Source organism: Streptomyces sp. NPDC028314, assembly GCF_055565795.1.
Genome location: NZ_JBVHTP010000008.1, coordinates 115,002 through 170,914, shown reverse-complemented (window position 1 = coordinate 170,914; position 55,913 = coordinate 115,002). Strand labels below are relative to the sequence as shown.

Below are 55,913 nucleotides of genomic sequence, written 5' to 3'. Positions count from 1 at the left end.
GAGCTGAAGGACCCGACCCGGGAAGCCCTGAAGGACTCGGGCAAGGCCGCCCAGGACGCCGGGCTCACCGTCGAGATCGGCGGTGACGCGCTGATGGCGGCGCCCGAGACGGGCTCCGGCGAGATCATCGGCATCCTCATCGCCGCGATCGTCCTGGTCATCACCTTCGGCTCGCTGATCGCGGCCGGCCTGCCGCTGCTGACCGCGCTGATCGGCGTGGGCATCGGCGTCTCCTCCATCACCGCGCTCGCCAACGTGCTGGACCTCGGCTCGACCACCTCCACGCTCGCGATGATGATCGGCCTCGCGGTCGGCATCGACTACGCCCTCTTCATCGTCTCCCGCTACCGCGCGGAGCTCGCCGAGGGCCGGGAACGCGACGAGGCCGCGGGCCGGGCCGCCGGAACCGCCGGCTCCGCCGTCGTCTTCGCCGGTCTGACCGTGGTCATCGCCCTGGTGGGCCTGGCCGTCGTCAACATCCCGATGCTGACCAAGATGGGCGTCGCGGCCGCCGGCACGGTGGTCATCGCGGTCCTCGTGGCCCTCACCCTGGTCCCGGCCATCCTCGGCTTCGCGGGCAAGAAGGTCCTGCCGGCCGGTACGAAGAGCAAGTTGTTCGGCAAGGGCAAGCCAGCCGGTTCCAAGCCCAAGGCCAACGGCGGCACCCGCTGGGCCCGCTTCGTCCTGCGCCGCCCGGTCGTGGTGCTGCTGGCCGGTGTCATCGGCCTCGGCGCGATCGCCATCCCGGCGAGCAAGCTGGAGATGGGCCTGCCGGACGACGGCGCGAAGCCCACCTCCACCAGCCAGCGCAAGGCGTACGACCTGCTGTCCGAGGGCTTCGGCCCCGGCTTCAACGGCCCGCTGATGGTGGTCGTCGACGGGGACAAGGCGCTCGCCGACTCCACGGCCGAGCGGATCAAGGGCCTGGACGGTGTCGTCGCCGTCACCCCGCCCATGCCGAACAAGGACGGCAACGCGGCGATCATCAACGTGATCCCGAAGGACCGCCCGTCCTCCATCGAGACCGAGAACCTGGTCCACACGATCCGCGACGGCAGCGGGGACGACGTGCTCGTCACCGGCGCCACCGCGATGAACATCGACTTCTCGCAGAAGATGAACGACGCGCTGCTGCCCTACCTGGCGCTCGTGGTCGGCCTCGCCTTCCTGCTCCTGATGCTCGTCTTCCGCTCGGTCCTGGTCCCGCTCAAGGCGGCCCTCGGCTTCCTGCTGTCGGTCGTCGCGGCCCTCGGCGCGGTCGTCGCGGTCTTCCAGTGGGGCTGGCTCGGCTCGCTCTTCGGGGTGGAGCAGACCGGTCCGATCATGTCGATGATGCCGATCTTCATGGTCGGCGTGGTCTTCGGCCTGGCCATGGACTACGAGGTCTTCCTGGTCACCCGCATGCGGGAGGCGTACGTCCACGGCGAGCGCCCGGGCCAGGCCGTGGTGACCGGCTTCCAGTACAGCGCGCGGGTGGTCGTGGCCGCCGCCGTCATCATGATCGCCGTCTTCTCCGGCTTCCTCGGGGCCAGCGACGCGATGGTCAAGATGATCGGCTTCGGCCTGGCCGTGGCCGTCCTCTTCGACGCCTTCGTGGTCCGCATGGCCATCGTCCCGGCGGTGCTCGCGCTGCTCGGCCACAAGGCCTGGTGGCTGCCGAAGTGGCTCGACAGGCTCCTGCCCAACGTGGACGTGGAGGGCGAGAGCCTGCGCAAGCACCTGGGCGCGACGGGCGGCTCCGCGGACGGCGGTCCGGACAAGGACCGCGAGCTGGTCAACGCCTGACCCGCACGCCTGACCCGCGCGTCTTCCCGTAAGAAAGCCGGCCCCGCACCTGATCACCAGGTGCGGGGCCGGCTTTTCGTCCGGCCGGGCGCGCCCTAACGGGTGACGGACGCGCCGGTCGCGGCGTACGTACGGCGCAGGAAGCGGCGGAGCGCCGAGAGGTCGAACTGGACCACGGCGACACCCTCGGGGGAGTGGAACTCGACGACCGCCTGCACGCGGCCGCAGGGCCAGATGCGTACGTCGCCGGTTCCGGTCGGCGCCAGCAGGCCGGCCTCGAGGAGGGCGCGGGGGAACACCCACTCGTTGTCCGTGCCCTCGGGGGAGAGGTCGGCCGGGAAGACGATCCGTACGGCCAGCGGCTCGTCGGGGGTGAAGCGCAGCATGACCGGAATGGCCCGGTAGAGGGGGTCGTCGGTGATCACGCGGGCGCGTACGCGCTCCTCGACGGCGGCGGTCACGGCGGTCGCGGTGGGATTCTCGGCGGCGGCTGACATCGACAAGACTCCTATAAATCGGAACATATGCGTCCGTATTGCCCCCAGCCTCGCACATTCCCACGAATCCGCGCGCCGCTATTTGTGACGTGGACGCTCTTGCCAACGGTTTGCAACTGGGCACTATTCTTGAACGGTTAAAGATTTTGACGGCTCAACCCGATCCACCCCAGAGCCTTACCGCAGGAAGCGGAGCAGACACATGCATGTGCCCGACGGCTTCATCGACGCCCCCGTCTCCATAGCCGCAGGCGTCGCAGCGGCGGGCGCGGTGGCGGTCAGCCTCCGCGGCGCCCGTCGTGAACTCGACGAGCGGACCGCGCCGCTCGCCGGTCTCGTCGCCGCCTTCATCTTCGCCGTGCAGATGCTGAACTTCCCCGTCGCCGCCGGTACCAGCGGCCACCTGCTGGGAGGGGCCCTCGCCGCGATCCTGGTGGGCCCCTACACGGGCGTGCTCTGCGTCTCCGTGGTGCTGCTCATGCAGGGCATCCTCTTCGCCGACGGCGGCCTGACCGCCCTCGGCGTGAACGTCACCGTCATGGGCGTCGTCACCGTCGTCACCGCGTACGCGATCTTCCGCGGCCTGCTCAAGCTGCTGCCGGCGGGCCGCGGCCCGGTCACCGGCGCCGCCTTCACCGCGGCCCTGGTCTCGGTGCCCGCCGCGGCCACCGCCTTCACCGCGATCTACGCCATCGGGGGGACGACCGACATCGCGGTGCCCAAGGTGTTCACCGCCATGGTCGGCGTGCACGTCCTCATCGGGATCGGCGAGGCCCTGATCACGGCCGCGACGGTGGGCGCCGTGCTCGCTGTACGGCCCGACCTGGTGCACGGGGCGCGCGGGCTGAGCGCCCCGCTGAAGCTGCGCGTCGACGGTGAACTGGTCGACGCCCCGGCCGCCGCCCCGGCGCCCGCGGCCGCCCGCTCCACCAAGCCCGTGTGGATCACCGGCCTGGTCACCGCCCTGGTACTGGCCGGGTTCGTCTCGTACTACGCCTCCGCCAGCCCCGACGGACTGGAGAAGGTCGCCGCCGACAAGGGCATCGACGCGAAGGTGGAGGAGCACGCCGCCGCCGACTCCCCGCTCGCCGACTACAGCGTCAAGGACGTCGGCGACCCCCGCCTGTCCGGCGGCCTCGCCGGTGTCATCGGCGTCGGGGTGACCGTCGTCGTCGGCACCGGGATCTTCTGGGCGGTGCGCCGCCGGCGCGCCGAGGACCTGACCGCCACCTCCACGTCCGTGCCCACCGCCTGACATGGGCGCCGGGCACACCCACAAGCTCTACCGGCACGGGCACTCGCCGGTCCACGCGCTGCCGCCGCACTGCAAGCTCGCCGCGGCCTTCGCGTTCGTACTGGTCGTCGTGTCCACACCGCGGGAGGCGGTGTGGGCCTTCGGCCTGTACGCCGTCCTGCTCGCGGGGGTCACGGCCGCCGCCCGGATTCCGGCCGGGCTGCTGCTGAGGCGGCTGGTGATCGAGGTGCCGTTCGTGGCCTTCGCCGTCCTCATGCCGTTCGTGGCGGAGGGCCCCCGGACCGAGGTGCTCGGCATGTCGCTGAGCGTCTCCGGCCTGTGGGGTGCCTGGAACGTGCTCGCCAAGGGCACCCTCGGGGTGGCCGCCTCCGTCCTGCTCGCCTCGACGACCGAGCTGCGGGAACTGCTGCTGGGACTCCAGCGGCTGAAGCTGCCGCCGCTGCTGGTGCAGATCGCCTCCTTCATGATCCGGTACGGCGACGTGATCACCGGTGAGCTGCGCCGGATGTCGATCGCCCGGCGCTCGCGCGGCTTCGAAGCGCGCGGGATCCGGCACTGGGGGGTGCTGGCCAAGACGGCCGGCGCGCTCTTCATCCGCTCCTACGAGCGCGGCGAGCGGGTCTACCTCGCGATGGTCAGCCGCGGCTACACCGGCTCCATGCCGGTGATCGACGACATCGCGGCCACGCGCGCCCAGTGGGCGTACGCGGCCGTGCTCCCGGTGACGGCGCTCGCCGTGTGCCTGATGGGATGGACGCTGTGACCGCTACTCCCCCTCCCCCTCCCTCGCTGGACGTGTCCGGCCTCGCGTACGCCTATCCGGACGGGCACCAGGCCCTCTTCGGGGTGAACCTGACCGTCGGGCACGGCGAACGGGTCGCCCTGCTCGGCCCCAACGGAGCCGGCAAGACCACCCTCGTGCTGCACCTCAACGGCATCCTCGGCGGCGGGGTCGGCACCGTGGCGGTGGCCGGGCTGCCCGTGGAGAAGCGGAACTTCGCCGAGATCCGGCGCCGGGTCGGGATCGTCTTCCAGGACCCCGACGACCAGCTGTTCATGCCGACCGTCCGGGAGGACGTGGCCTTCGGCCCGGCGGCCGCCGGAATGCGCGGCGCGGAGCTGGAGGAGCGGGTCCGGGAGGCGCTGGAGCAGGTCGGCATGGCCGCCTTCGCGGACCGGCCGCCGCACCACCTGTCCTTCGGGCAGCGCCGCCGGGTGGCGGTGGCGACCGTACTCGCGATGCGGCCGGAGATCCTCGTCCTGGACGAGCCCTCCTCCAACCTGGACCCGGCCTCGCGGCGCGAGCTGGCGGACATCCTGCGCTCGCTGGACGTGACGGTGCTGATGGTCACCCACGACCTGCCGTACGCGCTGGAGCTGTGTCCGCGCGCCGTGGTCCTCAGCGAGGGGGTCATCGTGGCCGACGGCCGCACCCGCGACCTCTTGTGCGACGAGGAGCTGATGGGCGCGCACCGCCTGGAGCTCCCCTTCGGCTTCGACCCGCGCACCCCCTCCCTGCGGCAGCCCTCCGGCTGACCGGCGCCGGAGCGCCGTGCCGCGCGCCCGCCGGGCCCGGGCCACCCCGGGGAAGGACGCGGGCCCGGTCCGTGTTGGACTCTTTCGGCGGCACCGACGAGCGGCACCCGCCGGACACGAGGAGCAGGGACGTGGACGTCAACGGGACCGTGGCGGAGGGCTTCGAGGCCGTCCGGGACGCGTTCGTACGCAACTTCGAGGCGCTCGGCGACCGTGGCGCGGCCGTGGCCGTCTACCGGGACGGGCGCCGGGTCGTCGACCTGTGGGCCGGCACGAAGGACGCGGACGGCGACTCGCCCTGGCAGGCGGACACCGCGCAGGTCGTGCGCTCGGCCACCAAGGGGGTGGCCGCGGCGGCGCCGCTGCTGCTGCACCAGCGGGGGCTGCTGGACCTCGACGCGCCGGTCGGGGCGTACTGGCCGGAGTTCAAGGCGGGCGGCAAGGAGCGCGTGACCGTACGGGACCTGCTGGCGCACCGCGCGGGCGTCCCGGCACTGGACCGCCCGCTGACCCCGGCGCAGGCGCTGGACGGGGTGAGCGGGCCGGAGGCCGTGGCCGGGCAGCGGGCGTTCTGGGAGCCGGGCGCCGGGCACGGCTACCACGCGCAGACCTACAGCTGGCTGCTGTCCGAGCTGGTGCTGCGGGTGACCGGGCTGTCCGTGGGCCGCTGGCTGGCGCAGGAGGTGACCGGCCCGCTGGGGCTGGACTTCTGGATCGGCCTGCCCGAAGCGGAGGCGGGGCGGGTGGGCCGGGTCGCGCCGGTGGAGCCGCCGGAGTCGGCGGGGACGCTGAGGACCCGGCCGCGCAGAAACGTTTCCGAGGCCTACGCCGACCCGGACTCGCTCACCCGGCGCGCCTTCGGGGCCATCGACCCCCTGCCGGACGAGAACGCCCCCGCGTACCGGGCCGCCGAACTGCCCGCCTCCGCCGGGATCGGCACCGCCCGGGCGCTGGCCGGCTTCTACGCGGCGCTGCTGGGGGACACCGAGGACGGCGCCCGGCTGTTCACCCCGCAAACGGCCGCCCTCGCCTCCGCGGAGCTGTCCTCGGGACCCGACCGGGTGCTCGTGGTGAACACCCGCTTCGGAGCCGGCTACATGCTGCACGGCCCGGCCTCGCCGCTGCTGTCCCCGGCCTCCTTCGGGCACCCCGGGCGGGGCGGCTCGCTGGCGTTCGCGGACCCGGAGGCGGGGATCGGCTTCGGCTACGTCACCAACGCGCTGGCCAAGTCGGTCACGGCCGACCCCCGCGCCCAGGCCCTGGTCCGAGCGGTCCGCGCCTCGCTCTGACGGGCGCCGGCCGGGTCGACGGTCGGGCCGCCGGCCGGGTCCTTGCCCCGCCCCCGGCCCGCCCCGTGAAACGGCCTCGCGCGGGCGTACCGCGGAGCGTTAGCGTGCCCGCATGACGACCACGCACCCCCTCTTCGCGGAAGCCCTGGCCGAGCTGGGGCTGGCAGACCTGACCGTACGGACCTTCCCGGACGGCACCCGTACCGCCGCGGACGCCGCGGCGGCGATCGGCTGCGAGCTCAGCCAGATCGTGAAGTCGCTGATCTTCGCGGCCGACGGGGTGCCCGTGCTGGTGCTGATGGACGGGGCGTCCCGGGTGGACGTGGACGCCGTACGGCGGGAACTCGGCGCGGAGCGGGTCACCCGGGCGGACGCGGCGCTGGTCCGCGAGACCACCGGCTACGCCATCGGCGGTGTCCCGCCCTTCGGCCACCGCACCCGCACCCGGGTGCTGGCGGACCGCTCCCTGCTGGCCCACGAGGTGGTGTGGGCGGCGGCCGGCACCCCGCACTCGGTGTTCCGCATGGAGCCGAAGGAGCTCGTCGCCCACGCGGGAGCGACCCTGGCGGACGTCCGCGAAGCCTGAGCCGGGGGCCGGGGGCCGGGGGCCGGGGGCCGGGGGCCGGGGCAAGAGCCGCGGCCCCCGGCCCCCGGCCCTCGTCCCCTGCGGGGCGTACGTCAGGAGCCGAGCACGGCCGCGACGATCGGGCCCGCCGTTTCCCCGCCGTGCCCGCCGCCCTCGACCATCGCCGCCGCGGCCATGTCACCGCTGAACCCGGTGAACCAGCTGTCCGGGCTCGCCGAGCCGTCGACCTCCGCCGAGCCGGTCTTCGCGCCCTTGTCGCCGCCCACCGAGGCCATCGCCTTGGCAGCCGTACCGTCCGTCGCCGTGAGCCGCATCATGGACACGAGCTGCTGCTGCACCGAGGACTTCATCCCGCGCGCGGCCTGCGCGATCGGCCGGCCGTCGAGCTCGGGCGAGACCAGCAGCGGCTGGTGGAACCGGCCGGTGCGGGCGGTGGCCGTGATGGACGCGATGTTCAGCGGGTTCATGGTGATCTGGCCCTGCCCGATGTACTCGGCGGCCGCCTCCGCGCCGCTCGCCACCGGGACCTTGCCGTCGATGGACTTGATGCCGGTCTTCCAGACCAGGCCGATGCCGAAGACCTCCGTGGCCTCCTTCGACAGGGCCGCGTTGTCCCCGACGTCGTCGATCTGCTTGATGAAGGCCGTGTTGCAGGACTGGGCGAAGCTGGTCGCGAAGGTCGCGCCGGGCAGTGCGAAGTTGTTCAGGTTGTGGAAGGTGCGGCCGCCCCAGGGGACTTCCTTCACGCACTCGGCCGGCTTGTCGGCCGCCACCTTGCCCCGGTCGAGCAGCATCGCCGCCGTGACGACCTTCATCGTCGAGCCGGGGGCGCGCATGCCCGTCATGGCGGCGTCGTAGCCGTCCTTGCGGTTGTTGGCGATCGCCAGGATGTGGCCGTTGCTCGGCTTGACGGCGACCACCGAGGACTCCGGGAACCTGGCGACCGCCTTCTCCGCCGCCGCCTGCGCGTTCGCGTCCAGGTACGTCTTGATCGTGCTCGGCTCGCCCTCCACGAGGGTCAGCAGCGTGCGCCTGCCGGCGCCGCTGCCGCTCTGGGCGGCGGCCGGCTCGATCCACAGCTCCGCGCCGGCCTTGCCGGCCGCCTTGCCGCCGTACGTCTCCCGCAGCTGGGCGAGGACCGGGCGCAGCGACGGGTACTTCTCCGCCGTCAGCTCCTCGCCGTTCCTGTCCACCGCCTTGACCGGCGGGGAGGCGGGCGCGCCCGCGCGCAGCTTCTCGCCGCGCTGGAGCTGCGGGTGGATCACCGAGGCCTGCCAGTCGACCAGGGCCTTGCCGGTGCTGACGCCGCGTACGACGGTGAGCTGGGAGTCGTAGACGAGGGGCTTGGTCGTGCCCTCGTAGGTGATCTCGGCCTCGACCTTGAACGGGACGGTGGTGCCGTTCGGAGTCCCGGGGGTGATCACGGCCTTGGACACGTACGCCTTGGCCTTGAAGTCGGCCACGGCCGCCTGCGCTTCCCCCGCGTTGTTCGTCAGGTCGGCGGCCGTGCGGTCGTCCCCGGCCGCCCACGAGGCCAGGAAGGCCTTCGCGGTCTGGGCGGTCTCCTTCTCGGTGACCGGCCCGCTGCCCTTGGCCGCGGTGGCCGAGCTGCTGGAGACCTTGTCGTCCTCACCGCCGCCGCTCTCGCCCCCGACCAGCGCGTACATCCCATAACCGGCGCCGCCGACCATCGCGAGGAACACCCCGCCGATGATGGCACCCTTCGCCGCCCCGTTCATGCGTCCCCTCCCCAGGAGCCACGGTTCTCTGAACATGTTCAAGAACCTCTGGTGTGGACCTTACGCTGCGCTGGTGGGCGCTGAGCCCGTTGTTACCCGACCGGTACATGTCACTGGTCACAGCACGGACGAAGGGCCCGGCACCACAACAGCGGTGCCGGGCCCTTCGCTTCGGCTGTCAGACCCAGGTGTCCAGCCACATGCGGCCGCGCCAGGAGTCCATGGGGAGGGTCTGGCCCGTGTAGATGGGCCAGAAGTAGATGAAGTCCCGGCGGCCCGAGCCACCACCGCGCTGACCAGCCAGAACCGTGCCGGTCGGGCCGCTCAGGAGGCTACTGGGCCGCCCCTGGGCCGTGATCATGGTTTGGCGGGGCCTTGAAGAGCCCGTCCACGGCCTTGCGCGTCCGGCCCTCGCTGCTCGGCATCAGGTGTGTGTACGTCCGCAGGGTGAAGCCCGGGTCGGCGTGGCCGAGGTACTGGCTCAAGGCTCGGATGTTCTCGCCGGCGTCCAGCAGCACGGACGCGTAGAAGTGCCGCAGCGCGTGCATGCCGTGCTGGGGCGCGGAGGCGTACCGCTCTCCTTCCTCAGCCGGAGGGATGATGCCCGCGGCCGCGAGGGCGGGCTTCCACACGTGGTCGTTGAAGTGGCTGACCCTGACGAACGAGCCGCTCCGGCTGGGGAAGATGAGCGACTTTGTCACGGGCGGCCCGTCCGGGGTCCGCCACGGCAGGGTGACGGCCACCGGAGGGTGAAGCTTCGAGTGCTCGCGTAGTGCCGCCGCGACGGAGCCGGGCAGAGGCACCGAGCGCGCCTTGGCGCCCTTCGGCGGGGCGAAGACGTACTTGCCCCGGATGCGCTTGAGCTGGTGTTCCACGCGGAGCCACCCGCCCTCGTAGTCGACCTCGTCCTCGGACAGCCCGAACACCTCCCCCTGCCGCAGGCCGCATCCGCCGGCGATATCGACGGCAGCACGCAGACGCCGCGGCAGAGCGGCGCGCACCGCCAGGACCTGCGCGGTAGCCCACGGAGCGACACGCGGCGGAGCAGGCTTGGGCACCTGAACTGACCGCGCCCGGCACGGGTTCTTTGGCAGCAGCCCGTCATCGACAGCGGCGGCGAATGCGGCGCTGACGGTGCCGAAGATGATCCGGCGGTGCGAGGAGGCCGGCACGTGCTCCTCCAACTGGCCCAGCCACGTCCGGATATGACCCGGCTGGAAGGATGGCATGGGTCGGGTACCGATGTATGGGTAGGCGTGCAGCCTCAGCCGACGCTCCGCCGCCTCACGGCTGTTGATCTCCGTCGTGTGGGTCTTCACCCACTTCTCTGCGAACTGGCGGAAGGTGATGCGGTTGGCGCGCGGGTCCACGTACTGCCCGCGGGACATGTCCGCTGCCGTCTCGTTCAGCCACGCCTCAGCGAGACGCTTCTGCTTGTCCGGGAAGGACTTGCTCTTCTCGGTGCCGTCCGGTCCGACGTACCGGGCGCGGTAGCGCGCCCCGGAGCCGAACCGGTCAGTCTTGACCCGGACGAGCTTCCCTTCGTCGTTGCGTGCGGTCTTGAACCAGCGGTCTTGGATGTGGCCAGCCATGTGGTGCCCTTCTAAAAAGGCCTACGGGGGCGGCCCTTGTGGGCCGCCCCGTAGTGGGAGGGAGAGGTTCAGGCGGTGCGCTGGGCGTCCGCGTGCATCCGTTCGTTGATCCAGCCGCGTACGGCTGTGGGGTCGTAGCGCAGGTGCTTCCCGACGCGGAAGCCGGGCGGCCCGGTGCGTTTCTTTCGCCACTGGTAGACGGTCTCCAGGGGCACGGCGAGGAGTTCGCCGATGTCCTCGGGGGTCAGGTAGCGGTCGGGGAGTCCGCCGCGCAGGGTGGCGCGGGCGTCGCTCTCGGCGGGCATTGCTCCTCCGGCGATTCGACTGGGCGGGTGAGTCTTGAGCCCTGCCGAGGGAGCGACGGGCTCTGCGTGTGTCCGAGGTCCGGATTCCTGCGTCATCACGTCATCTGCGTCCTTTAGCCGCTTGACCTGCGGTTTTCGGTGACAGGGGGTGTGGTCGTGTGTCACCGGCCTGTGTCACCCCGCGTCGCCGGTGACTCAGGCCGGTGACGCGAGTGACGCGTGATGACACAGCCGTGGGCCGATGCGTCACCCGCGACTACGCAGGTCATGGGGCGTTTGATGCCGGTCGTGACATGGGTGACGCAGCATTCCTTCTCTTAGGAAAAAGAGAGGGGGGTGTCTGTTGTGGTGCGCGGTCTTCAAGAGCGAAGAAGGAGCCGCTGCGCGGCGCGTCCTTCGGGCGGCGGCGCGGCCGCCGAAGAGCAAGAGGAGCACGCCTCGCCCGGGGGCGGGGTGCTCCTCTTGCCTGTGCGCGGACCGTCGCGGTGGCGCGGGTCAGAACATCGGGTCCGGCCGGTCGGGCGCCGGGGCGGCCGGTCGGGTCATCTCGATGTAGCGGGCGGTCCTGGTCCGGCCCCAGTCAACGAGCACGCCGCGGGCGGTGAGGGTCGGCTGAAGGCGCTTGAGGCGGTCGGAGAGGACCTTGCCGGTGGTGGGCCAGCCCTTGGGCAGGGGCCGGCAGTCCTCGCCCGTGTAGAGCTGGGTGAGGGTGTGCAGCCACTCCGTGGACGTCATCCGCACATCCGTACCCGGCTCGATGCTGGCGGCGTGCTTGAGGACGGTCTGCGCGAGCAGGTCCCCCTCGATGACGTCGTCGTTGAGGTCATCGAGGTTGGCCCGGTACGCGGTCAGCGCGGCCAGGCCCGTGGCCGCGTCGAGCTGCGCGCACAGGTGGGCGAAGTCCGCCATACGCAGGTCGGTAGGGATGTCGGCCTGCGTGGCGCGGACCTTGACAGTCAGGTCCAGCAGGGAGCCGAGGATGACAGGCAGCACCTGCGCGTACTCCGCCCACAGCTCCGCCTCGGTCCGCCGCACGCGGGGCCGCTCTAGGCGGAGGGGGAGGAGGCGTTCGGCGAGGTCGGGGCGGATGACGCCCACGTCGATGCCGGTCAGCAGCAGGGGGCGGCGGTAGCGGGAGCGCACGACGTCGCCGTCGGTGAACAGCGCGCGCTTGATGGTCTCGGCTCCGGTGACGATGCAGCACATCAGGTCGGACAGGTCCGGCGGCAGGTGGGAGAGGTTGTCCAACGCGGTCACCCACCCGGCGGCAACCGCGGTGATCAGGTTCTCCTCGTCCCTGGGGGCGCGGCGCAGGTCCCCGCTCATGCCCTCGATGACCCGCACCAGCATTCGCCCGCCGGTCGACTTCCCCGCGCCCTGCGGGCCGGTCAGGAAAGGCGCCGGCACCGGCACGGACGGCTCCAGGCAGCCGATGAGCCACGCGACGGCCAGGCACTCGCTTTCGGCGTTGGCGAAGTTGCACAGCCTCAACAGGAGGTCGATGCCCTTGCCGTCGGTGTCCTTCTCGGGGAGGGGGAGTTCCCCGGTGAGCTGGGTGCGGCGCCAGGACACCTCGCGGGGGTCGGGGGTGCAGATGTCCCAGCCGGTGGGGTGGATGCGGACGGACTTGCCGTCGTCGCGTCCCAGGTCCAGCCAGGTTGCGCCGTCGAATCCGGGGGCTACGCGGATGTGGGTGGGCTGTACGTCCTGGCTGAGCGCGAGTGCTTCGATCAAGTCCAACGCCTCCTTGAGCGCGGTGCCGTTGAACACGCCGTGTCCGTCGTTGAAGAGGCCGACCATGAGTTCCTGCCGGTGGCTGCCGGTCGTGCCCTGGGAGCGAATCGGCCGGGCCACGGGGTGGCCGTTCTTCTGCGCGTACACGGTGCCTTCGACGGTGCGGAAGTACCGGAAGTGGGCTCGGGCGTAGTCGGTGATGACCTCGCGAGCCGGAGTCTTGTCGTCGTCGGACATCTACATCCCCAACGTCGTACGGGCGTTGGACCAGGCAGCCTCGCAGTGCCGCAGGGACTCACCCTTGCCCTGCGCGGCGGCGAACAGGCGCTTCACGTGTGCCTCGGTGAGACACCCGCACCGGCCGTGCACGGACAGCACCGCCAGAAACGCCCGGTACACGGTCTTGTGGATGCCGTCGGATGCCCCGGTGATGCACTGCTCCGCCATGGCGATACCCCGCGCCAGGTAGACGGGCGAGCGGTGCCGGCACTCCCCGCCGCCAGTCGGCACGGGTTCGGAGCCGGGCACGGGCCGGGGCGCGGCAGGCTCTTTCACGGCCAAGGCACGCACTGCGTCCGGCAGGGGCGTGATGGTTCCCGTGCCGGGGCCGCGCCAGCGGGCGTAGGCCATGGTCGACTTGAGGTCGACGCCGGGGCGGACGCCGTTGGCCGATCGCATGGCGCCTCGGTAGATCCAGTGCTCCCCGCGGGTGGTCGCCACCACCTTCGTGGCGGGAAGGTTCTCGCGGGCCCAGGCAACCGCGTCCGCGTTGTCGAGGTCGACGACGGTGAGGTTGGCGCCGCCGGGGTGGTAGGCGACCGCATGGGCCTGTCGCCAGGCCCGGGCCCACGCCGGGGACGTGAGGACGTCTGGGTTGGTGGTGGCTGCGGCCCAGCCGTGGCAGGGGGCGGGGCACTGGCAGGGGCCGGCCGCCTTCATGTGCGGGCGGTCCCCGCACGCCGAACGGGTACAGGCCCGGCAGTTCCCGAAGGGGCCTTTGCCCTCCCGCAGGGGCATGACGGGCAGGCCGATCCCGGCGAGCCACAGCGCTGCGCGCAGGTGGGGCGGTAAGGCCGTGCGGTGGGGGTCTCGCGGGTTGTCGGTGGGTTGGGTCATGCTGGTTGCCTCCAGTTGTGCTGGATGAGAGCGGCCCCGGTCATTGGCGTGAGGGGGGCCGCTCTCGGCTTGTCTGGGGTGAAACGGAATCTCTTCCAGGTGGCACTCAGGGAGGTTGGGTCACCCCCTGCCGGAGTGGCCGTGGAGGGGGTTTCGGGGGTCTGACCTGCGGCGCCTCCCTGCCTCCCTGGCGGATCATTCGCGCAGGTCAGTGCCAGGGAGGCGGCTCAGGGAGCCTGTCAGGGAGTTCTCCCTGCCTCCCTGTCCTGTCGGGGTGCGGCTCCCTCTACTCGGCAGCGGAAGCGGAACCGTCATCCCCGCGGTTGGTGAGCGCGCGGGCGATGCGGTCACGGCCGATGACCATGCGGCCGTCGGACTTGTACGGTTCGGCGCCGGTGCCGTCCAGGACGCGCTTGAGGTCGATGAACGACCACCGCCCGTACGCCTTCTCGTTCAGCGCAGCGAGCCGCTTGAGCACCTCATGCGTCAGAACACGGGACTCCGAGCCCAGGACCGTCGCGATGTCCGCGAGCGGGTCGGACTCGGCCGCGTCCTCCGCCGTGTGGACGGTGACGATGCCAGCGCGGAGGGCCTTGGCCCGGTCAGCGATGGCGCTGGCGGTGTCGGTGTCGATGTAGTGCGTGCGGACCGTGATGGAGGCCTGCCCGGCCGGGATCTTGATGCCGTCGGATGCGACGACCACGGTCCCCTTGTCCAGCCCCTGGCGGAGCAGATGGGGTGCGGCACCGCCGTCGACGGCCTTATCCCCCAGCGCCATGCGGGCCTGCGACTCGGTGCCGAGAGCGAGGGAGATGCGGGTGTGGGCGCCCTCGCGGACGAGCTTGGGCAGGTTCTGGTCGGTGGGGTCCTGCGTGCCCTCCCACAGGAGCACGTCCACAGCACGGCCCTGGTTGTGGATTTTCCGGGCGGCCATGAAGTAGCGGGACGTGGCCTTGGACCCGCCGTAGGGGCGCTTGTCGGCGCCGACGGCCGGGCACATGAACGCCACCTGCGCCTCATCTACGATCAGGACCAGCGGCGGGAACACCGTGCCGGCCGGGGCCTGGATACGGCGTTCCATCTCCGCGACCCCGGCCTCCAGCATTTCGGTGGCGTCGATGACGTGCTCATCGGTCGGGCCCTGGATGAGGGTGGTGGCGAGTCCGTCGAACATGCCCCAGTCCCCGACGCCCTTGAGGTCAGCGATCCGGAACTCCACCGTCTTGTCCAGCGCCAGCCACAGCGCGAGTGCGCGGAGGGCGGCGGTCTTGCCCTGGTTGGACAGGCCGGTGATCAGCAGCATCCGCTGATACAGGCTGATCAGCGCGCCGTCCCCGCGCAGGTCCTGACCCCACGGGGCGCGGCCCGACTTGTAGTCGGCCTTCAGGGTCTCGTCGAGGACGAGCGGGGAGGGGCCGATCGGCTCATCGAGCGCCCCAGAATCGGCGATCCACAGCCGCACCGTGCGGGCGGCGGCCGGCAAGGTGATGAACACTTCGTGCTCGTGCCGGGCCAGGTTCTCGGCAAGCTTCCTGCGCCGTCCCTGCACTTCAGCGGTCGATACCCCCGAGGGGAGGGTGACGTCGACTTCTACGCCGCATCCGGCGATCCGGATCGGCCCGAGCATCGCGGCCCCGGCGTCGCCCATGTCCTTGATGGCCTTCCGCAGCGGTGCGATGCCCAGGTCCCGCAGGGCGGTGACGACGATGGAGGGGGTGATCGGGGCGCCGACGTCGTCGCGCTGCTGGGCGGGGAGGGCCCATTGGGGTGCGGTCTGCTGGTGGCGGCCCAGCCCCCACAGGGCCAGTAAGGCCAGCCACGGACCGACGGTGACGACCGGCCCCCACACGACGGTGCCGACGTAGACGATCGCGGCGGTTGCTTCGATCACCGCTGTGATCGGCGCAAGCACCCAACTCGGGTCCTTCTCGGCTATGGCCAGCACGATGCCGAGTCCCAGCAGGCCGCCGGCGGCGGTGGCGAGGGCGTAGAAGGCGTTGCGGGCAACGTCCTGGGGGGCCTTGATCAGGTCCATGCGGCGGCGGTGGCGGTCGGAGCGGAAGCGGTGCAGGCGGTCTTCCCACTCCTTGGCCTCCTCCCAGTTCCCCGCCGCTTCCGCGGCCCGGATCATCCGCTGGTAGCGGGAACCGGTCCGGCCGTCCCACGCGCGGTGGAACGCGATCCGGGCGCCGCCCAGGACGTAGAGGCCGTGGCGGACGAACATGCGGGCCGCGGTCTGGGTCCGGTCGTTGACGACCGCGTCGCGCATCGCGGCCAGGGTGCGCTTGAACACCCGCACCGAACGCGCCCCGATCGACGGCTCCGGGGTGGGCGGAACGAGGGTGAGGGGCTCGGCGGCCGGTTCGGTGGGGGTTTTGAAGAGGGGGACGACGTTCTCGGGCATGCTGAATGTCCTGTCGTGTCTCGTGATGAGCGGGGCAGGGCCCGGGGCGGCCGGCTTCCTTGGCCGGGTGACGGCCGCCCCGGGGGCACAACTAGCGGGACCTACGGCCCTTCTGGGCCTGGGCGTTCTCGCGCTCCTCGCGCTCGCGGGCGCCGTCGATGATGCGCTCGACCTTGCGCTCCAAGTCGCCCTGATAGACGGTCTGCGAGGCGATACCGCGCTTGGCCATCCGGGCGATGAGCCAGGCGAGCTGGGCCTTCTCCGCGGTGGTGAACTGCGGGTCCTTCTGGGCCTTACCGGTCATGAGGACTCCCTGAGGGGCAGCGTCCGGTCTTCTTCAGTTCATGGGCGTGGCACAGCACCGGGGCGATCAGCCAACTAATCCGGGCGACGGTCCAGCGGCCGCCGGTCAGCGGCCCGGGCGGAACCTCATCGAGGATCCGGCCCGTGCGGCCCACGGCCCGCGGGTCGTCCTCGCAGGCCACGATCAGCACCCGGTCTCCGGCGGCGAACACGCTCACCGCCGCTTCCGGGAGCGGGCCTTGGCCAGGTTCTTGGCCGCGGCCTTGCCCTCGGTACCGCCGACGCTGCGAACGACGGTGACCACGCCCCAGCACAGGACCGCAGCCAGGAACGCGAGCATGGCCAGATTGGCCGCGATCGCAGTGAGTGCGCCGACGAGGAGGGGGCCGAAGTAGACCCCGGCCGCGACCGCGCCGGCACCGACCCCGGAGCCCAGCGCGATGCGCTGAACGGTGCGGTCGGGCGGGGCCTGGTGGATGTGCTGGTGCACCACCTGCGGCCCGCTGTAGGCGGCAGGGAGCTGGTCGGCGTAGGTGTAAGTGCCGTCCGGGAGGCGGACGACCGAAGCGGGTTCAGGCAGGTGGTTCACGACGGGCTCCCTTCGGGGTACGCGCAGGTCACGCACATGCCGAGCGAGGTGGGGATGACGTATCCGGCGTCACGCCGGCAGGCGGGGCAGGTACGGCGGGCGAGCATCGCCAGCGCCAGAGCGCCCCACTTGCGGGCGGTCATCGGCCGCACCGGCAGCGCCCGGTCGACGCGGTAGAGGTAGGCGACCAGCGGCGGCCGCCGGAAGCGGGGCCGCTCCACCTGCCCCACCACCGGCTGACCACCGGGCCGCAGGCCCAGGGCACGCAGTTGGCGGCGGGTGGCCAGGCCGTCCGGCGCCAGGCGCCAGGTGTAGACGGGTATCGCGCTCACGAGACGGCCACCGCCTCAGCAGCCGCGTTCTCCTCGCGCTCCGCCCGGAGGGTGTCGCGCAGCATCCGACCGTTCGCCGGAGACGTCCGCAGCGTCTGCCGCAGCCGATCCGCGGTCAGCTCCTTCACCGACCACGACTCCGTCAACGCCCGAGCCTCAGCCAGCAGTTCATCCGACGTGCGAACCGTGCGGGTCGAGCGGGCCGACTCCGGTACCCGACCCGTCGCCCGACGAGGACGCGGCCGATCCGCAGCAGCCACCCGATCCGATCGCCCCATCACCGCAACCGGCACGTCCCCGTCCATGACGAACACCTCGGCGTCACCCAACGCGGGCAGCGCGGGCTCCGGGGTCGGCGTGGGCTCTGCGGGGGCCGACTCGGGCAGGTCAGACATGGACTGATTTGCGGGATCCTGTGTCGATTCCTCCGCATCCGATCCGGTGGGCGGTCGGTGGTGGAGGACTTTGCCGACGAGGTCGGATCCGAAGTAGATCGACCCGACCGGCAGCGACGCGGCAAGCAGCACCAGCGCCCAGTTCAGCACATCCGACTCCGCCAGCCGCGCCCACTCACCCGACGTGCCGTGCAGACCGTGCACGTAGTTCAGCACCAGCGACGCGGCCGTATAGGCGGCCAGCACCCGCAGCGCGAACCGGCGGCCGTCGCCGGTCAACACGAGCGCGGCCACAAGTGCGAGGGCCATCAGGCCGTCGACCACGAACGGGTACAGCATGGCGGCGGTGTCGTCGGCGCCGATCGTGCGGGCCACGTCCCGCAGCGCGTTCCACGACACCCGGAACGCCATCAGCACCACGACGACGAGCGCCCCCACCAGGAGATTCCGGCCGCCGCGACCCAGGGGCTTACCGGTGGCGCTCATACGCCACCGCCCTCGTGCTCGTCGGCCCGGATCAGCAGGTAGTTGACGCCGATGACGATGGCCTCGGCGATGACACCCAGGCTGACGAGGTCCTGGTTACCGATGAGCGCACCCCAGACCACCGCCACCACGCACGGCGCGACAAGCGCCCAAAAGACGATGCGGTTCACGCGACACCACCCGGGGCCGCCGCGGCCCGGTTCTCCAGCGCCGTGCGGGCCGCCAGCACCCGCCGGCGCGCCCTCCGCAGCCGGGTGAGGTCCACCTCGGACGGCACCCGGTCCAGCACCATGATCTGCGCGTCCAGCTCATCGCGCTCCGCCAGGATCAGCGGCAGCTCCAGCTCAATCGCGTCCAGCTCCGCGGCCGTCGGCTCAAGGTCGGCCGGCAGCGCGGTAACACCCATGTGACGTGCAACGATGGACTCCATCGGGTCTTGCTCCTCTCACCAGGAACGGGACCGAACAGCGCCCCCGGTGTTCCAGCACCGGGGGCGCACTTCGTAGGTGAAGCAGGTCAAACACCGGCTCCCCTCAACCCCGCCCGTATAGCGCCGACGGCACCGGACGGGCAGAGGAGGCAACCAGCCGCAGCCGAGTCGCTGCGGGGTTCGTCGTACGTGTCTCGCCTTCGGGAGCGCGCTCCCGTTGTAGGCCGCGAGACGGTGACCTCTCGGTCTTGCCCTCCGGTTGACCAGGGATCCGGGACCCTCGGCCCGCTCTGTCCCGGGCCCCTATTTGGATCGCTCGGGCAGGCCAAGGAAGGCCCCCGAGGGCGCCTCCTGTCCTAGGACTGGAGGCCGTAGGGAAACCATGACAGCCCTGTCCTAGGACTGTCAATGTCCTAGGACTGTGCGAAACTGGCCGAGTCGAGAGGAGTGCCCGGTGGCACCGAAGTGGCGAGAGCTGGCAGACAAGCTGGCCGACCAGATCAGGAACGGCGACTACACGCCTGGCCAGCTCCTTCCGCAGATTCGCGAGCTGGTCGAGGCCGGTGAGGGTTCGAAGGCAACCGTCCACGCCGCGTACAAGGCCTTGGAGGCCGAAGGGCTGGTCACCTCGTCGCGCGGCGTGGGCACGATGGTCCGTGCGCAGACCCCGTTGAAGCGCATCGGGATCAGTCGCTACGACAAGGCGAAATGGCGCGACGGCGACGAGGTCGCGTTCATCGCGGACCGCGTGGCGTCCGGCCGCGCGTACCAGCGCGGCGAGCAGACCCAGTCCGTCAGCCGGATTGAGGCACCCCCGGCGGTGGCTGAAGCTCACGGCCTGCCCGAAGGGGCGCCGGTGTACGCGCGAGCCCGCCTGGTCAAGGAAGGTGAGCAGCCCACGCATACGCTGACCAGCTACTACCGTCCTGAGCACGTAGAAGGCACGCGCATCGTGGACCCCACGCCGGGTCCGGCCGGCCGGGGCGGCGGCTTCAAGGTTCTGTATGACGCGGGCTACGAGATCGACCACATGAAGGAACGGATCTTCGCCCGCGTTCCCACGGCGGACGAGGTGAAGCTTCTCAAGCTGCCGGCCGGTGAGCCGGTGGTGGAGCTGCATCGGACGACGTACACCGCAGACGGGACGGTCGTCGAGTTCGCCATCGGGGTGCACGCTGCGTCGCGGTTCGCTTGGGAGTATGAGTTCCAGGTCCCGGACTCGGCTAAGGGCGGCGAACAGAAGTGATCTCTGACCAGGCGTGGGCGGACGCGGAACTCATCTGGGACTTTCACCAGATGCACCACGAACCGCGCCCCTGCTCGGTCGCCGTGGGCCTCGGCAGCCACGACTTGGGCGTCGCGGACACCACGGTCGACCTGTACCGGCGCGGCATGGCGCCCCTGATCGTCTTCACCGGCGCGACCAGCCCGACGACCCGCGACCGGATGCCGCGGGGCGAGGCCGTGCACTATCGCGAAAGGGCGCTGGAACTGGGAGTTCCGGCAGAGCGTGTGCTGGTCGAGCCCCAGGCGCGGAACACCGGCGAGAACATCCGCTTCACTCGCGAACTGCTTGAACGCGCTGGCCACCCCATCGACTCGGTGCTGCTGGTCAGCAAGCCGTACGAGGAGCGCAGGGCGTACGCCACCGCCCGCAAACTGTGGCCCGATGTCGACGTGGTGAGTGCCTCGACGGCGATGACGCTTCCCGACTACGTCGAGTCGATCGGCGACCCTCGCCTGGTCATCGACATGCTCGTCGGTGCCCTGCAACGCCTGCTGCTCTACCCCTCGCAGGGCTTCATGGTCGCGCTCCCGGTATCAGCACCAGTCCTTGCGGCATACCAACGCCTCTGCGACCAGGGCTTCACGAGCAGGCTCGCCCCTGCGGCGGCAAGGTAGCCAGTGGCGACGCGGTGGTTTCCCCTGCTCCATCAACGGTGCTTCCGCCGCCAAGGCGGCGTCGTGTGCCCGTCGCCCCGGGCCTGCACCCCTGTCTCCGCCCCGCTCCGGCCCGGCCCGACAGCTGCGCACCAGGGCTTGATGGGGTGAACCTCGCCTCGTCCGTCGGCTACCTGTCACTGACTCATGGTTCCGGCAGGCAGGGGTGCTCAGGCCCAGCGTGCCGCTGGCGAGCGCTGGCCGAGTGGAGATGAGGTGGGGAGCTTCCATGCCGTTTGCCATCTGCCCAAGGCGAGCCGAGGAGGCGCGGCATCGGGCGTCCAGGTCGTTCGTGCGGTGGCGCGTTCCACCTGGACGCCCGGCGCCGTCGCCCGCTCCGCATGCGCGTGGGCCGACGGCGGGCGGGATGGTCACCCGGGGTGAGCAAGCCTGCAACCTGACGTTCCCTGCTCGCGCACCCAAGGGGCTTCAATGGATCATGTGTTCGAACTAGAATGGGGACGCAAGGTGCAGCGCGCTTGACGGCACGTACGTCTTCGGGTTGCATTGCAAATGGCCAGTGACAAGGGGTCCAGGGGACCTCTTCCCAGATCTTGGGATAGCTGGCCTTTTACTTTGCCAGCCCCCACGGCCTGAAGGTCGTCGCGAGCGTCGGCTGGATGCTCGACTCGTACCACGGGCACTTTCGATCTTCGAGTACTCGCTGCACCGCCCATAGTCCGTAGTCAGCGACCTGGACACCCCACGAAGTCGGCGCATTCCATACGCACAGCACGATCTCGCGATCTGTTGCGGACTGGCGGCACACGTCTTCGAGAGCATCCCGGGCGGAACCCTCCTTCCTGTTGGTTCCCAACGAAGCGGCAATCACGTAGACGGTGTCGCCCGGCGAGCTGACGCGTTGAACGATCTCCTTGAAGTGCAGGTACCAGGCCAGCTTATAGAGGCGCATCTGGCCGGCTGCGCGCACGTAACTGTAGGCGTTCTTCTTGGCCAGGAAGGTCGTGTCGAATCTGGGGGCCTGGGTCTTGATGAGACTGAACACCTCATCTCTCGTGGTGTGCGAGTCGTTCTTGGCGTGCAGCCCCTGAGGCAGTGACACACCTCGACGCTCAAGCCTGCACCTCAACTGAAGTCCCTCCCAGAGAGCGTGGCCGTGGTCGCCGACGAAGACTGCCGTGCCGAAGCCGAAGTACCTGCTGGCACCCGGCGAACCCGACATGTCCAAGTCCCCTGTCTCATCGGCGTACATATAGATCTCGGCCACAGGCAATCTCCGCCCCTCTGCTCCCCATTTACGCCAGGATGAACGGATGCTGACGGCCAGTCCGCTCATACGCAGATATGTTGGCATGCCCAGTTGACACATTTCCGAGGTGGCGGCCTCATCTGTCCACGTAGCGTGGACGCATGGACGAGGTACCTGGCGAAAATTCATTGATCGCAAATACGGGAAAGCGCATCTTCGATGCTGGGCGGCCGTGGCCGTGGGTCTCCTACGACGACCCGGCATGGCCTCTGGAGCCTTGGATCGCCATGAACGAGGAAGATCTTGCTGACGCGGCTGTGCGGTTCGGTATCTGGTATCTCAGGGGAGGCCTGGAGGAGATGACCACCCTGAGGGCGGCCTCTCTGTTCGAGGATGCGGTGCGCCGCGTGGTGGGTGACGTGGTAGCTGAGGCTCGCACCCAGCGGTACTCCTGGGGGCGGATTGCCAAGTGCTTCGGTGTCGGCCGGACGGCGGCACAGAAGCGCTTCGGCAGGCATCCGGACCTGAGCCGCGCCAAATCCCTGGAGGACCAGTATCGATGGATGAGCGAGTACCTCTACGCTGCTGATCGCGACCCCCAGAGTGCGTACCCAGACAAAGCCGAGGTGGCCGTTACTCGAGCGCGGTGCATCCGGCGCCGAAGGGGGCACCTCCTAGACCCGCTGGATGCTATTCACAAGGTTCTCCCAAGGAAGCGCAGATCAGCTAACGGGGAAGGGACAACCTCCTCCTGAGCAGACACCCGGAGGGCAGCCCGATATCCGTTCGGCCCCTGCTCCGACCTTTCAGGCGCTTGGGCCGCGCTGGTGCAAGCACGGTGATTCGACCCGGGCGGCTGGGGCCGTCTGTGGGCCGTCGAGGGGTGGCCTGGGACGACCGGCGACCACCAGTAACGACCACGACGGGCCCGGCACCTTGTGGTGCCGGGCCCGTCGTTTTCGCAGCTAGACCCAGGTGTCGAACCACATGCGGTTGCGCCAGTCGTCCATCGGGAGGGTCTGGCCGGTGTAGATCGGCCAGAAGTAGATGAAGTTCCAGATGATCAGCAGGACCAGGACGCCCGCGCCGATCGCGCCGATCGCGCGGCGGCGCTCCGAGGAGCCCGCCGGGCCCAGCAGCGCGCCGATCATCATCGCCACCGCCAGACACAGGTACGGGACGAAGACCACCGCGTAGAAGTAGAAGATGGTCCGCTCCTGGTAGTTGAACCAGGGCAGCAGGCCCGCGGCCAGCGCGCACGCGATCGCGCCCGCCCGCCAGTCGCGCCGGAAGAGCCACCGCCACAGCACGTACAGCAGCGCGAAGCACCCCGCCCACCACAGCAGCGGCGTCCCCAGGGCCAGCACCTCGCGGGCGCACTTGGCCGTCTCCGTCGCCGGGCAGCCGTCGGTGCCGGGCGCGGGGGACTCGTAGAAATAGGAGACGGGCCGGCCCAGCACCAGCCAGCTCCACGGGTTCGACTCGTACGTGTGCCCCGAGGTCAGGCCGACGTGGAACTTGTAGACCTCGGTCTCGTAGTGCCACAGGCTCCGCAGCCACTCCGGCAGCCAGGACAGCGGGCTGCCCTGGTCGTTCTTGGCGGCCCAGTCGCGGAAGTAGCCGCCCTTGCCGTTGTCCGGGCTCAGGATCCAGCCCGTCCAGGACGCCAGGTACACCGCGATCGCCACCGGCACCGTCGACAGGAAGGCCGGCAGCGCGTCCCGGCGCAGCATCGCCGCGTACGGGGCGCCCGCGCCCGCCGTGCGGCGCGCGCCCGCGTCCCACAGCACGGTGAGGAGGCCGAAGAAGGCCAGCACCACCAGGCCGTTCCACTTCGTGCCGAAGGCCAGCCCCAGGCAGACGCCCGCCAGGATCCGGTACGGGCGCCAGCCGAGCCGCAGCGTCTGCGCGACCGTGAGGTCCGGGCGGGCGCGGCCGTCGCCGTCCACCGGGAGCGCCGCCGCCAGCCGGGCCCGCGCCTTGTCCCGGTCGACGACCAGCGCCCCGAAGGCGGCCAGTACGAAGAACATCAGCACCAGGTCGAGCAGCGCCGTCCGGCTCATCACCAGGTGCAGCCCGTCCACCGCCAGCAGCGCGCCCGCCAGGCAGCCCAGGAAGGTGGACCGGAAGAGCCGGCGGCCGATCCGGCACAGCATCAGTACGGACAGCGTGCCGAGCACGGCGGTCATGAACCGCCAGCCGAACGGATCGAACCCGAACATCCACTCGCCGAGACCGATCACCCATTTGCCGACCGGCGGGTGCACGACGTAGCCCGGATCCAGCGGCAGAGCCACCCCGTCCGGGTTCTCCAGGATCGACTTGTCGACGTCCTTGGGCCAGCTCGCCTCGAAGCCCTGCCGGACCGTGGCCCAGGCGTCCTTGGCGTAGTACGTCTCGTCGAATATCACCGCCTTCGGGCTGCCCAGGTGCACGAACCGCAGCACCCCGGCGACCAGCGCCACCAGCAGCGGTCCCGCCCAGGCCAGGACGCGCTGCCAGGTGCGGGCCGCCGCGGCCGGGACGCCGAGCGCCGTCCACAGCTGCGCGGAGGGCTCGGCGTACGGGGGCACGAGGCGGGTACGGACGTCCGCGCCCGGCTGCTTCGGCGCGTAGCCGAAGCCGCCCAGGCGGCGCAGCCAGACGGGCGGCTCGGGTTCGGAGCCGCGTCCGCCCGGCGGGACGGGCGGGGCCCCCGCGGGGCTGGGCGGCGGCGTCGCGGTACTGGTCACCGGGTCATCGTAGGGAACGCGCCTGTGGGAACCCCAGTGCCGGGGCACATGGGGGCGTGCCGGGTGGGGCGGCTGAGAGGATGGGCGGGTGACGACTGACCAGCCCCGCGGCGACGAGACCTCCCCTTCCACCGGCGTGCTCGTGCTCGCCGGAACCCCGATCGGCGATCTCGCCGACGCCCCGCCCCGGCTCGGGGCCGAGCTGGAGCGGGCCGACGTGGTCGCCGCCGAGGACACCCGGCGGCTGCGCCGGCTGACCCAGGGCCTCGGCGTGCACACCACCGGGCGCGTCCTGTCGTACTTCGAGGGCAACGAGTCCGCCCGCACCCCCGAGCTGGTCGAGGCGCTGGAGGCCGGCAAGCGGGTGCTGCTCGTCACCGACGCCGGGATGCCCTCGGTGTCCGACCCCGGCTACCGGCTCGTCGCCGCCGCCGTGGAGAAGGACATCAAGGTCACCGCCGTGCCCGGGCCTTCGGCCGTCCTCACCGCGCTCGCCCTGTCCGGGCTGCCCGTGGACCGCTTCTGCTTCGAGGGGTTCCTGCCGCGCAAGGCCGGCGAGCGCCTCGGCCGGCTCCGCGAGGTCGAGGGCGAGCGCCGCACCCTCGTCTACTTCGAGGCCCCGCACCGGCTCGACGACACCCTGGCCGCCATGGCCGAGGTCTTCGGGACCGACCGGCGGGCCGCCGTGTGCCGCGAGCTGACCAAGACGTACGAGGAGGTCAAGCGCGGCGGGCTCGGCGAGCTGGCGGCCTGGGCCGCCGAGGGCGTGCGCGGGGAGATCACGGTCGTCGTCGAGGGCGCCCCGGCGGCCGGGCCCGGCGATGTCGACGACGAGGAGCTGGTGCGCAGGGTGCGGGTGCGCGAGGAGGCGGGCGAGCGCCGCAAGGAGGCCATCGCGGCGGTGGCGGCAGAGGCGGGCGTACCCAAGCGCGAGGTCTTCGACGCGGTCGTCGCGGCAAAGAACGCGGCACAAAAGATGCCGCAGGTCGGTAAAGAGCTAACCTGAAAAGCAAAGCTCAGACCGCGCACCGGGCGCTTTGGGGCATGAGTCGCCCAAAGACCGTCCAACAGTAGACAGGGCCTGATGCGCTCCCGCCCGAAGAGGCGTCCACTGGCAATGCACCAGTGGAACAAGAGGAGCTGGCATGAGTGAGATCGCAGACACCCCGGTACCTGTAACTGCCGCCGCCACCCCCGTACCCGCCGCCGTCCACACATCCCCCGTGCAGACCGTGCACGAGGCGTACTCCTTCGCCTGCATGAAGTGCGGGTACGGCTGGGAACAGGCGTACGAGATCGAGCACCACGTCGACGGCACGGGCCAGCCCTTCATCATCTACACCGTCAACCGCGAGCGCGTCCCCTCCCCGCTGTCGAACCCGACCTGCCTGAACTGCGGCGGCCACGTGGTCCGGATCATGCGGGAGGGCCAGGTCAAGTCGGTGCTCGGCACGCTCGACCAGCTCTACCACCACCGCGTCGCCCCGGGCATAGCCGGACCCGTCCCGGCGGGGGTGGACGTCCCGCGCACCCCGAAGCCCCGCAAGTCGTCCCCGCTGCACGACGCACCCGGGCCGGTGGCCATCGACGAAAGCGAGCGGCGGGGCCTGCTGGGCCGGCTCCTGCGGATGTTCCGCAGGACCTGACACCCGGCTCCCCGGTCATAAGATCGGCCGTATGAGCCGTACCTCCAACGACGCACCGCCCCCGCTGCCCGAACCGCTGCGGGTGGCGGTCGCCGATTCCCACACCCACCTGGACATGCAGTCCGGCACCGTCGAGGAGGGCCTCGCCAAGGCCGCCTCGGTGGGCGTGACCACCGTCGTGCAGGTGGGCTGCGACGTGAAGGGCTCGCGCTGGGCCGCCGAGACGGCCGCCGCCCACGACAACGTCCACGCGGCCGTCGCCCTTCACCCGAACGAAGCCCCCCGCATCGTCCACGGGGACCCCGACGGCTGGTCCCGCCAGGGCGCCCGGGCGGGCGGCGGCGAGGCCGCGCTCGACGAGGCGCTGGCCGAGATCGAGGCGCTCGCGGCGCTGCCGCACGTCAAGGCCGTCGGCGAGACCGGGCTGGACTACTTCCGCACCGGGCCCGAGGGCACGGCGGCGCAGGAGCGTTCCTTCCGCGCCCACATCGAGATCGCCAAGCGGCAGGGCAAGGCCCTGGTCATCCACGACCGCGAGGCCCACGCCGACGTGCTGCGCGTCCTGCGCGAGGAGGGGGCGCCGGAGCGGACGGTCTTCCACTGCTACTCGGGGGACGCCGAGATGGCCCGCGAGTGCGCCGCCGCCGGCTACTACATGTCCTTCGCCGGAACCGTCACCTTCAAGAACGCGGCGCCGCTGCGCGAGGCCCTCGCCGTGGCCCCGCTGGAGCTGGTCCTGGTCGAGACGGACGCCCCCTACCTCACTCCGGCGCCCTACCGCGGACGGCCCAACGCCCCGTACCTGATTCCGCTGACCGTGCGGGCGATGGCGGCGGTCCGGGGCCTGGACGAGGACGCCATGGCGACCGCCCTGGCCGCCAACACGGCCCGCGCCTTCGACTACTGACGGCCCGCCGGAACACCCGTTCGCCCGACACGCTGGGTAGCCGAACGGCTTTGGTGAGTGACGGCCGTTCCCGCTAGGGTGCCGTGCCCGAACCAGCGGGGGCCGGACCAGTGGAGCGAGCGTCGTGAGCGAAACCCAGGGCAGTCACCGCCGTGGCGGTCCCGTCGGCTCTGCCGGTCCCGTCCCGGAGGGCTACGGGACGGCCTGGCCGGACGAGGGCCGCGACCCGTGGGACCCGCCGGGCGCGGGCCTGCCGGGCGGGGGCCTGCCGGGTCTGCCGGGAGCGGGCCTGCCGGACCTGCCCGGCACGCCGGGCCAGGGGGAGCCGCCGACGGCCTGGCCGGACCCGGCGGGGGACCTCGGCCCGGTGTGGCCGCCGCCCGGGGCCGGGCGGGCCGAGGCCGAGGACCCCGGGTACCTGCGGGCGGGGGACCTTGGCCCGGTGTGGCCGCCGCCCGGGGCCGGGCGGGCCGACGGCGAGGACACCGGGTACCCGCGGTTCGCGGAGTCCCTGGAGCCCCCGCGGTTCCCGGAGTCCGCGCCGTTCCCGGAGTTCGCGGAGTCCGCGCGGTTCCCGGAGTCCACGCGGTTCCCGGAGTTCGCGGACTCCGCGCAGTTCCCGGAGCCCCTGGAGCCCCCGCCGTTCCCGGACTCCACGGAGTTCGCGGAGTTCCCGGAGTCCTTGCAGTTCCCGGAGTCCGGGGCGTTCCCGGAGCCCCCGGCATCCGCGGTGCCGCCGCCGCCGACGACGTCCGAGCCGGTCCTCGCCGGGGCCCCCGGGCCGGTTCCCGAGGCCGGGGTGCCCGCCCCCCGGTCGGCGCGCCGGCGCAAGGCCCCGGAGACCGGCCGCCGCGGCCGCGGGCGCCCCGCCCCGCAGGACGCCCCGTACGGTCCCGGAGCGGAGGAGCCCCCGGGCCCGGGGCGCCGGCGCCGGGTCGAGCCGGCGGCCGAGGCCCTCCCCCCGGCGGGCCAGGACGCCGGCCGGGCGGTCGGCGCCGGGGACTTCGACCCCGCGGCCTTCGCCGGGCCGGGCGGCGGCAGGCGCAGGCGGCCGGCGCCCGCAGCTGCGGGAGCGGGCCTGGCCGTGGCGGAGCCCGGCGCCCCGGAAGCCGCCCCCGCCCGGTCCCGCCGCGCCACCCGCACCGCCGGGACCTCCGCCGACACCTGGCGCCGGATCGTCCCGCAGGCGCTGGTCGTCGCCTTCCTGGCCGGCGGCACCACCGCCTTCGTCGCCGCCGACAAGTCGGTACGGCTCACCGTGGACGGAGTTCCCAGGACCCTCCACACCTTCGCCGGCGGGGTCGACGAGCTCCTCGCCGCCGAAGGGCTCGGCGTCGGCCCCCACGACCTGGTCTCACCGGGCAGGGGAACCCCCCTCGACGACGGCGAGGAGATCGTCGTCCGCTACGGCCGCCCCCTCCAGCTCACCCTCGACGGCGAGCGCCGCCAGGTGTGGACCACCTCCCGCACCGTCGACGGCGCCCTGCGCCAGCTCGGCATCCGCGCCGAGGGCGCCTACCTCTCCGCCCCCCGCAGCGCCCCCGTGCCGCGCGCCGGCCTCACCCTCAGCGTCCGCACCGAACGCGGCATCACCTTCCTGGCCGACGGCCGCGAGACCACCATCCGCACCAACGCGGCCACCGTCCAGGAGGCCCTCGACCAGGCCGGCATCACCCTGCACGGCCAGGACAGCACCTCCGTCCCGCCGACCGCCTTCCCGCGCGACGGGCAGACCGTCACCGTGCTGCGCATCACCGGCACCCGCGAGGTCCGCGAGGAGCGCATCCCGTACGAGACCGAGCGGGTCGAGGACGACAGCCTGTTCACCGGCACCGAGGTCGTCGAGCGGGCCGGCCGGCCCGGGGCGCGCCGGGTCACGTACGGCCTGCGCACCGTCAACGGGGTCCGGGAGAAGCCCCGCCGGATCGCCGAGGAGGTCGTGCGCGAACCCGTCACCCAGCTCGTCAAGGTCGGCACGAGGTCCTTGCCCACCTCCGTCGCCGGAGCCGACGGTCTGGACTGGGGGGCGCTGGCCCGCTGCGAGTCCGGCGGCCGGCCCGGCGCCACCGACCCCTCGGGGACGTACGGCGGGCTGTACCAGTTCGACGTGCAGACCTGGCAGGCCCTCGGCGGGAGCGGGCGCCCGCAGGACGCGCCGGGCGCGGAACAGACGTACCGGGCCAAGAAGCTCTACGTGCAGCGGGGGGCGACTCCGTGGCCGCACTGCGGCCGTAGGCTTTACCGGTGAGCACCGCAGAGCAGCAGCCTGAGAGCACGACCCCTGACGCCCTTCTCGGCCCGGCCGACATCCGGGAGCTGGCCGCCGTACTCGGCGTCCGGCCGACGAAGCAGAAGGGCCAGAACTTCGTCATCGACGCCAACACGGTCCGCCGGATCGTCCGCACCGCCGAGGTGCGGCCGGACGACGTGGTCGTCGAGGTCGGCCCCGGCCTCGGGTCGCTGACGCTCGCGCTGCTGGAGGCCGCCGACCGGGTCGTCGCCGTCGAGATCGACGACATCCTGGCCGCCGCGCTGCCCGCCACCATCGAGGCCCGGATGCCGGCCCGCAAGGACCGCTTCGCGCTGGTGCACTCCGACGCGATGCTGGTCACCGAACTGCCCGGTCCGCCGCCGACCGCGCTCGTCGCCAACCTGCCGTACAACGTGGCCGTGCCGGTCCTGCTGACCATGCTCGACCGCTTCCCGACCATCGAGCGCACGCTGGTCATGGTGCAGGCCGAGGTCGCCGACCGGCTGGCCGCCGAGCCCGGCAACAAGGTGTACGGGGTCCCCTCCGTCAAGGCCAACTGGTACGCGCACGTCAAGCGGGCCGGATCCATCGGCCGCAAGGTGTTCTGGCCCGCCCCGAACGTCGACTCCGGTCTCGTCTCGCTGGTGCGGCGCACCGAGCCCATCAAGACCACCGCCTCGAAGGCCGAGGTCTTCGCCGTCGTGGACGCGGCCTTCGCGCAGCGCCGCAAGACCCTGCGCGCCGCACTCGCCGGCTGGGCCGGTTCCGCGGCGGGCGCAGAGGCGGCGCTGGTCGCCGCGGGCATCTCCCCGCAGGCGCGCGGGGAGTCCCTGACGGTCGAGGAGTTCGCGGCCATCGCCGAGCACAAGCCCGCGGCGGAGAGGCCCGCGCTGTGACCGAGAGCCGTGTGATCGAGAACGCCGACGGGCCGGCCGTCACGGTACGCGTCCCCGCGAAGGTCAACGTCCGGCTGGCGGTGGGCGCGGCCCGCCCGGACGGCTTCCACGACCTGGCCAACGTCTTCCTCGCCGTGTCCCTGTACGACGAGGTGACCGCGACGGCGGCCGCCGAGCTGACGGTGACCTGCGAGGGCCCGGACGCCGGCCAGGTCCCGCTGGACCGCACCAACCTCGCGGCCCGCGCCGCCGAGATCCTGGCCGCCCGGGCCGGGCTGGCCCCCACCGTGCACCTCCACATCGCGAAGAACATCCCGGTGGCCGGCGGCATGGCGGGCGGCAGCGCCGACGGGGCCGCCGCCCTGCTGGCCTGCGACGCCCTGTGGGGCCTGAACACCCCGCTCCGGGAGCTCCTGGACATCTGCGCCGAGCTCGGCAGCGACGTCCCGTTCAGCCTGGTCGGCGGCGCCGCGCTGGGCACCGGGCGCGGAGAGATCCTGACCCCGGTCCCCGCCGGCACCTTCCACTGGGTCTTCGCCGTCGCGGACGGGGGGCTGTCCACCCCGGCGGTCTTCCGCGAGTTCGACCGCCTGACCGCCGGTACGCACGTCCCCGCCCCCGAGGCCTCCCCGGCCCTCCTCGCGGCCCTGGCCTCGGGCGACCCCGACGCGCTGGCACCCGCCCTGGCCAACGACCTCCAGCCCGCCGCCCTGTCGCTGCGCCCGCAACTGGCAGCGGTGCTGGCGGCGGGCACGGAAGCCGGGGCGCTGGCCGCGCTGGTCTCCGGCTCCGGCCCGACGACGGCGTTCCTGGTCCGCGACCCCGAGTCGGCGGCCAAGGTCGCGGCCGTCCTCGACGCCTCCGGCCTGTGCCGCGCCACCCGCGTGGCCGCCTCCCCGGCCCCGGGGGCGACCCTCCTCTAGACCGTGCCGACCCGGTACCTCCCCGCAGGGAGGTACCGGGTACCTAGGCGGAACCTGAGTACCCGCGCCCTGTCGGGGCGGCCGCGCCGCGGGCCACCGTAGGGCCATGGGAGCTAGCGCAAGCGAAATGGCCGCCGCCACCCCCGCCACGCGGGACCGGTACATCGACCTGTTGCGGGTCGCCTCGCTCGGGACCGTCATCCTCGGGCACTGGCTGATGGCCGCCGTCAGCACCGACGGCATAGGGAACCTGCTCGGGCTCGTGCCCGCCCTCCAGGCGCTCACCTGGGGCCTCCAGGTCATGCCGGTGTTCTTCTTCGTCGGCGGTTTCTCGCACGCCCTCTCGTACCGCTCCCTCACCCGCAGGGCGGACGGCCCCGTCTACGCGGCCTTCCTGCGCGCCCGCCTCCAGCGGCTGCTGCGCCCCACCCTCGTCTTCGTCGGCGTCTGGACCGCCGGCGCGCTCGTCGTCCAGCTCGCCGGAGCCGACCACGGCCGGCTGGCCGGGGCCGCGCTGCGGCTCGTGACGCAGCCGCTGTGGTTCATCGGGATCTACCTCGCGATGGTCGCCTTCACCCCGCCGCTGCTGCGGCTGCACGAGCGCCACGGATGGGCCGCCTTCGCCGCCCTGGCCGGCGCCGCCGCCCTCACCGACGTGCTGCGGTTCGCGCTCGGCGTCCCGTACGTGGAGTTCCTGAACTTCGCCTTCGTCTGGCTCGCCGTGCACCAGCTCGGCTTCCTGCACGCCGACCGGCGCATCACCCGCCCCGCCGCCCTGGCCGCCGCCGGCCTCGCGGGGGCCGCGCTGCTCGTCGCGTACGGGCCCTACCCGCTCTCCATGGTCGGGATGCCCGGCGAGAAGGTCTCCAACATGGCCCCGCCCACCCTGGCCCTCCTGTGCCACGGCATGTGGCTCGTCGGCGCCGTGCAGCTGCTCGCCCGCCCCGGCACCGCCTGGCTGGCCCGGCCCCGGGTGTGGCGGGGCGTCGTCGCCGCCAACGGGCTCGCCATGACCGCCTTCCTCTGGCACCTCACCGCCATGCTGGCCGTGTACGCCGCCCAGCTCGGCCTCGGCCTCGCACTGCCCGAGCCCGCCACCGCCGCCTGGTGGGCCCAGGTCCCGGTCCGGCTGGCCGCCGCCGCCCTGCTGACCGGCGTGCTCGTGGCCCTCTTCCGCCGCTTCGAAGCCCCCGGAAGGACCAGCGCCGCCCCCGGCTCCGGCCCCCGCGCCGCCCTCGGGATCACCCTCAGCCTCCTGGGGATCCTCGGACTGTCCATGACCGGCCTCGGCGGCCTGCTCGACGGCCACAGCGCCACCCTGGTCGCGCTCCCGCTCACCGCGCCCGCCGCGATCGGCATGGCACTCGGCGGATGGCTGCTGGTGGAACGGTCCGCCTCCGCCCGGAGGGTTAGGCTGAGGGGCTGATCCACCCCCTTCCCTGGAGCGCGTCTGATGGCCGTCAATCTGGTCAATGTCGAGGCAGTCAGCAAGGTGTACGGAACCCGTACCCTGCTCGACGGCATCTCCCTCGGCGTGTCCGAGGGGGACCGGATCGGTGTCGTCGGCCGTAACGGCGACGGCAAGACCACCCTCATCCGGATGCTCGCCAAACTGGAGGAACCCGACACCGGCCGGGTCACCCAGTCAGGTGGCCTGCGCATGGGCGTCCTCACCCAGCACGACTCCCTGGACCCCTCGGCCACCATCCGGCACGAGATCATCCGGGACATGGCCGACCACGAGTGGGCCGGCAACGCCAAGATCCGCGACGTGCTCACCGGCCTCTTCGGCGGCCTGGACCTGCCCGGCTTCGGCCAGGGCCTGGACACCGTCATCGGCCCGCTCTCCGGTGGCGAGCGCCGCCGGATCGCCCTGGCCAAGCTGCTCATCGCGGACCAGGACCTGCTCGTGCTCGACGAGCCCACCAACCACCTCGACGTCGAGGGCATCTCCTGGCTGGCCAAGCACCTCCAGGAACGCCGCTCCGCGCTCGTCTGCGTCACGCACGACCGCTGGTTCCTCGACCAGGTCTGCACCCGCATGTGGGACGTCCAGCGCGGAGACGTCCACGAGTACGAGGGCGGCTACAGCGACTACGTCTTCGCCCGCGCCGAACGCGACCGCATCGCCGCCACGGAGGAGTCCAAGCGGCAGAACCTGATGCGCAAGGAGCTCGCCTGGCTGCGCCGCGGCGCCCCCGCCCGGACCTCCAAGCCGCGTTACCGCATCGAGGCCGCCAACGAGCTCATCGCCGACGTGCCGCCCCCGCGCGACACCTCCGAGCTGATGAAGTTCGCCAACGCCCGCCTCGGCAAGACCGTGTTCGACCTCGAGGACGTCACCGTCCAGGCCGGGCCCAAGATGCTGCTCAAGCACCTGACCTGGCACCTCGGCCCCGGCGACCGCGTCGGCCTCGTCGGCGTCAACGGCGCCGGCAAGACCTCCCTGCTGCGCGCCCTCGCCGAGGCCGCCCGCACCCAGGGCGAGGTCCAGCCCGCGGCCGGCACCGTGACCGTCGGCAAGACCGTCCGGCTCGCCTACCTCTCCCAGGAGGTCGGCGAACTCGACCCGTCGCTGCGCGTCCTGGAAGCCGTCCAGCGCGTGCGCGACCGCGTGGACCTCGGCAAGGGCCGCGAGATGACGGCCGGGCAGCTGTGCGAGCAGTTCGGCTTCACCAAGGAGAAGCAGTGGACGCCCGTCGGAGACCTCTCCGGCGGTGAGCGACGCCGGCTCCAGATCCTGCGCCTGCTGATGGACGAGCCGAACGTCCTCTTCCTCGACGAGCCCACCAACGACCTCGACATCGAGACCCTCACCCAGCTGGAGGACCTCCTCGACGGCTGGCCCGGGTCGATGATTGTGATCTCCCACGACCGGTTCTTCATCGAGCGCACCACCGACACGGTGATGGCCCTGCTCGGCGACGCGAGCCTGCGGATGCTGCCGCGCGGCCTGGACGAGTACCTGGAGCGCCGTCAGCGGATGATCGAGGCGGCCACCCCGGCGCCCGCCCCCGCCGCCGCCAAGTCGACGGCGTCCGGGGACTCCCGCGCGGCCAAGAAGGAACTGCAGAAGATCGAGCGGCAGCTCAACAAGATGTCGGACCGCGAGTCCAACCTGCACGCGCAGATCGCGGAGAACTCCACCGACTACGACAAGGTCGCCAAGCTCGACGCGGAGCTGCGCGAACTCATCTCCGAGCGGGACGATTTGGAGATGCGCTGGCTGGAGCTGGCCGAAGAGGCGTGAGCCGCGCCCCGCGAGGAGCCCGGCCGGCCCGATAACGGCCGAGTCACGGGCCGGTCCGCCCTTGGGAACAGGGGCCGGACCGGCCCGGCACAAGCACGGCGTCAGTGATAGAAAGGTCATTCCCCAGACCTCCATGACCGCCTGACGCCGAAGGTATGCGCTGATGACCGAGCCGCCCCAGCCGCCGAACCAGCCGCCGACACCTTCGGGTTACGGGCACCTGCCGGGCCCGCCGCAGCCCGGTTACGGCTACCCGCCGCAGGGCGCGAACCCGTACGCCCAGCAGCCGCCGACGGTCCCGCAGCAACAGGCCCAGCCGGGCTACGGCTTCCCGCCCCCGATGCCCCCGGGTATCCCGCAGGGCGCCCCCGGTGCCCCCGGCGGCCGGGGCAGGCAGAAGCTGCTCATCGTGATCGCCGCGTCCGTCGCGGGCGTACTCATCCTCGGCACCGGCGCCTACTTCGCCTTCGGCAAGGACGGCGGCGACCCCAAGAAGCCCGTCGCGCAGGCCTCCACGCCCGCCGACGACAAGCCGTCCGCCTCGGCCTCCGTGGACAAGGGCGACGGCAGCGGCAACGGCAGCACCGAGAAGGAAGACCTGAACGCGGGCCGCAAGCAGGGCGAGGACAAGGTCCTCTGGCTCAGGAACAGCAAGGTCGAAGGGCCGGCCGGAGGCGTCGAGTCCGAGGGCCAGTGGGTCGTCGGCGACACGGTCGTCAAGAGCGTCTGGAAGTCCCTCACGGCCTTCGCGGTCACCGACGCCAAGGAGAAGTGGACCCTCTCCTTCCCCACGGCGCTCTGTGCCGTCACCGACGACACCACCGCCGACGGCAAGACCGTCGTCATGTTCAAGGACGGCGAGGGGGACAGCGCCACCTGCAACCAGATGCGGCTGGTCGACCTCAAGACGGGCAAGGAGGGCTGGACGAAGGAAGTGCCCAAGGAGGGCATGTTCGACATCATGACCAGCCCCACCTTGTCCATCACCGGCGACACCCTCGCCGTCGGCCGCAGCACCACCGCCAGCGCGTTCAAGGTCAGCACCGGCGACCGGCTCTTCGGCAGCAACGACCAGGCCCAAGGCTGCAAGCCCAGCACCTACGTCGCCGCCGACAACAAGGTGATCGCCGTCGCCACCTGCTACGACGACGACCACACCGTCGAGGTGCACGACGCCGACCCGGTCACCGGCAAGGCCACCTGGAACTACCGGCTCCCCAAGAAGTACAAGGTCAACGGCGTCTACTCGCTGGACCCGCTCGTCCTCGACATCGGCGACGAGGAGAAGAAGGAGCGCGCCATCGTGGTCCTCGGCCCCGACGGCAAGCAGCGCACCTCCGTCAGCGGCGAGGGCAAGTTCGCCGTCGGCTGCGACGGCGGCCTCTTCGGCTCCCTGCGGATCTGCCCCTCCACCGCCGTCGACTCCAACACCCTCTACCTGCCGACCGCCGCCACCGCCGGCGCGGCCAACGAGATCGTCGCCTTCGACCTGGGCACCGGCAAGGTCAAGTGGCGGGTCCCGGCCGGGGACAAGCGCACCCTGACCCCCGTCAAGGCCGCGAACGGGCAGCTGATCGCCTACCGCAATGCCGAGAACGACCAGGGCGGCGAGGTCCTCACGATCCCCGCCGGCGGCGGCACGCCCACCGCCGTCCTGCGCAACCCGTCGGGCTCCGCCGCGCCGGTCGAAAGCTCCTTCTACCGCCCGAAGATCGACTACGTGGACGGACGGCTCTTCATCTCCGTGTCCCGCCTGCTCGCCCAGGGCAAGGACGAGAAGCTCCTGATGGCCTTCGGCAAGTGAACGAGCCCACCGAGCCGCCCACCGAGAGGCAACGCAACCCATGAGTACCCCGCCGCCCCCCAGCCAGCCGCCGTCCGGCGGCTTCGGCGCGCCGCAGCATCCCCAGCCCGGCGGGTACGGTACGCCGCCGGTCCCGCCCGTGCCCCCCACCCTCCCGCAGCAGCCGCCCGTTCCCCCGCAGGGCCAGCCCGCGTACGGATACCCGCAGCAGCCCGGCGCGGCCACCCCGCCGCCCTACGGCCAGCCCCCCGCGCCCACGTACGCGGCCCCGGGCCCGGCCGGCGGCGGCAACGACAAGCGCAACCAGCTGATCATCGTCGGCGCCGCCCTGCTGGCCATCGTCCTCATCATCGGCGGCGGCTTCTGGTACGTCTCCGGCGACGAAGGCGGCGGTACGCAGCCCACCGCCGACGGCGGCCAGAGCGCGAGCCCGGGCAACGACAAGCCCCCGGCCGCCGGCGGCAGCGAGAAGGTCCCCGCCAGCACCAAGTCGAAGGTCCTGTTCAACCTCCCCAGCCCGCAGCCGGCCGACATCGTCACCACCGAGGGCTCCTGGATCACCGACACCACCTACGTCAAGTCCGACGTGGCGAAGGTCGTCGGCTACAACCTCGTCGACGGCGGCAAGAAGTGGGAGGTGCCCTTCCCGGGCGAGCTCTGCGGGGCGACCCGCCACGTCAGCGACAACAAGACGGCGGTCCTCTTCAAGCCCACCCAGCCCACGCCCGAGAACAAGTACCCGGGGTGCACCGAGGTCGGCGTCATCGACCTGAACGCGGGCAAGCTCGTCTGGTCCGGCAACGCCAAGGGCGCCACCACCGGCGACAAGCCCGCCTCCTACTACGAGGTCACCCTCAGCGGCCAGACCGTCGCCGCGGCCGGCACCACCGGCGGCGCGGCCTGGAACCTCGCCGACGGCAAGTCCCTGTGGACGCCGAAGGTCGACGGCGAAGGCTGCTACGACCACGGCTACGCCGGCGGCGAGGCCCTCGCCGTGATCCGCAAGTGCGGCCGCAGCGGCAACCAGACCCTGTACGCCCAGAGCCTCGACCCGGTCTCCGGCGCGCCCACGGCCTCGTACAAGCTCGCCCCGGGCATCGAGTGGGCCGGCATCGTCTCCACCAAGCCCCTGATCGTCGGCGCCGACGTCGGCAAGACCGCCAAGAACGCCACCGGCGTCAGCGACCTCTTCATCGTCGACCCCAAGGGCGAGCTGAAGGCGCGCATCTCGCTCTCCTCCGGCACCTTCGGCGGCAAGTGCGCGGCCACCGAGGTCGAGAAGTGCACCCAGATGGTCGTCGGCAACGGCAAGCTCTACCTGCCCTCGTACGAGCACCAGGGCCAGGGCAGCGGCCGCACCAACGAGCTGCTCTCCTTCGACCTGGAGACCGGCAAGCAGACCGGTGACCGCGCCGACGCGGGCGAGAGCTACACCATGTACCCGCTGCGCATGGACGGGTCGAACATCATCGCCTACAAGGAGCCCCCGTACGACAAGGGCGGCAAGGTCGTCAGCATCGACAGCACGACGATGAAGGAGACCCTCCTGATGGAGAACCCGGCCGACAAGGCGACCCAGCGCATCGAGTCCGCCTTCTCCCCGGACTACTCCGAGTACCGCTACCACAACGGCAAGCTCTTCATCTCGCGCACGTCGGTCAAGAAGCCGTACTCCGAGAAGGCCGACCCGGAGTTCCTCTTCGTCTCCTTCACCGCCAGCTGACCCCGCGGCCACGGCCGCGAGCCCCCGGAAGGTCCGTCCTTCCGGGGGCTTCTGCGCGGTAACCGGGACGCCCCGTCGAACAAGCGTGTAGCTTGCCGGGTCAGAAGGTTCGGGGGAGGGTGCCCTCATGGGCGTACGGGTCATGGTGGTCGACGAGCACCGGCTGCTGGCCGAGGCGCTCGCCTCGGCCCTGAAACTGCGCGGCCACCGGGTCCTCGCCGCGGCCGCGCCGGCCGCGGGCGCCGCCGAACTGGTCATCGGCCGGGCCCCGGAGGTCTGTCTCTTCGGCACCGCCACCCCCGCCGAACCGGGGGTCTTCGAACCCGTCGTCCGCATCAAGCGGGAACGCCCGCAGATCGCCGTCGTGGTGCTCGGCCCGGTGCCCAGCCCGCGCGGGATCGCGGCCGCCTTCGCCGCCGGAGCCTCGGGGTACGTCCGCCACGACGAGCGCATCGAGGGCGTGGAACGGGCCCTGGCCAAGGCGCGGGCGGGGGAGGTCGCCATCTCCCCGCAGCTGCTCCAGGGGGCGTTCGCGGAGCTGCTCAACCCCGCCGCCCAGCCCGACGACGAGGGCAGCCGGCTGCTGCGGCTGCTCACCCCGCGCGAGGTGGAGGTGCTGGTCAGGGTCGCGGAGGGGGAGGACACCCGGCTCATCGCGGCCGGGATGGCCATCGCGCCGAGCACGGCACGCACGCACGTCCAGCGGGTGCTGATGAAGCTGGGCGTGGGCTCGCGCCTGGAGGCGGCCGCGCTGGCCGCCCGTACCGGCCTGCTGGACCGGGCGGTTCCGCCGGCGCCCCCCGCGCAGACGGGCGCGCCGGCCTGAGGAACGGGCGGGCGATTTCCCCGGAGCTGCGGAATCCGGTAAGCCAGTCACAGCACGCGGTCCCGTGTGCGTCCCCCGCGAGAGGCAGCAGGCGAGTGAGCAACACGGCGTCTTCCAAGTACATGGTCACCGGCGGAGCCGGATACGTGGGCAGTGTCGTCGCAGCCCATCTCCTGGAGGCGGGCCACGAGGTCACCATCCTCGACAACCTCTCCACCGGCTTCGGCGAGGGCGTCCCCGCGGGCGCCACGCTCATCAACGGCCGGATCCAGGACGCCGCCGAGCACCTGGACCCCTCCTTCGACGCGGTCCTGCACTTCGCGGCCTCCTCCCAGGTCGGGGAGTCCGTGGCGAACCCCGGCAAGTACTGGGACAACAACGTCGGCGGCACCCTCGCGCTGCTGACCGCGATGCGCGAGGCGGGCGTGCGCAAGCTCATCTTCTCCTCCACCGCCGCCACCTACGGCGAGCCGGCCGACGGCCTGCTGACGGAGGCCTCGGTGACCGCGCCGACCAACCCGTACGGCGCCTCGAAGCTGGCCGTCGACCACATGATCGCGGGGGAGTGCGCCGCGCACGGCCTGGCGGCGGTGTCGCTGCGCTACTTCAACGTGGCCGGCGCCTACCGGGAGTTCGGCGAGCGCCACGACCCCGAGACCCACCTGATCCCGCTGGTCCTCCAGGTCGCCCTGGGCGAGCGCGAGTCCATCTCGGTGTTCGGCGAGGACTACCCGACGCCCGACGGCACCTGCGTACGGGACTACATCCACGTCGCGGACCTGGCCGAGGCCCACCTCTCCGCGCTGGAGGCCGCCGCCGCGGGCGAGCACCTGATCTGCAACCTCGGCAACGGCAGCGGCTTCTCGGTCCGCGAGGTCATCGAGACGGTCCGCAAGGTCACCGGCCGGGAGATCCCCGAGATCGTCGCCCCGCGGCGGGCGGGCGACCCGGCGGTCCTGGTGGCCTCGGCGCGGACGGCGCACGAGCGCCTCGGCTGGACCCCGACCCGCTCGGACCTCACCGCCATCGTCACGGACGCCTGGAACTTCGCCCGCGAGCAGCGCTCCTGACGCACCCGTCCCGTACGTCGCCCCACGCCCCCCGTGCCACCGGTGCGGGGGGCGTGCGCGTCTGCGGAGTGCGCCATCGCCGGGCGCTCTGCGCGGGCGCCCGGCGTGCGTACGCCGGGTGAGGGCGACCCCGTGCAACTGCCCGTGGCACGAGCCGAGGCGGAAACCTTCTTCCGGACCTTCAGGGCGGTCGAAAACAAGCCACCCAGAAGGCCGTTCTGGACGGCCGCGCTGGAAACTCGCTCGGAAAACTTCTGCTATTCGGCCAACCGCGAGACCGGGCCCGCTCTACGCTGATGCGTGACACCGGTGGGGGCCGGCGTTGATTCAGGGGTCGAGACAAGTCGGGTACGACGTCCGGTCCGGGGTAGTGCAGAGATGTCTCGGCGGCGGCCGCGGCGACTGCGGATCACCCGGTCCGGGCGCCGTACCCGCCGCCGTCCGTTCCCCTACCCTTGGGGGTTTTGTGGTTCGTATCCGGGTTCTCGTGGTCGACGATCACCGCATCTTCGCCGAATCTCTCGCAGCCGCGCTGGCGGCCGAGTCTGACGTGGACGTGTCCGCGGCAGGCAGCGGTCCCGCCGCCACGCGCTGCCTCGAACGCGCGGTGGCCGAGGGCCGCCGCTTCGACGTCCTGCTGGTCGACGCCGACCTCGGCGCCGCCGCGTCCGCGTCGGGGGCCCTGCCCGCCCAGCGGGAAGCGGGCTCCGGGCCGCCGCCGGCCGGGTCCGGCTCGGACGGGATCGCGCTGGTCGCCGGGGTGCGGGTGGCCCATCCGGGGGTGCGTACGGTGGTCCTCGCCGAGCGCGACGACCCCCGGCGGGCGGCACTGGCCCTCCAGGCCGGGGCCTCCGGCTGGGTGGCGAAGGACTCCTCGCTGTCGCGGCTGCTGGCCGTGATCCGGGGGGTGCTGCGCGAGGAGACGCACCTTCCGCCCGCGCTGCTGACCGGCGTGCTGCGCGAGCTGACCGCGGCACGCAAGCACCGCACCGACAGCGAACGGCTCGTCGAGTCCCTCACGCCGCGCGAACACGAGGTGCTGCGCTGCATGGTGGCGGGGCTGGGCCGCAAGGACGTGGCCGCACGGCTGTTCCTGTCCCCGCACACCGTCCGCACCCACATGCAGAACGTGCTGGGCAAGCTCGGCGTGCACTCCACGCTGGCGGCGGTGGCACTGGCCCGGCGGGCCGGCGTACGGCCGGCGGAACTAGCCGGGGATGTTGTCGAACGGAGCGGTCAACTGGCGTAGCAGCCCGGCGAGGTCACCGCGCTGGCCCTGGGAGAGCTGGGCCAGGATCGCCCGCTCCTGGGCCAGCAGCCCGGCGAGGGACTGGTCGGCGCGGTCGCGCCCCTCGGGGGTGAGCCGGACCAGCACCCCGCGACGGTCGCTGGGGTCGGGCAGCCGCTCGACGAGGCCCTTCTTGGCGAGCCGGTCGATGCGGTTGGTCATGGTGCCGGAGGTGACGAGCGTCTGCGTCAGCAGCTGGCCGGGGGAGAGCTGGTAGGGCGCGCCCGCGCGCCGCAGCGAGGTCAGCACGTCGAACTCCCAGGGCTCCAGGCCGTGCTCGGAGAAGGCCAGCCTGCGGGCGCGGTCGAGGTGGCGCGCGAGCCTGCTCACGCGGCTCAGCACCTCGAGCGGTTCCACGTCGAGGTCAGGGCGTTCTCGCCGCCATGCCGCGACCAGTCGGTCGACCTCGTCCTCCATGCCGATCAGTGTAAGGGGTCTGTCGACATGAAGTCTCTTCAAATGGAGGATCTCGATCCTGGATATCTTGAAATCGTGTCTCTTGACGTCAAGATATAATCGGGGCGACGATGGGAATGGAGGGGGCCGGAACAGCTTCCGCTTCCGACCGCCCCACCAGTAGGGAGGCTCGAACATGCATTCCGATACCGCGTCGGCCAGGATCCCCGTCGCCACGGCCCCTTCCGCACCGACCTGGGACCCCCAGCAGTACCTCCGGCACGCCGGGCACCGCACACGCCCCTTTCTCGACCTGCTGACCCGTATACCCGAGCTCCCCTCCCGGCCCGCGCGCATCGCCGACCTCGGCTGCGGCCCCGGCAATGTCACCGCCCTGCTCGCCGACCGCTGGCCCGAAGCCCGGATCACCGGCTTCGACCTCTCCCCGGAGATGCTCCAGCGCGCCACCGAGGAGTACGCCGGCCCCACCGCCGGCGGCGGCGAACTCCGCTTCCGCCAAGGGGACATCGCTCACTGGCTTCCCGAGGAGACGTACGACCTCATCGTCTCCAACGCCGCCCTGCAATGGGTGCCCGGCCATCCGGGATCGTTCGCCGCCTGGATCAACGGACTGCGGCCCGGCGGCACCTTCGCCTTCCAGATCCCCGGCAACTTCACCGCCCCCAGCCACCGGCTGCTCGCGGAGATCTGCGACACCCCGCGCTGGCGCGGCCGGCTCGGGGGCCACGGCGCGCGCTACGTCCACATCCTCGAACCCGCCGAATACCTCGCCCGGTTCACCGAGCTCGGCTGCGCGGTCGAGGTCTGGGAGACCACCTACTACCAGCTGCTGGACGGCCCCGACCCGGTGCTCGACTGGGTCAAGGGCACCGCCCTGCGCCCCGTGCTCACCAAGCTCGGCGACGACCACGAGGCCGTCGAGCTGTTCCTCGGCGAGTACCGGGAGGCGCTGCGCACGGCCTACCCGCCCGGCCCGCGCGGCACCGTCTTCCCGTTCCGCCGTATCTTCGCCATCGCCCGCAAGGAGGCCTGAGCCGTGCTGACCGCCGTCGACCACGTCCAACTCGCCGCACCGCCGGGCTCGGAGGACCTGCTCCGGGGCTACTACCAGGACGTCCTCGGCATGACCGAGCTCCCCAAACCGCCCGTCCTCGCCGCCCGCGGAGGCTGCTGGTTCGCCGCCGGACCCGTGCAGCTGCACCTGGGGGTGGAGGAGGACTTCCGGCCGGCGCGCAAGGCGCACCCGGGGCTGCGGGTGACCGGCATCGAGGCGTACGCGGGCAGACTGCGGGAGCGCGGGGCAGAGGTCGTCTGGGACGACAACCTCCCGGGGCACCGCCGGTTCTACTCGCGGGACCCGGTCGGCAACCGGCTCGAATTCCTGGAGCCGACGGGCTGAGACACCCACGGGCCGATACGACGCGACGGCGCCCCGTCACCCGGACTCCGGGGACGGGGCGCCGTCGCGTGCGGCGGCCGGCCGGCCTCAGCTCTTGCGGTGGCCCACCAGCCGCGGCTTGGCCTCCAGGTTCTCCAGCCCGTGCCAGGCCAGGTTCACCAGGTGCGCCGCGACCTCGGCCTTCTTCGGACGCCGGGTCTCCAGCCACCACTGCCCGGTCAGCGCCACCATGCCCACCAGCGCCTGCGCGTACAGCGGAGCCAGCTTGGGGTCGAAGCCCCGGGCCTTGAACTCCAGGCCCAGGATGTCCTCCACCTGCGTGGCGATATCGCTGATCAGCGAGGCGAAGGTGCCCGTCGACTGGGCCACGGGCGAATCCCGGACCAGGATCCGGAAGCCGTCCGTGTAGTTCTCGATGTAGTCCAGCAGCGCGAACGCCGCCTGCTCCAGCAGCTCGCGCGGGTGCCCGGCGGTCAGCGCCCCCGTCACCCCGTCGAGCAGCTGTCGCATCTCCCGGTCCACGACGACCGCGTACAGGCCCTCCTTGCCGCCGAAGTGCTCGTACACCACCGGCTTGGAGACCCCGGCCTTCGCCGCGATCTCCTCCACCGAGGTGCCTTCGAAGCCCTTCTCGGCGAACAGGGTGCGGCCGATGTCCAGCAGTTGCTGACGCCGTTCGGCGCCCGTCATCCGGACCCGGCGGCCGCGCCGGGGCTTGTCGCTGCTGGAACTGCTGCCGTCGATCGCCACGTCCCCCATCATGCCGCGTTCGAGGACTTTTCCTTGCGCCGGGCATCGATGCGCTCCGCGGACGGCCAGCGCACGTCAGTGGCCCAGCCCAGCTGCTCGAACCACCGGATCAGCCGGGCGCTGGAGTCGACCTGGCCGCGCAGCACGCCGTGCCGCGCCGACGTCGGATCGGCGTGGTGCAGGTTGTGCCAGGACTCGCCGCAGGACAGCACCGCCAGCCACCAGACGTTGCCGCTGCGGTCCCGCGACTTGAACGGACGCTTGCCCACCGCGTGGCAGATCGAGTTGATCGACCAGGTCACGTGGTGCAGCAGTGCCACGCGCACCAGCGAGCCCCAGAAGAAGGCCGTGAACGCGCCCCACCACGACATCGTCACCAGACCGCCAACCAGCGGCGGAATGGCCAGCGAGAAGATCGTCCAGAAGATGAAGTCACGCGAGATCCGCCGGATCGCCGGGTCCTTGATCAGGTCGGGCGCGTACTTCTGCTGGTTGGTCTGCTCCTCGTCGAACAGCCAGCCGATGTGCGCCCACCACAGGCCCTTCATCAGCGCCGGGAGCGTCTCGCCGAACCTCCACGGCGAGTGCGGGTCGCCCTCGTGGTCGGAGAACTTGTGGTGCTTGCGGTGATCCGCCACCCAGCGCACCAGCGGCCCCTCCACCGCCATCGACCCCATGACCGCCAGCGCGATCCGCAGCGGCCGCTTCGCCTTGAAGGAGCCGTGGGTGAAGTAGCGGTGGAAGCCGATGGTGATGCCGTGGCACGCCAGGAAGTACATGAACACCATGAGGCCGAGGTCCAGCCAGCTCACCCCCCAGCCCCAGGCCAGCGGAATCGCCGCCAGCAGCGCCACGAAGGGAACGGTGATGAACAGCAGCAGTGCGATCTGCTCGACGGACCGCTTGCTCTCGCCGCCGAGTGTCGCCGACGGCTCGGATGTGTCGGAGGCCGCCGAAGCGCCCTCCATCAGATCGGGACTGATGGTCACAGTGATCCCCTGGGGGTGAGGGAGATGGCAGGTGCCCTTATGACGAACCCTACGGACCCGTAAGTTACGGCATCGTAAGTATGGCAAAGGTCCCGCCCCGGGCAAGGGGAAGCGCGTCCGCACGACCCGCCCGTACCGACCGGTACCCACGGCTCTGCCCGGGCACTGGTACGCGCCACCTATCCTGGTCACGTCGGACAGCGCGGTCCGCACGGGCAGCCCGAGCTGCGCGGCAGCGGGGAAGCCCCCGGAGGCACCTCCCAGCGGTAGCTGGGGCAGGAGTCCCGGGGAGACACCGCCACGCGCACCCGGGAGCCCACAGCCCAGTAGCGCTCGAACACTGCAAGGAGCCGCACCTGTGAGCAGTGCTGACCAGGCCGCCCAGGCCCCCGTCACCCCGGCCGCCGTCCCCTCCGCCGAGGATCGGGCGGCGGAGACCGCGAACGCCGAGCTGCGCGCGGACATCCGCCGCCTCGGAGACCTCCTCGGGGAGACACTCGTACGCCAGGAGGGCCAAGACCTCCTCGACCTCGTCGAACGCGTCCGCGCGCTCACCCGCACCGACGGCGAAGCCGCGGCCGAGCTCCTCGGCGACACCGACCTGGAGACCGCCGCCAAGCTGGTGCGCGCCTTCTCCACCTACTTCCACCTCGCCAACGTCACCGAGCAGGTGCACCGCGGCAAGGAGCTGCGCGCCCACCGCGCCGCCGAAGGCGGGCTGCTCGCCCGCACGGCGGACATGCTCAAGGACGCCGACCCCGAGCACCTGCGCGAGACGGTCAAGAACCTCAACGTCCGCCCCGTCTTCACCGCGCACCCCACCGAGGCCGCCCGCCGCTCCGTCCTGAACAAGCTGCGCCGCATCGCCGCCCTCCTCGAAGAGCCCGTCTCCGGCGCCGGCGACCGCCGCCGCCACGACCTGCGCCTCGCCGAGAACATCGACCTCGTCTGGCAGACCGACGAGCTGCGCGTCGTGCGCCCCGAGCCCGCCGACGAGGCCCGCAACGCCATCTACTACCTCGACGAGCTGCACGCCGGCGCCGTGGGAGACGTACTGGAGGACCTCGCCGCCGAGCTCCAGCGCGTCGGCGTCGAGCTGCCCGCCGGCACCCGCCCGCTGACCTTCGGCACCTGGATCGGCGGAGACCGCGACGGCAACCCCAACGTCACCCCCGAGGTGACCCGGGACGTGCTGATCCTCCAGCACGAGCACGGCATCACCGACGCCCTGGAACTCATCGACTTCCTGCGCGGACTGCTGTCGAACTCGATCCGCTACACCGGAGCCACCGAGGAACTCCTCGCCTCCCTCCAGGCCGACCTCGAACGCCTCCCCGAGATCAGCCCGCGCTACAAGCGGCTCAACGCCGAGGAGCCGTACCGCCTCAAGGCCACCTGCATCCGGCAGAAGCTCCTCAACACCCGCGAGCGCCTCGCCAAGGGCATCCCGCACGAGGAAGGCCGCGACTACCTCGGCACCGCCGAGCTGCTCACCGACCTCACCCTCATCCAGACCTCCCTGCGCGAACACCGCGGCGCGCTCTTCGCCGACGGCCGCATGGACCGCACCATCCGCACCCTGGCCGCCTTCGGCCTCCAGCTGGCGACCATGGACGTGCGCGAGCACGCGGACGCCCACCACCACGCGCTGGGCCAGCTCTTCGACCGGCTCGGCGAGGAGTCCTGGCGCTACGCCGACATGCCCCGCGACTACCGCGGCAAGCTCCTCGCCAAGGAGCTCCGCTCGCGCCGGCCGCTGGCCCCCACCCCGGCCCCCCTCGACGCGGCCGGCCAGAAGACCCTCGGCGTCTTCTCCGCCATCAAGGACGCCTTCGAGAAGTTCGGCCCCGAGGTCATCGAGTCGTACATCATCTCGATGTGCCAGGGCGCCGACGACGTCTTCGCGGCCGCCGTCCTCGCCCGCGAGGCCGGACTGATCGACCTCCACGCCGGCTGGGCCAAGATCGGCATCGTCCCGCTGCTGGAGACCACCGACGAGCTGCGCGCCGCCGACGTCATCCTCGACGAGATGCTCGCCGACCCCTCCTACCGGCGCCTCGTCTCGCTGCGCGGCGACGTCCAGGAGGTCATGCTCGGCTACTCCGACTCCAGCAAGTTCGGCGGCATCACCACCAGCCAGTGGGAGATCCACCGCGCCCAGCGCCGGCTGCGCGACGTCGCCCACCGCTACGGTGTCCGGCTGCGCCTCTTCCACGGCCGCGGCGGCACCGTCGGCCGCGGCGGCGGCCCCTCGCACGACGCGATCCTCGCCCAGCCCTGGGGCACCCTCGAAGGCGAGATCAAGGTCACCGAGCAGGGCGAGGTCATCTCCGACAAGTACCTCGTGCCGTCCCTGGCCCGCGAGAACCTCGAACTGACCGTCGCGGCGACCCTGCAGGCCTCCGCCCTGCACACCGCCCCCCGCCAGTCCGACGACGCCCTCGCCCGCTGGGACGCGGCCATGGACACCGTCTCCGACGCGGCGCACGCGGCGTACCGCGAGCTCGTCGAGGACCCGGACCTGCCGGCGTACTTCTTCGCCGCCACCCCGGTCGACCAGCTCGCCGACCTGCACCTGGGCTCGCGCCCCTCGCGCCGCCCCGACTCCGGAGCGGGCCTCGACGGCCTGCGCGCCATTCCCTGGGTCTTCGGCTGGACCCAGTCCCGCCAGATCGTCCCCGGCTGGTACGGCGTCGGCTCCGGCCTCAAGGCCCTGCGCGAGGCGGGCCAGGATGCCGCCCTCGCCGAGATGGGGGAGCGGTGGCACTTCTTCCGCAACTTCCTGTCCAACGTCGAGATGACCCTGGCCAAGACCGATCTGCGGATCGCCCGCCACTACGTCGACACCCTCGTCCCCGACGAGCTCAAGCACGTCTTCGCCCGGATCGAGGCCGAACACGAGCTGACCGTACGGGAGGTCCTGCGCATCACCGGAGGCCACAAGCTCCTGGACTCCCACCCCGTGCTCCAGCAGACCTTCGCCGTGCGCGACGCCTACCTGGACCCCATCTCCTACCTCCAGGTGTCCCTCCTCGCCCGCCAGCGCGCCGCCGCCGAACGCGGCGAGGAAGCCGACCCGCTGCTCGCCCGGGCCCTGCTGCTCACCGTCAACGGTGTGGCGGCCGGTCTGCGCAACACCGGCTGACCGGCGGCGCCCGGACAGGACGGGACGGCACAGTACGGCAGGAAGCCCCCGCACCGGCCGGTGCGGGGGCTTCCTGCCGTCCTCGGGAGCTCCGTCCCTCGGAAGCCGGCGCCGCTCAGGAGTTGTACGCCGACTGGGCGCGCTCCAGGCCCTCCTGGATCAGGCACTCGACCGAGTCCGCCGCCCGGTCCACGAACCAGTCCAGCTCCTTGCGCTCCGTGGAGGAGAAGTCCTTCAGCACGAAGTCCGCGACCTGCATCCGGCCCGGCGGCCGGCCGATGCCGCAGCGCACCCGGTGGTAGTCGGCGCCCATCGACTTCGTCATGGACTTCAGGCCGTTGTGGCCGTTGTCCCCGCCGCCCAGCTTCAGCCGCAGCGTCGGGTAGTCGATGTCCAGTTCGTCGTGGATCGCGACGATCCGCTCCAGCGGCACCTTGTAGAAGTCGCGCAGCGCCGTCACCGGACCGCCCGACAGGTTCATGTACGTCATCGGCTTGGCCAGCACCACCCGGCGGTTCGCCGGCCCCGGCGGACCCATGCGGCCCTCGACCACCTGGGCCCGCGCCTTGTGGGCCTTGAACTTCCCGCGGATGCGGTCCGCCAAAAGGTCGGCCACCATGAATCCGATGTTGTGGCGGTTCCCCGCGTACTCCGGTCCCGGGTTGCCGAGGCCGACGATCAGCCAGGGTGCCGCGTCGTCCGACATCAAGAGCTCCTTATACGAAGACGACCGCCGTCCCGCTCCAGTGGAGCCGGACGGCGGTCGGTCAGCAACTGCTGAGGGGTGGGGGCGAGGCTCAGGCCTCGGTGCCCTCGGCCTCGGCGGCCGGCTCCTCGGCCTGCGGGGCGACGACCTGCAGGACGGCGATGTCACCGTCGACGGCCAGGGTGGTGCCCGAGGGCAGGACCAGGTCCTTGGCGTGGATGGTGGCGCCGGCCTCGAGGCCCGCGATGGAGACGGTGACCTCGGTCGGGATGTGCGTGGCCTCGGCCTCGACGGAGATGGTGTTCTGGAGGGTCTCCAGCATGTTGCCGCCGGCGGCCAGCTCGCCCTCGGTGACGATCGCGACGTCGACGGTGACCTTCTCGCCCTTCTTGACGATCAGGAAGTCGACGTGGGAGATCGAGCGCTTCAGGGGGTGCTTCTGCACGGCCTTCGGGATGACCAGCTCGGTGCCGCCGCCCTTGATGTCCAGGGAGAGCAGGACGTTCGGGGTGCGCAGCGCCAGCTGAAGGGCGTGGGCGTCGACGTTGACGTGCTTGGGCTCGGTGCCGTGGCCGTAGATGACGGCGGGGGTCAGGGCGTCGCGACGGGCCTGACGGGCAGCGCCCTTGCCGAAGTCGGTGCGGGACTCGGCGGCAAGCTTGATCTCGGACATGCTCACTCCTCGTGGGGTGACGGAAAAGGACGACAGTCACCCGGCCGGAACGGCCTGCTACGAAGAGCGCGTCGATAACGGAGCACCAGCACCTGCGCGAACAGGTACGGCCTCCCTCGCCGAGCAACTCATGGAGTGTACCCGGCGGGGGAGGCCGTACCCAAAAGGATCTACCGCGGAGCGGCTGCCGCTCCTGGCGCGTCCGCTACTGCTGCTCTTCGAACAGGCTCGTGACCGAACCGTCCTCGAACACCTCGCGCACCGCGCGGGCGATCATCGGGGCGATCGACAGCACCGTGATCTTGTCGAGCTCCAGGTCCGACGGGTCCGGCAGGGTGTTCGTGAAGACGAACTCGCTGACCTTGGAGTTCTTCAGGCGGTCGGCCGCCGGGCCCGACAGGATGCCGTGCGTGGCCGTCACGATGACGTCCTCCGCGCCGTGCGCGAACAGCGCGTCGGCCGCGGCACAGATGGTGCCACCGGTGTCGATCATGTCGTCGACCAGGACGCAGACGCGGCCCTTGACCTCACCGACGACCTCGTGGACGGTCACCTGGTTGGCGACGTCCTTGTCGCGGCGCTTGTGCACGATCGCCAGCGGCGCGTCCAGACGGTCGCACCAGCGGTCGGCCACGCGCACGCGGCCGGCGTCCGGGGAGACGATCGTCAGCTTCGTACGGTCCACCTTGGCGCCGACGTAGTCCGCGAGGACGTTGAGGGCCGAGAGGTGGTCCACCGGGCCGTCGAAGAAGCCCTGGATCTGGTCCGTGTGCAGGTCGACCGTGAGGATGCGGTCCGCACCCGCGGTCTTCAGCAGATCGGCGACCAGGCGGGCCGAGATCGGCTCGCGGCCCTTGTGCTTCTTGTCCTGGCGGGCGTACCCGTAGGACGGGACGATCACGGTGATGGAGCGTGCCGACGCGCGCTTCAGTGCGTCGATCATGATCAGCTGCTCCATGATCCACTTGTTGATCGGAGCCGTGTGGCTCTGGATCAGGAAGCAGTCCGCGCCACGAGCCGACTCCTGGAAGCGGACGTAGATCTCACCGTTCGCGAAGTCGAAAGCCTTGGTCGGCACGAGGCCGACTCCCAGCTGGTGTGCGACCTCCTCGGCCAGCTCGGGGTGGGCGCGGCCGGAGAAGAGCATCAGCTTCTTCTCGCCGGTCGTCTTGATCCCGGTCACAGCACTGTCTCCTCAGACGTGTGGAAAGCTGCTCGCCCCCGTGTGCGTCCGTCCCGCACACGGTGAGCCAGCCGAATTGCGTGCACCTATCACGGTACGCCGTCCCGGGCGTACCTGTTTCCGGTCAGTTCACCTCAACGGCGGTCGGAGTCCTCCTGGACCACCGACTGCGCCGCCGTCGCCGAGGCGCTTCCCGGACGCTTGCGGGCCACCCAGCCCTCGATATTCCGCTGCTGGCCACGGGCCACGGCCAGCGCGCCGGGAGGCACGTCCTTGGTGATCACCGAGCCCGCCGCGGTGTACGCGCCGTCCCCGATCGTGACGGGCGCCACAAACATGTTGTCCGAGCCCGTCTTGCAGTGTGAGCCGATCGTCGTGTGGTGCTTGTGCTCACCGTCGTAGTTCACGAACACGCTCGCCGCGCCGATGTTCGTGTACTCGCCGATCGTCGCGTCACCCACGTACGAAAGGTGCGGCACCTTCGTGCCCTCGCCGATCGTCGCGTTCTTCATCTCCACGTACGTACCGGCCTTGGCCTTCAGGCCCAGGTTCGTCCCCGGACGCAGGTACGCGAACGGGCCCACCGACGCCGACTCGCCGATCACGGCCGTGTCCGCCACCGTGTTGTCCACCCGCGCCCGCGGGCCGACCTGCGTGTCCTTGAGCCGGGTGTTGGGGCCGACCTCCGCCTCCTGCCCGATGTGCGTGTCGCCCAGGAGCTGCGTGCCCGGGTGGACGACCGCGTCCTGCCCGAAGGTGACCGTCACGTCGACCAGCGTGCTGGCCGGGTCGACCACCGTCACCCCGGCGAGCATCGCGCGCTCCAGCAGCCGCGCGTTCAGCAGCGCCCGCGCCTCCGCGAGCTGTACGCGGTTGTTGATCCCGAGGATCTGGCGGTGGTCCGCGCCCGCGGCCGCGCCGACGCGGTGGCCGGCCTCGCGCAGGATGCCGAGGACGTCGGTGAGGTACTCCTCGCCCTGGCTGTTGTCCGTACGGACCTTGCCGAGCGCGTCGCTCAGCAGGGCCCCGTCGAAGGCGAAGACCCCGGAGTTGATCTCACGGATCGCGCGCTGCGCCTCGGTGGCGTCCTTGTGCTCGACGATCGCGGTGACGGCGCCGGTGTCCGCGTCGCGGACGATGCGGCCGTAGCCGGTGGAGTCCGGCACCTCGGCGGTGAGCACGGTGACGGCGTTGCCGTCGGCCTCGTGCGCGGCGGTCAGCCGGCCGAGGGTCTCGCCGGTCAGCAGCGGGGTGTCGCCGCAGACGACGACCACGGTCCCGGTGACCTCGCCGCCGAGCTCTTCGAGGGCCATCCGGACGGCGTGCCCGGTGCCGTTCTGCTCGTACTGGACGGCGGTGCGGACGTCCGCGTCGATCCCGGCGAGATGCGCGGTCACCTGCTCGCGCGCGTGGCCGACGACGACCACGAGGTGCGCGGGGTCCAGCTCGCGGGAGGCGGCGACGACGTGACCGACGAGCGAGCGCCCGCAGATCTCGTGCAGAACCTTGGGAGTGGCCGACTTCATGCGGGTGCCTTCACCCGCTGCGAGTACGACGACGGCTGCCGGGCGGGTTGCGCTCACGGGTGGGCCCTTCGGCTTCGGGGGTGGACCCGTGAAGGATAGCGGGGGCGCCGCCCCCGGAAACGAAGCCGGGTCCCGACCTTGACGGTCGAGACCCTGGTGGTGTGGCTCCCCCGTCAGGACTCGAACCCGAACCTAATGGCACCAAAAGCCACTGTGCTGCCAATTACACTACGGGGGATAATTTGCGACCAAACCGGACATCAAGTCCCGGTGATCCGGTCGACGGCACCTACTATGCCGCACCAAGTGCCCTCGATGCGACGGTACAAGGCGCAACCGGCGGACACCCGGACCATCGACCGGCCGGTCCGTCGGGGCCCGCCCCCGCGCCAGAGCCGCTGCGTACGCTGGACGGCATGACCAGTACGGGGGAAGAGCGGGGCGGGACCGGGCGGGACGGACCCTGGTGGTGGGAGAAGCGGCGCAGTGCCGCGCTGGACGTGGGGCTCGGCGTGGTGTCCGCCGTCGAGTGCGCCTTCGAGGGGGTGCCCTCCGCCCGCGAGGCCGGGCTGCCCGTGGTGCTCGGGGTGCTGTTCGGGGCCGTGGTGGGGGCCGTGCTCGTGCTGCGGCGGCGCTGGCCGATCGCCGTGGTGCTGGTGGGGATCGCCGTGACCCCGGCCGCGGTGGGGTTCCTGCTCGGGGTGGTGGGGCTGTACACGCTGGCCTCCTCCGACGTGCCCCGACGGATCACGGCCACGCTGACCTCGATGTCGCTGGCCGGCACCTTCATCGTGATGTACCTGCGCACCCGGGGGGACATCGAGGCCGACGGGACGCTCGTGGTCGTGCTGTCCGTGTTCGTCGCGGTGGCCCTGACCGTGCCGCCGGTGCTCCTCGGCCTGTACATCGGAGCGCGGCGCAGGCTGATGGAGAGCCTTCAGGAGCGGGCGGACTCGCTGGAGCGGGAGCTGACGCTGCTGGCCGACCGGGCGGAGGAGCGGGCCGAGTGGGCCCGTACGGAGGAGCGGACGCGGATCGCGCGCGAGATGCACGACGTGGTGGCCCACCGGGTGTCGCTGATGGTGGTGCACGCGGCGGCGCTGGAGGCGGTCGCGGTGAAGGACCCGGGCAAGGCCGTGCGCAACGCCGCGTTGGTCGGGGACATGGGCCGGCAGGCGCTGACCGAGCTGCGGGAGATGCTCGGCGTGCTGCGCGCCGAGGCGCCGAAGCCGGCCGCCTCCCCTTCCGCGGCCCCTTCCTCGGCCCCTTCCGCCGTACGGGCGGTGGCGCTCGTCGGGAGCTTCGAGGACGGGCCCTCGCTGGCCGAGCTGGAGGTGCTGGTCGGGCAGTCCCGGGCGGCGGGGATGGCCGTGGAGCTGGACGTGCGGGGCGAGCGGGCCGGGTATCCGGCGGAGGTGGAGCAGACGGCGTACCGGGTGGTGCAGGAGGCGCTGACCAACTGCCACAAGCACGCGCCGGGCGCGCGGGTCGTCGTACGGCTGGCCCACCGGGAGGGGGAGGTGGCGATGCAGGTGGAGAACGGGCCGTGCGACGGGAACTCCGCGGAGCACCGGCTGCCGAGCGGGGGGAACGGGCTCGTGGGGATGCGGGAGCGGGTGCTCGGGCTCGGCGGCGTGTTCGTGTCGGGGCCGACGGACGAGGGCGGCTTCCGGGTGTCGGCGGTGCTGCCGGGCGCGCGGGGATAGGGGTACGCGGCCGCGGCCCGGCGGGGCTCTTGCGGTCGGTCGGCCCGGGTGCGGCGGTCTCCGGAAGCCGGGAGCGGCTTCCGGAGCCGGTCAGCCGGTGGTGAGGCGGGCCGGCTGGAGGCCGGTCAGGAGCAGCGTGAGGGCTTCGTCGAGGCTCCCGCCGAGGTACCAGTCGCCGGTGTGGTCGATGCCGTAGACGCGGCCCTGGCGGTCGATGGCCAGGTGCGAGTCGCCGTCCGCGTCGACGCCGAGCGGGCTGAGCTCGGTGGACAGGGCGCGGCCGAGGTCCGCGAAGGTGCGGGCCAGGTGAAGGCCCGTCAGCGGGTCCAGGCGGACCGGGGTGGGCGCTATCTGCCGGCCCGGCCCGGGGCCGGTGACGGTGAGCCCGCCGAACTCGGCCCAGGCCTCGACGGCGGCCGGGAAGACGGTGTGGCGGTGTCCGCCGGGCGTGACGTGGTCGCGGAGCGCGTCGGCCCAGTATTCGGCCTGCTTGATGTCCCAGCGGCCGGGCTCCCAGCCCGCGGTGCGCAGCGCCGAGTCGACGGGGCCGGGGAAGCGGGTGGCCGAGGAGCGGTCGTAGGAGGCGGAGGAGGGGGTGCTCATGGCGGCTACTCGGAGTGGGTGAGGTCGACGGAACGTACGCCGAAGTGGACGAGGAGGGCGTCGCAGGAGCGGCAGGGGGGTGCGTAGCTGCCGTGCAGCGGGTCGCCGTCCTCGCGGATGCGCCGGGCGGTGATCCTGGCGTGCTTGAGGGAGCGGCGGGCCTCGCTGGGCGTGAGGGGCTTGCGGGAGGCGCGCTTGCTGCGGGAGCCCTCGACCCCGGTGAGGTGGCGGGAGAGGAGTATCGCTTCGGGACATCGGCCGGTGAAGCGTTCCCGCTGGCCGCTGGTGAGGGTGTCGAGGAAGTCCTGGACGAGCGGGTGCAGCACGGGCGGCTGGTCGGCCTTGCCCGCGGTGCCGGTGAGGGTTTCGCCGCGTACGGACAGGGCTGCGGCGACGGTGGGGAGGATGCCGTCCCGGCGGAAGCGGAGCACGGGGACGGCCCGGCCCTCGGTGCTGCTCCAGCGCAGGCGGGGGTCGCCGGCCGGGCCGTTTTCCGTCGGTTCCGTACGGTCTGTGCGTGTTGCGGTGTTCTGCATGGTCGCGCCTTCCCTCCCGTGGCGGCGGTGGTGGCCGCTGTCGCGCACGCCCCCGTGCTGCGGGGACAGCCTGTCAAATGTGCCCTGTCGTGTGGAAGCGGGGTCGAATATTCGTATCAATTCGGATCTTCCCGGCCACCGCGCGGGTGCGCGGCGGGCGGGCCGCTCCGCCCGCGGGTGAGGCCCTTGCCGGAGCACATAGGCTGTGGTGAACCAGCCAGATCCAGCAGGGGGCTACCGCCATGACGACAGGTCGGCTCGGGCAGCAGGCCGCGCCACCCAACGCCGCGTACTCGGGGCAGGTCGTGCACTTCCCGGACCCCGTCCGGGCCGCTCGGCATCCCCACGGAGTGCGGATGAGCGGCGAGGGGCATCCCGATTTCTCGCGGTACGCGCGCGCTGCGGTCGAGATCGCCGAGCCCCCGGAGGGCTTCGGCGTGGACGAGCTGCGCCTGACGGACTACGTCTCCGCCAACGCGGCGATGCGGGCCGCCGGGCACGAGCTGTGGGACACCGTCGGCGCGGTGGCGACCCCGCACGGCTGGACCTGGCACCACGTGGCCGGCTCGCGCCGGATGGAGCTGGTCCCCGTCGAGGTCAAGGCGCTGTTGCGGCACCACGCCGGTCTGGCGACCGCACCCGTGGACCACGACAAGCGCGGTACGCGGCCGCTCCAGGAGCTGCGCCCCGCGCACATGGGGCTGCCCAAGACCGTGGTGTCGGTGTCCGAGCAGCAGGTGCAGGGCGTCGAGGAGGACCTCGGCTACCGGCTGCCGGAGGCGTACCGCTCGTTCCTCAAGGCCGCGGGCGGCTGCGCGCCGGTGGGCGCCGGGCTGGACGTGGAGCTGGGGCTGCTGGTGGACCAGCCGTTCTTCACGGTGCGCGAGGAGGCGGCGGTCAACGACCTCGTCTACGTCAACAAGTGTCTGCGGGACCACCTGACGAAGGACTACCTGTGCGTGGCCTTCGTACAGGGCGGGCTGCTCGCGGTGAAGGTGAAGGGTGAGGGGATCGGCTCCGTGTGGTTCTCCCCGTACGACGACGCACGCGACCGGGACGGCTGGTCGGTGCAGGAGCGCGTGGAGCGGCTGTTGCTGCCGTGCGGTGCCGATTTCGACGCCTTTCTTGAGCGCTTGGCGGGTAACCCGCCGGAGCTGGAGACGGTGGCCGGTCTGATGGTGGACGGCGGATTCGCACGCTCGGTTCCCGTGGCGGGTTCCGCTCCGGTGGAGGGGTGACGGCGCGATGGTGACGTTTGCGCAGGCGCAGGAGCGCGCCGAGGAATGGATCAACGGGGACGTGCCCGCGTACCAGCACCGTGAGGTGCGGGTACGGGAGTTCGGGCTCGGCTTCGTGGTGTGGGCGGAGGACCGCGCGGCCGGTCCGGTGTCCGGTGGCGGACGGCAGCGGCTCGTCATCGCGCGGGACAGCGGCGAGGTG

54 protein-coding genes and 1 tRNA gene (2 of these 55 cut by a window edge) are annotated in these 55,913 nt (G+C 71.8%); 28 read left to right on the top strand and 27 right to left on the bottom strand.

The window, feature by feature from the left end; genetic code table 11:
* A protein-coding gene (locus ACZ4TG_RS19850; RefSeq protein ID WP_468164441.1) for an MMPL family transporter crosses the window boundary here: on the top strand, positions 1-1,785 show its 3' portion. Its footprint begins 420 nt before the window's first position; the window shows 1,785 of its 2,205 coding nt (coding positions 421-2,205); its start codon lies beyond the left edge, outside the window; it ends in the stop codon at positions 1,783-1,785.
* A 95-nt stretch (positions 1,786-1,880) separates the two neighbouring features.
* Here the strand turns inward: ACZ4TG_RS19850 and ACZ4TG_RS19845 are convergent, their stop codons facing one another.
* Positions 1,881-2,282, bottom strand: a complete 402-nt coding sequence (locus ACZ4TG_RS19845) for an SsgA family sporulation/cell division regulator (RefSeq protein WP_468164439.1) — start codon at positions 2,280-2,282, stop codon at positions 1,881-1,883.
* A 202-nt stretch (positions 2,283-2,484) separates the two neighbouring features.
* Between ACZ4TG_RS19845 and ACZ4TG_RS19840 the strand changes: the two genes are divergently transcribed.
* The 5 genes from ACZ4TG_RS19840 to ACZ4TG_RS19820 all read left to right on the top strand — a co-directional run bounded on the left by ACZ4TG_RS19840 (position 2,485) and on the right by ACZ4TG_RS19820 (position 6,948).
* Positions 2,485-3,537, top strand: coding sequence for an energy-coupling factor ABC transporter permease (locus ACZ4TG_RS19840; RefSeq protein ID WP_468164437.1), 1,053 nt, complete (start codon positions 2,485-2,487; stop codon positions 3,535-3,537).
* 1 nt (position 3,538) lies between these two features.
* Positions 3,539-4,300, top strand: a complete 762-nt coding sequence (gene cbiQ, locus ACZ4TG_RS19835) for a cobalt ECF transporter T component CbiQ (protein ID WP_468164435.1) — start codon at positions 3,539-3,541, stop codon at positions 4,298-4,300.
* A complete protein-coding gene (locus tag ACZ4TG_RS19830; RefSeq protein ID WP_468164433.1) occupies positions 4,288-5,073 on the top strand; it encodes an energy-coupling factor ABC transporter ATP-binding protein in 786 nt (261 codons plus the stop codon). Before cbiQ ends, ACZ4TG_RS19830 begins: the two co-directional genes overlap by 13 nt.
* A gap of 131 nt (positions 5,074-5,204) precedes the next feature.
* Positions 5,205-6,362, top strand: coding sequence for a serine hydrolase domain-containing protein (locus ACZ4TG_RS19825; RefSeq protein WP_468164431.1), 1,158 nt, complete (start codon positions 5,205-5,207; stop codon positions 6,360-6,362).
* A 112-nt stretch (positions 6,363-6,474) separates the two neighbouring features.
* A complete protein-coding gene (locus tag ACZ4TG_RS19820; protein WP_468164429.1) occupies positions 6,475-6,948 on the top strand; it encodes a YbaK/EbsC family protein in 474 nt (157 codons plus the stop codon).
* A 92-nt stretch (positions 6,949-7,040) separates the two neighbouring features.
* Here the strand turns inward: ACZ4TG_RS19820 and ACZ4TG_RS19815 are convergent, their stop codons facing one another.
* The 14 genes from ACZ4TG_RS19815 to ACZ4TG_RS19750 form a co-directional block, all read right to left on the bottom strand.
* A complete protein-coding gene (locus ACZ4TG_RS19815) occupies positions 7,041-8,687 on the bottom strand; it encodes a penicillin-binding transpeptidase domain-containing protein (protein WP_468164427.1) in 1,647 nt (548 codons plus the stop codon).
* A 178-nt stretch (positions 8,688-8,865) separates the two neighbouring features.
* Positions 8,866-9,048: a hypothetical protein gene (locus ACZ4TG_RS19810; protein ID WP_468164879.1), complete on the bottom strand. Its 183-nt coding sequence runs from the start codon at positions 9,046-9,048 to the stop codon at positions 8,866-8,868.
* Entirely contained in the window at positions 9,020-10,279 is a 1,260-nt protein-coding gene (locus ACZ4TG_RS19805; RefSeq protein ID WP_468164425.1) for a tyrosine-type recombinase/integrase, read from the bottom strand. Before ACZ4TG_RS19805 ends, ACZ4TG_RS19810 begins: the two co-directional genes overlap by 29 nt.
* A gap of 68 nt (positions 10,280-10,347) precedes the next feature.
* Positions 10,348-10,584: a helix-turn-helix domain-containing protein gene (locus tag ACZ4TG_RS19800; protein ID WP_468164423.1), complete on the bottom strand. Its 237-nt coding sequence runs from the start codon at positions 10,582-10,584 to the stop codon at positions 10,348-10,350.
* 495 nt (positions 10,585-11,079) lie between these two features.
* On the bottom strand, positions 11,080-12,555 hold the full coding sequence (locus ACZ4TG_RS19795) for an ATP-binding protein (protein ID WP_468164421.1): 1,476 nt from the start codon (positions 12,553-12,555) through the stop codon (positions 11,080-11,082).
* Positions 12,556-13,434, bottom strand: coding sequence for a bifunctional DNA primase/polymerase (locus ACZ4TG_RS19790; protein ID WP_468164419.1), 879 nt, complete (start codon positions 13,432-13,434; stop codon positions 12,556-12,558).
* A gap of 286 nt (positions 13,435-13,720) precedes the next feature.
* The gene (locus tag ACZ4TG_RS19785) at positions 13,721-15,838 is read right to left on the bottom strand and encodes an ATP-binding protein (RefSeq protein WP_468164417.1); all 2,118 of its coding nucleotides are present in this window, start codon (positions 15,836-15,838) and stop codon (positions 13,721-13,723) included.
* Positions 15,839-15,929: 91 nt separating this feature from the next.
* Positions 15,930-16,142, bottom strand: coding sequence for a DUF6257 family protein (locus ACZ4TG_RS19780; protein WP_468164415.1), 213 nt, complete (start codon positions 16,140-16,142; stop codon positions 15,930-15,932).
* Complete coding sequence (locus ACZ4TG_RS19775) at positions 16,132-16,359, bottom strand: hypothetical protein (protein WP_468164413.1); 228 nt, start codon at positions 16,357-16,359, stop codon at positions 16,132-16,134. The genes ACZ4TG_RS19780 and ACZ4TG_RS19775 overlap by 11 nt, the downstream gene beginning before the upstream one ends.
* Positions 16,356-16,730 (bottom strand): DUF6251 family protein, encoded by a 375-nt coding sequence (locus ACZ4TG_RS19770; protein ID WP_468164411.1) that lies wholly within the window; start codon positions 16,728-16,730, stop codon positions 16,356-16,358. Before ACZ4TG_RS19770 ends, ACZ4TG_RS19775 begins: the two co-directional genes overlap by 4 nt.
* Positions 16,727-17,062, bottom strand: coding sequence for an RRQRL motif-containing zinc-binding protein (locus ACZ4TG_RS19765; RefSeq protein WP_468164409.1), 336 nt, complete (start codon positions 17,060-17,062; stop codon positions 16,727-16,729). Before ACZ4TG_RS19765 ends, ACZ4TG_RS19770 begins: the two co-directional genes overlap by 4 nt.
* Positions 17,059-17,943: a DUF2637 domain-containing protein gene (locus ACZ4TG_RS19760; protein ID WP_468164407.1), complete on the bottom strand. Its 885-nt coding sequence runs from the start codon at positions 17,941-17,943 to the stop codon at positions 17,059-17,061. Before ACZ4TG_RS19760 ends, ACZ4TG_RS19765 begins: the two co-directional genes overlap by 4 nt.
* A complete protein-coding gene (locus ACZ4TG_RS19755) occupies positions 17,940-18,113 on the bottom strand; it encodes a hypothetical protein (RefSeq protein WP_468164405.1) in 174 nt (57 codons plus the stop codon). Before ACZ4TG_RS19755 ends, ACZ4TG_RS19760 begins: the two co-directional genes overlap by 4 nt.
* Positions 18,110-18,373, bottom strand: a complete 264-nt coding sequence (locus tag ACZ4TG_RS19750; protein ID WP_468164403.1) for a DUF6284 family protein — start codon at positions 18,371-18,373, stop codon at positions 18,110-18,112. The genes ACZ4TG_RS19755 and ACZ4TG_RS19750 overlap by 4 nt, the downstream gene beginning before the upstream one ends.
* Before the next feature lie 454 nt (positions 18,374-18,827).
* Between ACZ4TG_RS19750 and ACZ4TG_RS19745 the strand changes: the two genes are divergently transcribed.
* Positions 18,828-19,619, top strand: a complete 792-nt coding sequence (locus ACZ4TG_RS19745) for a GntR family transcriptional regulator (protein ID WP_468164401.1) — start codon at positions 18,828-18,830, stop codon at positions 19,617-19,619.
* Positions 19,616-20,275, top strand: coding sequence for a YdcF family protein (locus ACZ4TG_RS19740; RefSeq protein ID WP_468164399.1), 660 nt, complete (start codon positions 19,616-19,618; stop codon positions 20,273-20,275). Before ACZ4TG_RS19745 ends, ACZ4TG_RS19740 begins: the two co-directional genes overlap by 4 nt.
* Positions 20,276-20,885: 610 nt before the next feature.
* Here the strand turns inward: ACZ4TG_RS19740 and ACZ4TG_RS19735 are convergent.
* Positions 20,886-21,542: a DUF3800 domain-containing protein gene (locus ACZ4TG_RS19735; RefSeq protein WP_468164397.1), complete on the bottom strand. Its 657-nt coding sequence runs from the start codon at positions 21,540-21,542 to the stop codon at positions 20,886-20,888.
* A gap of 143 nt (positions 21,543-21,685) precedes the next feature.
* On the opposite strand from ACZ4TG_RS19735, the gene ACZ4TG_RS19730 reads away from it, so the two are divergent.
* A complete protein-coding gene (locus tag ACZ4TG_RS19730; protein WP_468164395.1) occupies positions 21,686-22,279 on the top strand; it encodes a hypothetical protein in 594 nt (197 codons plus the stop codon).
* Positions 22,280-22,489: 210 nt separating this feature from the next.
* On the opposite strand, the gene ACZ4TG_RS19725 is transcribed toward ACZ4TG_RS19730, so the two are convergent.
* Complete coding sequence (locus ACZ4TG_RS19725) at positions 22,490-24,256, bottom strand: dolichyl-phosphate-mannose--protein mannosyltransferase (protein ID WP_468164393.1); 1,767 nt, start codon at positions 24,254-24,256, stop codon at positions 22,490-22,492.
* Positions 24,257-24,344: 88 nt separating this feature from the next.
* On the opposite strand from ACZ4TG_RS19725, the gene rsmI reads away from it, so the two are divergent.
* The 13 genes from rsmI to ACZ4TG_RS19660 all read left to right on the top strand — a co-directional run bounded on the left by rsmI (position 24,345) and on the right by ACZ4TG_RS19660 (position 40,801).
* Entirely contained in the window at positions 24,345-25,262 is a 918-nt protein-coding gene (gene rsmI, locus ACZ4TG_RS19720; RefSeq protein WP_468164391.1) for a 16S rRNA (cytidine(1402)-2'-O)-methyltransferase, read from the top strand.
* Between the two features lie 139 nt (positions 25,263-25,401).
* Positions 25,402-25,902 (top strand): hypothetical protein, encoded by a 501-nt coding sequence (locus ACZ4TG_RS19715; RefSeq protein WP_468164389.1) that lies wholly within the window; start codon positions 25,402-25,404, stop codon positions 25,900-25,902.
* A gap of 31 nt (positions 25,903-25,933) precedes the next feature.
* Positions 25,934-26,809, top strand: coding sequence for a TatD family hydrolase (locus ACZ4TG_RS19710; protein ID WP_468164387.1), 876 nt, complete (start codon positions 25,934-25,936; stop codon positions 26,807-26,809).
* A gap of 799 nt (positions 26,810-27,608) precedes the next feature.
* A complete protein-coding gene (locus tag ACZ4TG_RS19705; RefSeq protein ID WP_468164841.1) occupies positions 27,609-29,057 on the top strand; it encodes a ubiquitin-like domain-containing protein in 1,449 nt (482 codons plus the stop codon).
* Positions 29,054-29,956, top strand: coding sequence for a 16S rRNA (adenine(1518)-N(6)/adenine(1519)-N(6))-dimethyltransferase RsmA (gene rsmA / locus ACZ4TG_RS19700; protein ID WP_468164386.1), 903 nt, complete (start codon positions 29,054-29,056; stop codon positions 29,954-29,956). The genes ACZ4TG_RS19705 and rsmA overlap by 4 nt, the downstream gene beginning before the upstream one ends.
* Positions 29,953-30,879, top strand: a complete 927-nt coding sequence (locus tag ACZ4TG_RS19695) for a 4-(cytidine 5'-diphospho)-2-C-methyl-D-erythritol kinase (protein ID WP_468164385.1) — start codon at positions 29,953-29,955, stop codon at positions 30,877-30,879. Before rsmA ends, ACZ4TG_RS19695 begins: the two co-directional genes overlap by 4 nt.
* Before the next feature lie 106 nt (positions 30,880-30,985).
* Entirely contained in the window at positions 30,986-32,305 is a 1,320-nt protein-coding gene (locus tag ACZ4TG_RS19690; protein WP_468164384.1) for an acyltransferase family protein, read from the top strand.
* 27 nt (positions 32,306-32,332) lie between these two features.
* A complete protein-coding gene (locus ACZ4TG_RS19685) occupies positions 32,333-34,129 on the top strand; it encodes an ABC-F family ATP-binding cassette domain-containing protein (protein ID WP_468164383.1) in 1,797 nt (598 codons plus the stop codon).
* A gap of 163 nt (positions 34,130-34,292) precedes the next feature.
* Positions 34,293-35,933, top strand: a complete 1,641-nt coding sequence (locus tag ACZ4TG_RS19680; RefSeq protein WP_468164381.1) for an outer membrane protein assembly factor BamB family protein — start codon at positions 34,293-34,295, stop codon at positions 35,931-35,933.
* 139 nt (positions 35,934-36,072) lie between these two features.
* A complete protein-coding gene (locus ACZ4TG_RS19675; RefSeq protein ID WP_468164379.1) occupies positions 36,073-37,656 on the top strand; it encodes an outer membrane protein assembly factor BamB family protein in 1,584 nt (527 codons plus the stop codon).
* A gap of 127 nt (positions 37,657-37,783) precedes the next feature.
* Entirely contained in the window at positions 37,784-38,482 is a 699-nt protein-coding gene (locus ACZ4TG_RS19670; RefSeq protein WP_468164377.1) for a response regulator transcription factor, read from the top strand.
* A 122-nt stretch (positions 38,483-38,604) separates the two neighbouring features.
* Positions 38,605-39,552, top strand: coding sequence for a UDP-glucose 4-epimerase GalE (galE, locus tag ACZ4TG_RS19665; protein WP_468164839.1), 948 nt, complete (start codon positions 38,605-38,607; stop codon positions 39,550-39,552).
* A gap of 466 nt (positions 39,553-40,018) precedes the next feature.
* On the top strand, positions 40,019-40,801 hold the full coding sequence (locus ACZ4TG_RS19660) for a LuxR C-terminal-related transcriptional regulator (protein ID WP_468164375.1): 783 nt from the start codon (positions 40,019-40,021) through the stop codon (positions 40,799-40,801).
* Here the strand turns inward: ACZ4TG_RS19660 and ACZ4TG_RS19655 are convergent.
* Entirely contained in the window at positions 40,760-41,257 is a 498-nt protein-coding gene (locus ACZ4TG_RS19655) for a MarR family winged helix-turn-helix transcriptional regulator (RefSeq protein ID WP_468164373.1), read from the bottom strand. The two genes, ACZ4TG_RS19660 and ACZ4TG_RS19655, sit on opposite strands and share 42 nt — an antisense overlap.
* A gap of 175 nt (positions 41,258-41,432) precedes the next feature.
* Here ACZ4TG_RS19655 and ACZ4TG_RS19650 point away from each other — a divergent pair, with 175 nt between their 5' ends.
* A complete protein-coding gene (locus tag ACZ4TG_RS19650; RefSeq protein ID WP_468164371.1) occupies positions 41,433-42,290 on the top strand; it encodes a trans-aconitate 2-methyltransferase in 858 nt (285 codons plus the stop codon).
* A 3-nt stretch (positions 42,291-42,293) separates the two neighbouring features.
* Positions 42,294-42,656, top strand: coding sequence for a VOC family protein (locus ACZ4TG_RS19645; protein ID WP_468164369.1), 363 nt, complete (start codon positions 42,294-42,296; stop codon positions 42,654-42,656).
* An 87-nt stretch (positions 42,657-42,743) separates the two neighbouring features.
* Here ACZ4TG_RS19645 and ACZ4TG_RS19640 read toward each other — a convergent pair whose 3' ends face one another.
* Both ACZ4TG_RS19640 and ACZ4TG_RS19635 read right to left on the bottom strand, forming a co-directional pair.
* Positions 42,744-43,418: a TetR/AcrR family transcriptional regulator gene (locus tag ACZ4TG_RS19640; RefSeq protein WP_363055063.1), complete on the bottom strand. Its 675-nt coding sequence runs from the start codon at positions 43,416-43,418 to the stop codon at positions 42,744-42,746.
* Positions 43,415-44,395, bottom strand: coding sequence for an acyl-CoA desaturase (locus ACZ4TG_RS19635; protein ID WP_468164366.1), 981 nt, complete (start codon positions 44,393-44,395; stop codon positions 43,415-43,417). Before ACZ4TG_RS19635 ends, ACZ4TG_RS19640 begins: the two co-directional genes overlap by 4 nt.
* Positions 44,396-44,846: 451 nt before the next feature.
* On the opposite strand from ACZ4TG_RS19635, the gene ppc reads away from it, so the two are divergent.
* Positions 44,847-47,540, top strand: coding sequence for a phosphoenolpyruvate carboxylase (ppc, locus tag ACZ4TG_RS19630; RefSeq protein WP_468164837.1), 2,694 nt, complete (start codon positions 44,847-44,849; stop codon positions 47,538-47,540).
* Between the two features lie 115 nt (positions 47,541-47,655).
* On the opposite strand, the gene pth is transcribed toward ppc, so the two are convergent.
* The 5 genes from pth to ACZ4TG_RS19605 form a co-directional block, all read right to left on the bottom strand.
* On the bottom strand, positions 47,656-48,246 hold the full coding sequence (pth, locus tag ACZ4TG_RS19625; RefSeq protein ID WP_468164364.1) for an aminoacyl-tRNA hydrolase: 591 nt from the start codon (positions 48,244-48,246) through the stop codon (positions 47,656-47,658).
* A 91-nt stretch (positions 48,247-48,337) separates the two neighbouring features.
* Positions 48,338-48,919: a 50S ribosomal protein L25/general stress protein Ctc gene (locus tag ACZ4TG_RS19620; protein WP_468164362.1), complete on the bottom strand. Its 582-nt coding sequence runs from the start codon at positions 48,917-48,919 to the stop codon at positions 48,338-48,340.
* Positions 48,920-49,124: 205 nt separating this feature from the next.
* The gene (locus tag ACZ4TG_RS19615; RefSeq protein ID WP_030716976.1) at positions 49,125-50,102 is read right to left on the bottom strand and encodes a ribose-phosphate diphosphokinase; all 978 of its coding nucleotides are present in this window, start codon (positions 50,100-50,102) and stop codon (positions 49,125-49,127) included.
* 134 nt (positions 50,103-50,236) lie between these two features.
* A complete protein-coding gene (gene glmU, locus ACZ4TG_RS19610) occupies positions 50,237-51,685 on the bottom strand; it encodes a bifunctional UDP-N-acetylglucosamine diphosphorylase/glucosamine-1-phosphate N-acetyltransferase GlmU (RefSeq protein ID WP_468164360.1) in 1,449 nt (482 codons plus the stop codon).
* Positions 51,686-51,790: 105 nt separating this feature from the next.
* Positions 51,791-51,866, bottom strand: a tRNA-Gln gene (locus tag ACZ4TG_RS19605).
* Between the two features lie 178 nt (positions 51,867-52,044).
* On the opposite strand from ACZ4TG_RS19605, the gene ACZ4TG_RS19600 reads away from it, so the two are divergent.
* The gene (locus tag ACZ4TG_RS19600; protein WP_468164357.1) at positions 52,045-53,334 is read left to right on the top strand and encodes a sensor histidine kinase; all 1,290 of its coding nucleotides are present in this window, start codon (positions 52,045-52,047) and stop codon (positions 53,332-53,334) included.
* 90 nt (positions 53,335-53,424) lie between these two features.
* On the opposite strand, the gene ACZ4TG_RS19595 is transcribed toward ACZ4TG_RS19600, so the two are convergent.
* Positions 53,425-53,937 (bottom strand): SUKH-3 domain-containing protein, encoded by a 513-nt coding sequence (locus tag ACZ4TG_RS19595; protein WP_468164355.1) that lies wholly within the window; start codon positions 53,935-53,937, stop codon positions 53,425-53,427.
* 5 nt (positions 53,938-53,942) lie between these two features.
* A complete protein-coding gene (locus ACZ4TG_RS19590; RefSeq protein ID WP_468164353.1) occupies positions 53,943-54,473 on the bottom strand; it encodes a YwqJ-related putative deaminase in 531 nt (176 codons plus the stop codon).
* A 242-nt stretch (positions 54,474-54,715) separates the two neighbouring features.
* On the opposite strand from ACZ4TG_RS19590, the gene ACZ4TG_RS19585 reads away from it, so the two are divergent.
* Positions 54,716-55,711 (top strand): SMI1/KNR4 family protein, encoded by a 996-nt coding sequence (locus ACZ4TG_RS19585; RefSeq protein WP_468164351.1) that lies wholly within the window; start codon positions 54,716-54,718, stop codon positions 55,709-55,711.
* A gap of 7 nt (positions 55,712-55,718) precedes the next feature.
* On the top strand, positions 55,719-55,913 hold the 5' end (the start) of the coding sequence (locus ACZ4TG_RS19580) for an SUKH-4 family immunity protein (RefSeq protein ID WP_468164349.1). It continues 2,364 nt past the right edge of the window; only the first 195 of its 2,559 coding nucleotides appear in the window; the start codon lies at positions 55,719-55,721; its stop codon lies beyond the right edge, outside the window.

What these genes read in the sequence shown, in the direction of transcription:
- ACZ4TG_RS19785 (WP_468164417.1), bottom strand. Translation starts at nt 15,838, where the DNA reads ATGCCCGAGAACGTCGTCCCCCTCTTCAAAACCCCCACCGAACCGGCC.
- ACZ4TG_RS19820 (WP_468164429.1), top strand. Translation starts at nt 6,475, where the DNA reads ATGACGACCACGCACCCCCTCTTCGCGGAAGCCCTGGCCGAGCTGGGG.
- ACZ4TG_RS19710 (WP_468164387.1), top strand. Translation starts at nt 25,934, where the DNA reads ATGAGCCGTACCTCCAACGACGCACCGCCCCCGCTGCCCGAACCGCTG.
- ACZ4TG_RS19790 (WP_468164419.1), bottom strand. Translation starts at nt 13,434, where the DNA reads ATGACCCAACCCACCGACAACCCGCGAGACCCCCACCGCACGGCCTTA.
- ACZ4TG_RS19670 (WP_468164377.1), top strand. Translation starts at nt 37,784, where the DNA reads ATGGGCGTACGGGTCATGGTGGTCGACGAGCACCGGCTGCTGGCCGAG.
- pth (WP_468164364.1), bottom strand. Translation starts at nt 48,246, where the DNA reads ATGTCGGACGACGCGGCACCCTGGCTGATCGTCGGCCTCGGCAACCCG.
- ACZ4TG_RS19680 (WP_468164381.1), top strand. Translation starts at nt 34,293, where the DNA reads ATGACCGAGCCGCCCCAGCCGCCGAACCAGCCGCCGACACCTTCGGGT.
- ACZ4TG_RS19685 (WP_468164383.1), top strand. Translation starts at nt 32,333, where the DNA reads ATGGCCGTCAATCTGGTCAATGTCGAGGCAGTCAGCAAGGTGTACGGA.
- ACZ4TG_RS19845 (WP_468164439.1), bottom strand. Translation starts at nt 2,282, where the DNA reads ATGTCAGCCGCCGCCGAGAATCCCACCGCGACCGCCGTGACCGCCGCC.
- ACZ4TG_RS19750 (WP_468164403.1), bottom strand. Translation starts at nt 18,373, where the DNA reads ATGGAGTCCATCGTTGCACGTCACATGGGTGTTACCGCGCTGCCGGCC.
- ACZ4TG_RS19840 (WP_468164437.1), top strand. Translation starts at nt 2,485, where the DNA reads ATGCATGTGCCCGACGGCTTCATCGACGCCCCCGTCTCCATAGCCGCA.
- ACZ4TG_RS19650 (WP_468164371.1), top strand. Translation starts at nt 41,433, where the DNA reads ATGCATTCCGATACCGCGTCGGCCAGGATCCCCGTCGCCACGGCCCCT.
- ACZ4TG_RS19730 (WP_468164395.1), top strand. Translation starts at nt 21,686, where the DNA reads ATGGACGAGGTACCTGGCGAAAATTCATTGATCGCAAATACGGGAAAG.
- ACZ4TG_RS19640 (WP_363055063.1), bottom strand. Translation starts at nt 43,418, where the DNA reads ATGATGGGGGACGTGGCGATCGACGGCAGCAGTTCCAGCAGCGACAAG.
- ACZ4TG_RS19595 (WP_468164355.1), bottom strand. Translation starts at nt 53,937, where the DNA reads ATGAGCACCCCCTCCTCCGCCTCCTACGACCGCTCCTCGGCCACCCGC.
- ACZ4TG_RS19590 (WP_468164353.1), bottom strand. Translation starts at nt 54,473, where the DNA reads ATGCAGAACACCGCAACACGCACAGACCGTACGGAACCGACGGAAAAC.
- ACZ4TG_RS19795 (WP_468164421.1), bottom strand. Translation starts at nt 12,555, where the DNA reads ATGTCCGACGACGACAAGACTCCGGCTCGCGAGGTCATCACCGACTAC.
- ACZ4TG_RS19715 (WP_468164389.1), top strand. Translation starts at nt 25,402, where the DNA reads ATGAGTGAGATCGCAGACACCCCGGTACCTGTAACTGCCGCCGCCACC.
- ACZ4TG_RS19760 (WP_468164407.1), bottom strand. Translation starts at nt 17,943, where the DNA reads ATGAGCGCCACCGGTAAGCCCCTGGGTCGCGGCGGCCGGAATCTCCTG.
- ACZ4TG_RS19830 (WP_468164433.1), top strand. Translation starts at nt 4,288, where the DNA reads ATGGACGCTGTGACCGCTACTCCCCCTCCCCCTCCCTCGCTGGACGTG.
- ACZ4TG_RS19810 (WP_468164879.1), bottom strand. Translation starts at nt 9,048, where the DNA reads ATGATCACGGCCCAGGGGCGGCCCAGTAGCCTCCTGAGCGGCCCGACC.
- ACZ4TG_RS19620 (WP_468164362.1), bottom strand. Translation starts at nt 48,919, where the DNA reads ATGTCCGAGATCAAGCTTGCCGCCGAGTCCCGCACCGACTTCGGCAAG.
- ACZ4TG_RS19800 (WP_468164423.1), bottom strand. Translation starts at nt 10,584, where the DNA reads ATGCCCGCCGAGAGCGACGCCCGCGCCACCCTGCGCGGCGGACTCCCC.
- ACZ4TG_RS19655 (WP_468164373.1), bottom strand. Translation starts at nt 41,257, where the DNA reads ATGGAGGACGAGGTCGACCGACTGGTCGCGGCATGGCGGCGAGAACGC.
- galE (WP_468164839.1), top strand. Translation starts at nt 38,605, where the DNA reads ATGGTCACCGGCGGAGCCGGATACGTGGGCAGTGTCGTCGCAGCCCAT.
- ACZ4TG_RS19690 (WP_468164384.1), top strand. Translation starts at nt 30,986, where the DNA reads ATGGGAGCTAGCGCAAGCGAAATGGCCGCCGCCACCCCCGCCACGCGG.
- ACZ4TG_RS19600 (WP_468164357.1), top strand. Translation starts at nt 52,045, where the DNA reads ATGACCAGTACGGGGGAAGAGCGGGGCGGGACCGGGCGGGACGGACCC.
- ACZ4TG_RS19585 (WP_468164351.1), top strand. Translation starts at nt 54,716, where the DNA reads ATGACGACAGGTCGGCTCGGGCAGCAGGCCGCGCCACCCAACGCCGCG.
- ACZ4TG_RS19805 (WP_468164425.1), bottom strand. Translation starts at nt 10,279, where the DNA reads ATGGCTGGCCACATCCAAGACCGCTGGTTCAAGACCGCACGCAACGAC.
- ACZ4TG_RS19815 (WP_468164427.1), bottom strand. Translation starts at nt 8,687, where the DNA reads ATGAACGGGGCGGCGAAGGGTGCCATCATCGGCGGGGTGTTCCTCGCG.
- cbiQ (WP_468164435.1), top strand. Translation starts at nt 3,539, where the DNA reads ATGGGCGCCGGGCACACCCACAAGCTCTACCGGCACGGGCACTCGCCG.
- ACZ4TG_RS19780 (WP_468164415.1), bottom strand. Translation starts at nt 16,142, where the DNA reads ATGACCGGTAAGGCCCAGAAGGACCCGCAGTTCACCACCGCGGAGAAG.